Origin of the sequence: Streptomyces sp. NPDC006691 (genome assembly GCF_042869955.1) — a bacterium.
Classification (GTDB): Bacteria; Actinomycetota; Actinomycetes; order Streptomycetales; family Streptomycetaceae; genus Streptomyces.
In genome coordinates this window covers 115,343-171,267 of the sequence record NZ_JBIAGW010000006.1, presented here as the reverse complement: position 1 = coordinate 171,267, position 55,925 = coordinate 115,343, and the positions used below count along the sequence as shown (strand labels likewise).

Below are 55,925 nucleotides of genomic sequence, written 5' to 3'. Positions count from 1 at the left end.
ATGTCGCCGGGGAAGGCGCTGGCTTTCGCGCTGCTGCACCACGCCCTGTTCGGTCTGCACCTGGGCATGACCTTCGCCCCCAACCACAAGGGCATGGAGATGCCCGACCCCGACGACCCCGAGCACCGTGCGTGGGGGCATCTGCGCCGACAGGTCCTGACCTCGCGGAACGTACGCGGCGGGCTGCTCACCGACTGGTTCCTCGGCGGTCTGAACTACCAGATAGAGCACCATCTGTTCCCGAACATGCCGCGCCCGCACCTGCGCCTCGCCCAGCCGACGGTCCGCGCCCACTGCGCCGCGCTGGGGATCCCGTACGTGGAGACCTCGCTGACCGACTCCTACCGGCAGGCTCTCGGTCACATGCACGAGGTCGGCGCACCGCTGCGGAAGTGACGCACAGGGGAAGAAGCTGGAACCAGCGGGCGCGACCGTGCGTTCTCTGGACAGGAAGAGCGGCCGCGGGCCGCGAAGAGGAAGGCGACGGACATGTCCAAGCGCGCGATGATCGCCGCCGGTGGAGTCGTGGCGGGGCTCATTCTGATCCCGCTGATCGGATTCTGGCTCGCCCTGCTGGTGCTGATAGGCGTCCCCGTGGCGGCCTACCTGACGCTGGACCCGAGCCAGCGCCGTCGGCTGCGCAACATATCCCGCAAGGAGCTCGGCCGCTAGCGAGGCCGCACCTGCTCGGCCGCTGGAGGGGGGCCGTACCTAGAGGGGCCGGACCTAGAGGGGCCGGACCTAGAGGGGCCGGACCTAGAGGGGCCGGACCGCCATCGCCCCCAGCGCTTCGAGGAGGCCCGGCAGTTCCTCGTCGCGGGCTACCGGGTGGACATCGCCCGGGCACCCGTCGAGCAGAACGAAGGCCATGTCGTCGGTCCTGGCGACCACGGACCAGCCGGGGCCGTCGGCGCGCAGCGTGCGTGCGCCGCCCGGGGCGAAGGTGGAGCGGACCCGGCCGATCGGGGGAGCGGAGTCGAGGTAGCCGCGCAGTTCGGCGAGCACGCGTGGCACCCCCCTCTCCTCCTTCTCCTCGCCCTCGCCGTGCCGGCGTCCGACGCCGGTGCCCGTGGCGGTAGCGGTGTCCGGTGCGCCGGGCTCGTGGGGCGTGCCGTGCTGGTCGTGCTTCTCGGGGCCCGTGGTGTCGAGGGCCGTGGTCTCGGCGGTCCCGGTCTCCTCGGCCCGCTCGCTGGGCTCGGCCCGATCGCCGGCCCCGACGCTCTCCTCGCCGCCAGGCGTGACTCCGTCCACGCCGGAACCCGCTGGGGTGCCCGGGGCCTCGGAGCCACCCGGGGTGCCCGGGGCGGCCGCGCTGCCCGGCGTCGGCCCGAACGTGGCCACGTCCAACTGCTCGCGCCAAGTGTTCCACTGGGCCGCCACCGCGTCCGCACCCAGGCGCCGCTGGGCCGGGCCCCATGTGTCGGTGTCGGGCGGTGTGAGCACGGGAGGACCCTCCGGGTCCGGTTCGGGGTCGTGCGGGGCCGGCACGTTCGGTGCCGCGACGACCAGCTCCAGCGGCCAGCCGGGCAGCGCCGCCACCACGGTGCGCTCGTCCGGCGACAGGTCGTACTCCATCCCGCAGTCCCAGGACGCGATCGCCACGGCCACGAGCGACACGTCGTCGATGACCACCGTCCAGCGGGCGCCCGCGCCGTCCTGCCCGAGGACGAGCCCGTACCCCTCGGCGTAGGGGCCGAGACCGAGCGCCGCGCACGCCTCGGGGTAGTCGTCGCCGAGGACGCTCGGGAACTGCGCGGGCGTGAGGAGTGCTGCCGTCAGCACGTAGAGGGCCTCGTCTGCGGTGGTTGCGGCCGCTTCCGCCTCGTCCGTCCCGGTCACGGAATCCACTCCTTCGGTTCGCTCGTCGGCGCACCCTACTGGTTCAAGCGGACCGCGGTCGCTCTCCAGTGCGGTCCGTGGGCTTAAGTCCAGGTATGGGCAAGGCTCTGTGGGACAGGCTCTCGGTGGAGGTGGCGTGCCGACTCCCCGGCGACGTGGGCGAGGCCCACTGGTCGCGACTTGCGTCGAAGGGCCGGAGCCGTAACGCCGGCCGGCACAACCCAACGGCCCCGGCACCGGGGTACCCGAGCGGGGAGCCGAGGAACGTCCCGGCCCCCCCGCACCCCGCACCACCGGCGGCCTGCTGGGGCCGGTGCTCGGCGGTGGCGTCCGGCTTATCAGACGCGGTCGTGGAGCGTGATGTGGTACCCGTCGGGGTCGGCGAAGGTGAAGGTCCGGCCGAAGGGGCCGTCGACCGGTGCGGAGACGATGGTGTGGCCGTCGGCGACGAGAGCGTCGTGGATGGCCTGGACACCGGTGGCGTGCAGCCAGATCGCGGCACCGATGCCGGGCTGCGCGACGGATGCGAGATCGGTGCCGGGCACGACGTCGCGGAGCGCGAACGCGATCGGCTTCGTCTCGAAGACGACGGCGTGCGGGGGGCCGGCCTGCGAGCGGACGAGGCCGAGGTACTGCTCGTAGAACACACGCGACGCGTCGAGGTCGCGCACCTGGAGCGAGATGAAGTCGGGGCCGGTGACGGGCATGGTGACTCTCCTTCCCTACGTGTCAGATTCCTGACACCCAGGACGGTATGTCAGAATACTGACATGAGTCAAAAGGGTGCCGGCGTCGACCTGGACAAATCACTGGGCTACCTGCTGAAAGAGGCTTCGAGCGCGTTGCGCGCAGCCATGGAGGAGGTGCTGCGGCCGCTCGGTATGAGCGTGACGCACTACTCGTGCCTGGAGCTGCTGGCGCAACGGCCGGGCTTGTCGAACTCCGAGCTCGCGCGCGGGGCCTTCGTGACCCGCCAGTCGATGAACGTACTGCTCCAGACCCTGGAACGGGACGGCTACGTGACCAGGCCGGCGGCGGCGCCGGTAGGGAAGGCGCTTCCCGCGCGGCTCACGCCTCGTGGCCGACGGAGTCTGGAGAAGGCGACGGTCGCGGTCCGGTCCGTCGAGGTCAGAATGCTGTCCGGCATGACCGGAGCCGAGCAGTCGAGGGCGTTCCGGATCCTGCAGAGCATGATCGATTCCCTGCGCGCCGACGGAGACGGCGACGACGACGGCGCATAGCCAGTCCCTCGGCGCGGGCCGCGCGGCGCGCCGGTGGTCTCGTTCCGGAGGCGGTGCCACCCAAGTCCCTTGTCCAGCAGGGACATTGACCTCGCGCGCCTCTCGCGGCTCGGTGTCCCGCCCGGTTCGACACCGTCCCCGGCAGCCGCCCCTGAGCCCGGGGCCGGCGAAACGGCTCGCTTTCTCAGCGGGCTGTGGCACAGCCGCCGTGATGCCGTGGAGCGGCGCGACAGCGCGGAAGCCCCCACCCGATCGGATGAGGGCCTCCTCCCAACTGCCTGCCTGTGCCGCCGCCGCGCGCCGTCGGCCCGGGATCAAGACCTGCGGCGCGACCGCCCGGTCACCAGCTGGTGTCCATGGCGTCGCCATCCTGCTGAGGGTTCCCGAATCCGGGGTTGTCACTGTGCTCGACGAGTGTGCGCGTGCCGTCCGGAGCGACCTGGTAGATGTCGACACACTGGATGAACTCCGGCCGGATGCCCTTCCAGAACGCGACCTCCTGCTGTTGGTGGAAAGCGACGGTCCCCAGGCTCTCCACCAGGTCCATGCCACCCGGCGCCCGGATCGTGTAGCGAATCGCGCGGCCGTTCTCGATGGCCCACTCGGGAGCGTATCCGTCACCTGAGCGCGTGACGGAGACGAGAGCGGAGCGCCGGGACTCCTTGAGCGTCTTCTGGTAGGACCTCAGACTGTTCGGCACCTTGACGTTCCAGGACCGGAATCCCTGCGGGAAGATCTCATCGGGAAGGCGCCGGTCCCAGCGGTAGAGCGGCTCGCTGTCCGCCCGGTACTCGATTCTGGGCGCGGGCCGCCCCTGTGCGTCGTGCCGCAGAGTGGGAAGCCTGCTCGGATGCAGGCCGAACTGGCTGCGCCCGAAACCCGCGGCCGGCTGGGGGACGGGTGTCGTCTGGCGGCCGGGCTTCTGGAGCCTTGCCGCGTCGAGGTTCTGTGCGCTCTCGTAGCCGCCGTCGGAATCAGAGTCGCTGTGCAGGACGTCTTCGACATCGGAGAAGTCCGGGGTGGTGGCCCTCTGTACGACAGGTGCCGGGCCGGCGAGCGCCCGGGCGGCGTTGGACTCGGCTTCACGTTCGAAACGGTCCGACGGGTCGGAGACCTTGAGCCCGGAGCCGTTGTCGGTGCCCGCGACGGGACCCTGGCGCTGCTGGATGACATGGGTCAACTCGTGGGCCAGGGTGTGCCTGTCGCCTCCACCGTCACCGATGACGACGTGACTGCCCGAGGTGTACGCGCGGGCGCCGACCTCCGCGGCCGAGGCCTTGGCGGCGGCGTCGTTGTGGATGCGGACGTCGGAGAAGTCCGCGCCGAGGCGGGCCTCCATGTCGGTGCGGGTGCTGTCGTCGAGGGGGCTGCCGCCTGTCCGCAGGACGTCATGGACGGCGGAGCGCTGAACGGCGGGCTGTTCCTGGTGGCCGCAGCCCGCACCGTGCTGGTGCTCCTCGGGCGGCGTCAGGCGGTGACCGGAGGCCCGGAGCATCTGCACGACGGCCGCGTTGCCCGCGGTGCCCTGGAGGGCGAGGAGCCCGGCGGGTATGCCCCCACCCGGGGCCGGGTCCTTCGCCGCGGCTGCGCGTGCGGGCTGTTTGTCGTCAGTGCGCTGCTCGTTGGTCTGCATCTGTCCCCCTGGCTTGGCGGCGGGGCCGCGGCGACCTCGTCGCCGCGCATGGCCCTGTGATCATTTCACGCGCCGCAATCGTCCCCCTAACGCCGCTGGGCCCGCGCCGTTGGTGTGGGGCAGCGCGAGAACCTCATGTGCCCGCTGCTTCGCCCGGCGATGGGTGCCACCTGCGTGCTTGCACTGATGCGAGCGAGATACGTATCGGGAGCCGCGTGAACTTCCGTTGGTGATGCGCGGTGCTGCGCGGCGCCCCCACGCCGTCACGACGAGGACGCCCCATCCGAGGCCGGGCCGTCACCTGCTCCAGAATTCGGGGCTCCGGTAGGGCAGCGGCAGCCCTCGTTCCCCGCCGCCACACCAGTCAGTCCTGGTCGACGGTGGCCTGGAGATGAGCCAGGAAGACCTCCGTGAGCCCCGGGACCGGAACAGGAGGAACCAGTTGATCGGGCAGACCGGCTTCCAGCCCCCACTCCGTGTTGAACGTTGCCAGGACACCGGCCGGAACGACGGCTCCCCGCAGCCATGCTGCGAACTTGGCCGCCTGGGACGCCGTGCAGTCTTCGAGCGAGACACCCTCGGGGCTGAGCTTCGCCATTCCCTCGACCGTCTCATCTCCCAGCGTGACCCCGAAGTGCAGGACAGCTCCCGGTAGGGGACCGGTGCCTTCGTCGAGGCGGAGGAACCCATCGGGGTCCCGTTCACGCAGGGCGGTTTCCAACAGTGCGTAGGACAGGTGCCAAGTCTCCTCGTTGGCCGGCGCGAAGATGTACATGGTGCGCAGTTGCGCGAGCTCGATGGCGTCCACGGTGGTTACTGGTTACTCCGTCAGTCGTGCACTCATCAGGGGACGTGGCCGGCGTCCCTTGAGAACGCCGTACGCGGCCATCATGACGCTCCAGTAGGGCACGGAGTGCTGGGTGTTGATGACCGTGGCAAGCCTCGCATGGGGGTGGTACGGGGTCGGTTGAGGGGACTGCTGGTGCTGATACCCGGGAGGTGGATCCTTCGTGCCCGGGGTATCCCGCTCCGCGCCTTTGGTAGGCGACCTCGGCCGGCCTGCCCCCGGTGCGTCTCCAGTCCTGAGGTAGTTCAGCCCGAGTTGGTAGGTGCGCTGTTCCGGGCCGGCCTGCGGCGGGGGTGCGCGTATCCTCGGCACCATGGGTGACTTTCTGCCGCTGTTAGTGATCTCTGGAGGCTTGGCCGGAGTGCTTGCCGGCCTCGTATGGCTGGCACGTCACGTTCGGCGCCGGGGCACAGCGGGCACGGCGGTCGCCGCGGCACTGGCCTCGTGGGAAGAGGCGTATCGCGTAACCGCTCACGAGTCGCACTGGGAGATCAAGGCGCAGGCGCAGCGTCAGGCCCCCGCGTTGTCACCGGATGGCCACTGGCCGCGCATCCGGCACGATGCGGAGGTGGGCGGGAGGAAACGCACTTCCGCGTCTGCGCAGCGTCGGGGAGGCGTGAGCCTGCGTCGTCTGGCACGCCGATGGCGGCAACGCCGCTGATCAAGTCGACGGCAAGCAGTCGTCACGACCGCGTCACCGGCTCCGGCGGGGTTGGGCGCGGACAAATCCGGCCGGGTCGGCCAGATAGCGGTCGAGGTCCGGGTCTTCGTGGAGTGCGAAGACCTCGTCGAGAATCTGCCATGTCGGGCCGAGTTCGGCGCGGAGGCGGCCGAGCGCTCGGCGTACCGCCTCGTTGAAGTCGTGGCACTCCGCTTCGCGCCACGGTCCCGGGTCCGGGGGATAGTCCCAGTTCAACGACGTGTCGTAGCGAGCTATGAGGCTGCTCAGGACGTCGCGGAGGTTATGACTGATCGGTAGTCGGTCCAGATCAACCGGGTACCCCCACGCTTCCTGGTCCTCCGGGGCCGCCCACAGGACAGCGCCTGAACCCGCGTCGAAGAAGAATCTGGCTGTGGGCATGGTGTCGACCTCTCGCTGTGTATCTCGGTTCGAGCAGCCACCACGGTCTCGTCGACTCGGACCACTCCAACCACGCTGTCCAGGGCCCGAGTTGCAACGCTGCTCGCGGTGGCGGAACACCGGGGCCCGGCACCCCGATGTCCTTCCTGGTCTCCCCACGACGTGAACGCGCCCGCATCCGCAGCGAGCAGGGCATTCACTTCGCCGGGCGACCACTTGCCCAGGCGGCGTGAGCATCTTCGGAGTTCTTGCCGCCCAGGGCGCCACTCGTACCGGATCGCCCGGCTCGCGTGTCCCCTTGCGGTCGTCGGCGGTCCGCTCAGCAGCGGCACAGCGGCACAGCGGCACAGCGGCACAGCGGCACAGCGGTTCGAGGCACCATTCGATCCCGATGGCTACAGATCAAGCCGGTGCACGGTTCCGGTCGCGCGTACGTCGGCGAGCGCTTGCCGTGCCAGCGGGCCGAAGTCCTCGCTGTTGTCGGTGTCGATCCACTGGTCGTAGGCGATCTCCCAGGCGAGCGACCCCAGTTGAGCGGCCACGCGCGCGGTCAGGCTCGGGACTCCGCGGCGGTTGAGGGCGTCTGTCATCGAGGCGGTGAGCTCGATCCTCTTCAGGGCTTCACGTTCGCGCAGTTCCGTAGTGGCGTTCAGAACGGCCTGGCGCCGGCCGCTGAACTCCCGGCGTTCGGCGGTGAAGAACGTCCGGCCGAGCGCGTCGAGGGCTTCCGCCACCGAGTCGAGCGGCCCGGAGCCGGGCGGCGCCGCGGCGATCCCCTCAACGAGCAGACCGGCCACCGTGCCCCCGCCGAAGAGCACCTCGCGCTTGTCGGGGAAGTACCGGAAGAACGTGCTCTTGGTGAGCCCGGCGTGCTCCGCGATCTCGATCACGGTCGTGTTCTCGTAGCCCTGCTCCTCGAAGAGGTCGAGGGCAGCGGCGGCGAGTCGTCCGGGTGCGTCGGGTTGCCAGCGAGCCATGGGAACAGTGTACGGGACTTGGTCCCATCACTGGTGTACGGTCGATGAGACCAAGTCCCATCACTGGCCAGGAGTCACCGATGAGTAGAGCTGTCCGTTACCGGCGATTCGGCGGTCCCGAAGTACTCGAAGTGCAGGAGATACCCGAGCCGCACGCCGCGCCGGACGAGGTCCGCGTCCGGATCACGGCCGCCGGGCTGAATCCGATGGACTGGCAGATCGCCAGCCGGCCCGACATGGCGGCGCGGTTCGGCCTCGCGCTGCCGGCCGGGTTCGGCAGCGACTTCGCCGGAGTGGTGGACGAAGTGGGCGCCGAAGCCACCGGATTCGCGGCCGGCGACCGGGTGTTCGGCGCGGCGATCGGCCGGTCCGTCGCCGATTTCGTGCTGGTCAGGACCCCCGCCGCAGACCTGTGGCCCATCCCGCCCGGCATCGGCGACGAGGTGGCGGCCACGCTTCCGGTGGCCGGCCTGACGGCCTCCGCCGCGCTCGCCGCGATCGGACTCCGCGCCGGGGACACCGTTTTGATCGGTGGAGCGGCAGGTGGCGTGGGCATCTTCGCCGTGCAGCTCGCGAAGCTCGCGGGTGCCCGGGTGATCGGCACCGCCTCCGAGGGCACGTTCGGATTCCTGCGCGGCCTCGGCGCCGAACCTGTGACGTACGGCCCTGGCCTGGCGGACCGGGTACGGGCCCTGGTGCCCGAGGGGATCACCGCCGCGACCGACCTGTTCGGCAGGGAGGCGGCCGAGACCGCCCTCCAACTCGGCGTGGCACCCGAGCGGGTCTCCGTCGTGGCCGACGGCCCCGCCCCGCCGCCCGGTGTCCGCAAGGCGGGTGCACTCGACGCGGGTCCGGGCGCTCTGGAACGGATCGTCGACGCTGTCCGTACCGGCGAGATCACGGTTCCGATCGCGGCGACCTTCCCGGTCGAGCAGATTCGCGAAGCCGTGACGACACAGGCCGAGGGGCACGTTCACGGCAAAATCGTGATCACCCTGTGAACCGGCACGAGAGGGACTCGGTGACCCGGATCCACTTGCACAGCACCCTTTAGCGTGTCGCGTGTGCCGGGCCATGCAGGCAGGGTGTCTTCGCGGTCTGTCCTGCATGACCCGGTCGGGCGGCCGCGTCCGGCCGGGCCCGCAGCGAGCCTCCAGCATGGTCACTGTGTCCACGGCACAGCGGTGGGCCGGAATCCGGCCCCCGGCCCACCGCGCCACCCTTCCTGCGCCGGGCAGGGTCGGCGGGCAGGAAAGCACAGGGTCAGCGGGCGGCGAAGCACTGACGGTCCTGCCGCCGTTTCTTCTGAGATGGACAGAGGTGGCGTGAGCGAGACGGTTGACCATCGGTCATCCGGTTCCGCCCGTGTCACGGGGTGCAGGTCGGGCCTGCGCATCCGCGGGGCGCGCGGGCCGGAGGCGGACACGGCCCCTTCGATGCTGTCCGGCGCTCGGTCAGCTCCAGGGTGCGGTTACCGCCGCCGTGGCGCGCGGCGTTGGCGACGCGTTTCGACACCACCAAGACCGCCGTGTCAGCGGTGCAGGCCGCGACCGGACGGGCGAGATCGTCGGGGAAGTCCCGAGCGCTGACGCGTGCGTCAGCGACGGATGCGGGGGAGTGGGCGGTTGTGGGGTCAAGGCTCCTCGTGTCCATCGGCCGCACCACGCGCTCTCTGCATCGTTCATGCCCGGGTCCCGCCGGCAGCCATGCGCCCCCCGCCCTGGCCTGCTGTCCCCAGCTGATCCAGGCAGCCCTGATGGCGGAAGCAAGCCGTTGCGGCTGGGGAGCGTGGTCAGGGCCCGGGAGCGCGGACGTCGAGGGACCCGGACCACGGGCTCTCCGCTCGGGATCGTCAGGCCGCGGGCAAACCCATCAGCTCCTGGACGACGGCGGTCGGCGACTCGTCGCGATCGCGGGCCAGTGCGATGACGGCCCGGCAGGCCAGTTCCCGGACCCCGAACGACAGGGCTTCCGGTGACACCCAGCCGGCCGCCTCGTCGCCCGCGTCCTGGTCGTCCTCCGCGCAGGCCGCCACATACGCGGCCGCCGCCTCGAAGATGTTGTGCCGGCGATCGTCGGCCGGTGGAGTTTCGGCAGCCTTGCGGAATCTCCCGAACATCAGGACCACCTTCCCGTGGACGGTCCGAGCGCAGACGCCCGGCAGGGCCGGCCTCTCGAACGGTCCTCACCAACGTGTTCCCGCCAACGTGCTCTCACCAACGTGTTCCCATCGACGTAGAGTTGGATTTCCGTCGAGAGATGGTCGACATGGTCGACAGAAAGGTGTCAGCCGTGACTCGCTTCGACCGGCTCAAGGAGATCCAACGGCTCGACCCCGAGCGGGACTTCCTGGAGATCCATCGGATGACGGCGAGCCTGGAGTTCCCGTGGGACTACACCCGCGCCCTGGAGCTCGCGCTGTACCGCACCTATGCCGTGCCGAGCATCGGTCAACTCCTGGCGCGAACAGCGGAACTGACGGAGCGTTCGCAGAAGAGGTATGACGACACGACCCTGCTGCTGGACGCCATCGTCGAGCACGGCTTCGACAGCGAGGACGGACGGGCCGCGGTGCGCCGCGTCAACCAGATGCACCGCTCGTACGACATCGGCGACGACGACATGCGTTATGTGCTCTGCACCTTCGTGGTGGTGCCGAAGCGCTGGCTCGACTCCTACGGATGGCGGCGCCTGAGCGACCACGAACTGCGTGCCGCTGCCCGCTACTACCAGACGCTCGGCCGGCACCTGGGCGTCAAGGAAATCCCCGCTTCCTACGAGGAGTTCGAGCGCTGCCTGGACGAGTACGAGGCCGCCCACTTCGGCTTCGACGAGGGCGGCCGGAAGGTGTCGGACGCCACCCTCGACCTCATGGCCTCCTGGTACCCGCGCCCGCTGGCCCCCGCGCTGCGTACCGTGAGCCTCGCCCTGCTCGACGACGCCCTCCTGCGTGCGTTCCGCTACGAGCGGCCCGCCCCGGCCGTGCGGTCCCTGGTCCGTGGCGCGCTGCGCCTGCGAGCCCGAGCCGTACGCCTGCTCCCGCCGCGCTCCACACCGCACTACGGCCGCCAGAACCCCGAGGTCAAGGGCTACCCGAACGGCTATCGCGTCCCCGAGCTGGGTACGTTTCCCGTGCCCGGCGTCCGGGGCTGCCCGGTGCCCCGCGCCGGGGCGAGCGGGGCCGGGCCGGCCTCACTCCAGTGAACGCAGCGTCGCGCGCAGCCATGTGAGCTCGGCCGCGCTGGTGGCGCGTGCGATGACGAGGATGCCCTGCCGGTAGGGATCGTCCAACTCCTCTGCGGATACCGGGCGTTCGCCGTCGTAGAAGAAGCTCGCCGGCTCTTCGAGGAAGGCCAGCCTGCGCCGGAGCACCGCGGCCCGGTCGGCCGGGTGGGGCAGATGACGCAGAAACGCGAGCAGAGTGAACCAGCGGTTCTCGTCGGTGATGTCGAGGCGGTCCGGTTCGGCGAGGCGGCGCAGCAGATCCCGGCGGCCCGCCGCGGTGAGGGTGAGCATGTGCCGGGGGGCCGCCGCCGCGCCGGGCTGGGTCTCGCGGGCCAGCAGCCCGGCCTTCTCCAGGCGCTTGATCGCCGGATAGAGCGTGCTCTCACCGACCGGGCGCACATGTCCGGTGAGCGCCGTGATCCGTTTGCGCAGCTCATAGCCGTGCAGCGGCGCTTCGTAAAGGAATCCCAGCAGGGCGAGTTCGAGCATGCCCGCATTCTGCCGCATCCGCTGACGCTCCACGTGGTACATCGATGGCGTAGTACTGCGTTACCGATGTATGGTCGCGGCGAACAGAGTGAAAGCGGTGCTCGGTCGTGACGGCCGGGTGCGCCGGACACGGGGGAGTGCGCATGCGGCAGACGGAATTCGACGGGCGGGGCGGCCTGATCCGATGGACGGAGAGCGAGGGGGCCGGACCCGCCCTGGTGTACGTGCACGGCCTCGGCTCCATGTCGGCCGTCTACCATGCCCACATCGCGGCCCATCCCGCGCTCGCGGGTCGCCGCCAGCTCTTCGTCGATCTGCCCGGGCACGGCCTCAGCGACCGGCCCGCAGATTTCGGCTACACCCTTGAGGATCACGCGGGCGCCCTCGGGGCGGCCCTGGACGCGGCGGAGGTCACCGGCGCCGAGCTGGTGGCGCACAGTATGGGCGGCGCGGTCGCGATCGTGCTCGCCGACCGCCGACCCGACCTCGTCGCCCGGCTCCTGCTGACCGAGGCCAACCTGGATCCCTGGCCGACGCCGCAAGCGGGCAGCAGGGGGATCGCCGCGTACACGGAGGAGGACTTCGTGCGCGGCGGCGGCTTCGCGGAGGTGCTCGCGCGCGTCGGTCCGGTCTGGGCGGCGACCATGCGCCTTGCCGACCCCCTGGGCCTGTACCGCACGGCCGTCGGGCTGGTGCGCGGCACGCGGCCGACGATGCGCGAACTCCTCGTGCGGGCCACCGGGATCGACCGGACCTACCTGGTGGGCGGTCTCGAAGACGAGCCGGCGGGGCGCGCCGAACTGGTCGCCTCCGGCGTCCGGGTGGTGACGGTTCCGGACGCCGGGCACAACGTCATGTTCGACGACCCGGCCGCCTTCGTACGGGAGGTGGCCCGGCCCGGCGGTCAGCCCTCGCGCACGGCCACCGCGAGGTAGCGCTGGTCCTCGTCGGCGTACGACAGGAGCCGCCAGTTCGCCGAGGCGAGCAGCGGCCGCAGCCGGGGTTCCGCGCGCAGGTCCTCGTCGCTGAGCGCCCGGCCGTGGCGGGCCGCGAGTGCGGCGCGGCCGATGGGGTGGAACAGGGCGAGATGACCACCGGGACGGGTGATGCGCGCCAACTCCCGCAAGTTCTGCGCTGGTTGGGGCAGATGGGAGATAAGACCGGAACCGAACACCACGTCGAAGGACTCGGGGGCGAGCGGCAGCCGGGCCACGTCCGCACGCAGCAGCGCGGCGTGCCGGTCGCGCCCGGCCCGTACGGCCTCGGTGAGCATCTCCGGGGTGAGGTCCACGCCGACGACGACGCCCGTTGGGCCCACCGCGGCGCGCAGCGGCGCCAGGGCGCGGCCGGTGCCGCACCCCGCGTCGAGCACGGTGTCGCCCGGTGAGAGCCCGACCTCCGCGACCGCCGCCGCGAACGCGGGGCCGTCGTCGGGGAACCTGCGGTCCCAGTCGCTCGCGCGGGCGGCGAAGAATTCCTGGACATGTGCGTGGTCTCCGGCCATGGCCCCATGATCTCCCATGCGCCATCGATCTGGCAGTGGCCGAAAATCGACCACGGCGAGCGTATTCGAACAAAACGCGATCGCGGGGGCACGCCTCTTCGTCATATTCCGGCAGCTTTCGAACTGCGCCCCCGTCGTGCGCCCCTCTCCGGACTAGCGTCCCTGGGCCATGGGACACCTGGACCACGCCGCCTTCGGCTGGCTGACCCCCGTGCTGTCGTACGCGATGGCCTGCACAGGCGCCGCACTCGGGCTGCGCTGCACCGTGCGCGCCCTGGGCGCCACCGGACGCTCCCGGCGCAACTGGCTGATCACCGCGGCCTCGGCCATCGGCACCGGCATCTGGACGATGCACTTCGTGGCGATGCTCGGCTTCGCCGTCAGCGGCACCGACATCCGCTACGACGTGCTCCTGACCGTTCTCAGTCTGCTCGTCGCCATGGTCTTCGTCGGCGCCGGAGTCTTCGCCGTCGGCTACGGCAAGGACCGCACCCGCGCCCTCCTGACCGGCGGCCTCGCCACCGGGCTCGGCGTCGCCGGCATGCACTACCTCGGCATGGCGGCGCTGCGGCTGCACGGACAGGTCCACTACGACCCCGCTCTCGTCACGCTCTCCGTCGTCATCGCCGTCGCGGCCGCGACCGTCGCGCTGTGGGCCGGGCTCAACATCGAGTCACCCGTGGCCGTGGCGGTCGCCTCCCTCGTCCTGGGCGCGGCCGTCAGCAGCATGCACTACACCGGCATGATCGCGGTGCGCGTGGACGTGGCGCCGAGCGGCGCCGCACTTCCCGGGGCCACGGCGATGCAGTTCATCTTCCCCCTTGCCGTCGGCCTCGGGTCCTACCTCTTCATCACCGCCGCCTTCGTCGCGCTCTCCCCAACGGCCCGCGAACGCGCCGAGTACACCTCGGCGGAACAGCTCGCCGCCGCCCCCTGAACCGCCCTCCGCCGCGCCGCACCCGGCCCCACCCGCAAGCGAGGAGATCCGTGCGCACACCCCGCAAGGCCCCGGACGCCGCGCCGCCGACCCCGGTGGGCACCCGTGGGCGACGCGCCCACGCGGGACCGCCGGCCGCCGACGAGCACGCCCTCGGCGAACGCCCGGCGCCGCAGGGCACCGAAGCCGTGTGGCGGCTGAGGCCGCGTACCGTTCGCGCCAAGATCGTCTCGCTGCTCATGGTGCCCGTCGTCTCGCTGCTCACCCTGTGGGGCTTCGCCACCGTCACGACGGCGCAGGACCTGTCCGCGCTGCGTCAGGCACGCCGCGTCGACGAACAGATCCGCACCCCACTGATCGCCGCCGTGACAGCGCTTGAGGACGAACGGACCGCCGCGGTGCGGTACTTGGCGGATCCGGCAGGCGATCGTGCCGCCGCACTCGACCAGCGGGCCGACCGCACCGACACCGCCCTCGCGGGGCTCAGGCTCGACCGGGACCACACCGTCGCCGACGCCGGGGGTGTGCCGGCGAGCGTGCGGGACCGACTGCGCACCTTCGTCGCCCAGACAAGGGAACTGGCCGCCCTGCGCACCGGCGTCCACGACCGGAGCGCCGGCTGGGACGCCGTCTACCAGCGGTACACCGGGGCCATCGGCGGGGGCTTCGACGTCGACGGCGCGCTCGCGAGTGTCCAGGCCCCCGCCCTCGGCCCCGAGACACGCGTCCTGTACGAGTTCGACCGGGCCGGCGAGATGCTCGCTCGCGAGGACGCGCTGATCTCCGCCGCACAGCTCGGCCACAGCTTCAGCGCCGAGCGTCTGCGCCGCCTCACCGGGGCCGTCGACAGTCGCCGCACCCTCACCGAGAGCGCCACCGCCGACCTCACCGGACCCGCGCGCGCCTCCTGGACCCGGCTCAGCGGGCAGAGCGCGTACGCGGCGCTGACCGCCGCCGAGGACAAGGTGCAGGCCGCGGAGCCGGGACGCGCGGCGGCCGTCGCGGTCGACCCCGCCGCCTGGGACACCGTCGTCGGCAGCGTGCGCAAGGGCATGCGGGACATCGCCGCCGCGGGGGCCCGGACCGCCACCGACCGCGCCGATCCGTTCACCCGCGGTCTGCTGACCACAGGCGGCGCGGCCGTCCTGTTCGGCCTGGCCGCAGTCGCCGCATCGCTCGTGATCTCCGTACGCATCGGACGCGGGCTCGTCGTCGAACTGATCAGCCTGCGCAACAGCGCACTGGAGATCGCCCGCCGCAAACTCCCCACCGCCATGGGCAGATTGAGGTCCGGCGAAGAGCTCGACATCCACACGGAGGCACCGCTCGGACCGGCCCCGCGGGACGAGATCGGACAGGTCGGCGAGGCACTCGGCACCGTCCACCGGGCCGCCCTCTCCGCCGCCGTCGAACGCGCCGAACTGGCCGGCGGCATCTCCGGCGTCTTCGTCAACCTCGCGCGCCGCAGCCAGGTCCTCGTACACCGCCAACTCGGCCTCCTCGACCGCATGGAGCGGCGCACCGACGACCCGGGCGAACTCGGCGACCTGTTCCGCCTCGACCACCTCACCACCCGCATGCGGCGCCACGCCGAGTCCCTGATCATCCTGTCCGGCGCCGCGCCCGGCCGCGCCTGGAGCGTGCCCGTCCCGCTCACCAACGTCGTACGCGCCGCCGTCTCCGAGATCGAGGACTACGCCCGGGTCGAAGTGCGCCGGCTCCCCGAGGCCGCCGTCACCGGCGGCGCCGTCGCCGACCTCACGCACCTGCTCGCCGAACTCGTCGAGAACGCCGCCCAGTTCTCGCCACCGCACACCAAGGTGAGGGTCACCGGCGAGCCGGTCGGCAACGGCTACGCGCTCGAAATCGAGGACCGGGGGCTCGGAATGGGCGAGGGCGTCCTCGACGAGGCCAACCGCAGGATCCAGCAGTCGGAGGCACTCGACCTCTTCGACAGCGACCGCCTCGGCCTCTTCGTCGTCAGCCGCCTCGCCGCCCGCCACACCATCAAGGTCCAGCTGCGCACCTCGCCGTACGGCGGCACCACCGCTGTCGTGCTCCTTCCCACCGACCTCTTGCAGGACCCTGTTGAGGCGATCGAGCAGCCCGGCAGGGGCGCAGCCCCGCGCGACGGCCAGTCGGTCGGAGCGTCCCGCAGGACGATCGAGACGCCCCGCAGGCCCGTCGAGCCGCCCGTGACGGCGCCGGTCCGGCCGGCTCCGGTCGCCCAGTACACCCCCTCCGCCGCCAAGCCAGACCCTCCGGCACCACCCGGTGTGACCACCTTGCGCCGGCGGGCCCGCGGCATCGCCCCGGACGGTGGCGAGGACGGACTCCCGCGCCGGGTACGGCAGGCCAGCCTCGCCCCGCAGCTGCGCGGGACCCCCGCCCGCGAACCCGAAGCCGGCCCGGACACCGCCGCGCCCACCCCCGAGCAGGCACGGGACCGGATGGCGGCCTACATGGGCGGCTGGGCCCGTGGCGGAGCGGACCGTCGTACCGCCCCAACGTCCGCCCCCGGCAAGCCTGTTCGTGGCCCCGACGATGAAGGAGACCGCGCATGATCGACCACCAGAGGCCCGACGCCCCGCACCACGCGCAAGCGGCACCCGGTCCCGGTTCGCGCGCGCGGCCCGGAACGCGCTCCGGTGAACTCGACTGGCTGCTCGATGACTTGGCCCTGCGCGTGGGCGAAGTCCGACACGCCGTCGTGCTGTCCAACGACGGCCTGGCCGTCGGTGCCTCCAGCGCCCTGACCCGCGAGGACGCCGAACACCTCGCCGCGGTGGCCTCCGGGTTCCACAGCCTCGCCAAGGGAGCCGGACGCCACTTCCAGGTCGGCGCGGTGCGCCAGACGATGGTCGAGATGGACGAGGGCTTCCTGTTCGTCGCGGCCGCGGGAGACGGCTCCTGCCTCGCCGTACTGTCCTCGCTCACCACCGACATCGGGCTCATCGCGTACGAGATGGCGCGCCTGGTGAAACGCGTCGGCGAGCACCTCTGTACGCCGCCGCGGCACGCCGTGCGCCCGCCGGCCGCCGGTTGACCGGAAAGGCACGCCCACCCCATGAACGAGTACCGGCCGGAAGGCCCCGCGTACCGGCCGAGCCACTGGTACGACGCCGACGCGGGGCCGCTGGTCCGCCCGTACGCCATGACCGGGGGCCGCACCGCGCCGGGACCCAGCGGTGTTCGCCTCGACCTGATCGCACTCGTCACACCGGCGGTGCCGCACGGGCCCGAGCCCGACGGCGAAGCCCTCCTGGGGCCCGAACACCGGGCGTTGCTCGCCCTGTGCCGCAAGGAGACCCAGTCCGTCGCCGAACTCGCCGCCGATGCCGACCTGCCCGTCGGGGTCGTCCGCGTCCTCGTCGGGGACCTGCTCGAATCCGGTCATGTGGCCGTCAGCCGGCCCGTACCGCCCGCGCAGCTGCCCGACGAGATCATCCTGAGAGAAGTGATCGATGGCCTCCGAGCCCTGTGACCCCGCCCCCGCCCTCGCCCTGAAGATCCTCGTCGCGGGTGGCTTCGGCGTCGGCAAGACCACCCTCGTCGGAGCGGTCAGCGAGATCCGGCCGCTGCGCACCGAGGAACTCCTCAGCGAGGCGGGGGAGTCGGTCGACGACACCGGTGGCGTGGACCAGAAGACCACGACGACCGTCGCCATGGACTTCGGCCGGATCACCATCCGCTCGGGCCTTTCCCTGTACCTCTTCGGCACACCGGGGCAGGATCGTTTCTGGTTCCTGTGGGACGAACTCTCCCAAGGCGCGCTCGGCGCGGTCGTCCTCGCCGACACCCGTCGACTTGAGGACTGTTTCCCGGCGGTCGACTACTTCGAGCACCGTGGCATCCCGTTCGTCGTCGCCGTCAACTGCTTCGCGGGGGCTCGCGCCCACGGAGCGGCGGACGTCTCGGCTGCGCTGGACCTGGACCGCGGCACCCCCGTGGTGCTGTGCGACGCCCGAGACCGCGACTCCGGAAAGGAGGTGCTGATCCGGCTCGTGGAGTACGCCGGGCGCATGCACACCGCGCGCCTGCTCGACTCGGTCGGCTGATGTCCCGGCCCGCGCCGACGCGCGACTTGCCGGAGCCGGGCACCGCTTGCCCGGGGCGCGCCGGTGGTGAAGGGTGGCAGGAGAACGGGGACACGGGGAACGGCATGAAGCGGGGAGGCCTGACATGGCACTGAACAAGGAACTCGACTGGTTGCTCGACGACCTGACCCGACGGGTCGAGCACGTGCGCCACGCGATCGTGCTCTCCAACGACGGCCTGGTCACCGCCGCGAGCGCGGACCTCCCGCGCGAGGACGCCGAACATCTGGCGGCGGTCTCCTCGGGCCTGCACAGTCTCGCCAAGGGGTCGGGCCTGCACTTCCGAGCCGGCAAGGTCCGCCAGACCATGGTCGAGTTCGACGAGGGCGTCCTGTTCGTCACCGCGGCGGGCGACGGCAGCTGTCTGTGTGTGCTCAGCTCCGCCGATGCCGACATCGGTCAGATCGCGTACGAGATGACCCTTCTGGTGAACCGGGTGGGCGAGCACCTCTCGGTCGCGGCGCGGCAGCCGGGCGACTTCGGGACGAGCGGGCTCTGACCGCCGGAACCGGCATTCCGTGCGGGCCCGCTCGATCGGTTGGCCCGCACGGGGCCGGGGTCGTGGCGCCCGCCTGTGCCACGGCCGCGGCGGCCGCCTGTGCCGGAGTCCGTGGCGCCTGCCGGAACCGGCATGCCCCAGGGCGGACTTGAGTCCGTCAGGCGCCGGAGCGGAGTTATCCACAGGCCGAGCGGGATGACGGCACGGCGCGTTACGGTCGTCACCGAGAGTATTCGTCTCTCGCGTACTCGTTCCTCACGGGGGAGGATCCGATGACCGTCTTCGCCGCTGTCACCACCGTCACCACCAAGAACGCCGTCGTGCCCGCAGCCGTCGCGGGTGCGGCGGCGCCGGCCGGCCCACCGCTCGCACCGGGCGTCGCCGCACGCGAACTGGAACTGAAACGCGCCGAGTTCGAGCTGGCCGTCCAACTCGGCCACATCCGCACCGTCCCGAACCCGGGTGGCGGACACCGGCGGGTGACCGCGCGCGAGGTGGCCCGGCTGAGAGCAGCCGAGGGTTTTCCCGAAGGCCTGCGTGAACGGGTGCGGACCGTCGGCACCGCGGAGGGCGCCGAGTTGCTCGGCATCGCGCCCGGCCGCTTCACCAAGCTCGCCCGCGCGGGCCGGTTCGCCCCCGTACGCTGCTATCTCAACCGGTACCGGGCCGTGGTCTGGCTCTACCTGGCCGACGAGCTGGTCGAACTGGCGCTGCGCAGACCGGAGTTGCTCAGCGGACGCCATCCGGAGCCGGACCGCGACCGGGACTGGCGGCCGCGCAACTGGCGGGCCCGCAGAATCGCGATGCTGGCACGCCTGACCGACGACCAGTGGGAGCTGGCTGCCGCGGTCGCCGCCACGCTCGACAGCGCGCATCTCGCCCACATCGTGCCCGACCCTTATGAACGGGCCCATTTGAGACGACTGCGACCCGAGACCTTCAGGGTCCACCCCGAGTCGCCGACCGCCCGTGGCGTCACCGACGCCCTGGTCCTGGCGGACGAACCGGACGAGATCGACTGGTGCCGGCTGCGCCTGGTGGAGGCGCTGGCGGATGCCCGGGACCAAGGCCCGGCCCCGGGCCCGGCGCTCGACGTGGGCCCGGCGCCTGCGGACCGGCCGGCAGGCGGGCCGGAGGCGGCTCCCGCCGCAGGGCGGCCATCCCTCCGGCGGGCAGGAGTGCCGGTCCAGCGAAGACTGCTGGGGCGCCTGCGGCGGGGAGGGCGACCGGGCCGGGGTGGGCGGCGACCTGCCCCCAGTTCATGACATCCTGTGACGTCACAGCTCGCCGGACGGGATCGGCGGACGTCCGGGCATTACGGGGAAGGTCGATGAGGCTCTGCTTCCTGGTGGAAGAGCACTACCGCCATGACGGCATGCCCGTCGAGGTGATCCGCCAACTCGGTGCCTGGGGGCACCAGGTCGACGTGGTGCGGCCCGGCGGCTCGTTGCTGAGGATGTCCGAGGCGGTCCGGGCGGGCAGCCATGACGCCTGGGTGCTCAAGACGGTCTCCGGCGGCCCGGGGCTCCCGCTCCTGGAAGCCGCCGCCGCCGTCGGCCTGACCACGGTGAACGACGTGCGCTCCATCCGCGGAGTGCGGGACAAGGCGCTCGCGTCGGCCATCGGGCGCAGCCGGGGTCTGCCGGTGCCGATGACCTACGCGGCCGCCACGCCCGAACTGCTCGTGGAGATACCGGAGTCCGAGTTCCCGCTGGTGGTGAAGCCCGCCGACGGCAGCTCGGGGCGGGCCGTGCACCTCGTGCCGTCGCCGGAACGGCTGGCCGCGATGCTGCCCGTCCTGGCCGGGGAGGGGATGCTCATCGCGCAGCCGTACGTCCCCAACTCGGGCATCGACCTCAAGGTGTACTGCGTGGGTGGGGAGTTGTACGCCACCGAGCGCCGCTCACCGCTCCACCCCGATCAGGGCGTTCGCGAACGGCACGTTCCGCTGCCCGCGGAAGTGGCCGCCATCGTCGACCGGGTGGGCGCGGTCTACGGGCTCGACCTGTACGGCGTCGATGTGCTGCTCGGTCCGGACGGGCCGGTGGTCGTAGACGTGAACGACTTCCCGAGCTTCCGCCAGGTCCCGGACGCGGCCGCGAAGGTGGCCCGCGCGGTGCTCGAACTGGCCCGTACGGGCAGCGAGGTGGCCGCGGCCGCGTTCCTGCCCGGTGTCCCCGGCGCGGGGCGCGTACCGGAGCAGCCCTACGGGGGCGGCGTGCCGGCGGCCGGGGTGCCGGCCGTGCGGTCCTCGGCGGCGGTCGAGGGCCGGTGAGCGGCACGATCACGGTCGGGCTCATCACGCCTGAGCCGGACCATCCGCTGCTCGCCGCTACCACGCGACTGCTGCGACGTGAGCACCGGGTGGTGGCGCTCCACCCGGAGACGACGCATCCCGACAGCCTGGACCGGCCGGCGGACGTCTATCTGCTGAAGTCGCGTACGCCGCGCGCGCTCTCCCTCGCCCGTGAGCTGGAGTCCCGGGGCGCCCCGGTGATCAACTCGGCGGATGCCACCGCCCTGTGCCAGGACCGTACGGCGATGGCGCAGCGCGCCCTGGAGGCGGGGCTGCCCTTCTCGGCGACCCGTACCCATGCCTCGCTGGCCGAGCTCGCGGCCGGTGCGGGACCGCTCGCGCCGCTCGTGGTGAAGAGTCGGCACAGCCGGCGGCACGACCTGGTGGCGCGGGTCGACAGCCGGAGGCGGCTGGCAGAGTTGGCCGAAACCTGGGCCGATGAGCCCGTGGTGACCCAGGAGTTCGCGGCGAACAACGGGGACGACCACAAGCTCTGGGTGATAGCCGGGACGGTTTTCGCGGCGCTGCGCCGCTCGGAACTCTCCCCGGCGGGTCGCGGCCCCACCCGGTCCCTCGCGCCCGGTCAACTCCCCTCGGGATGGCGCGAGTTGGTGGTGGAGGTCGGCGAGGCCTTCGATCTCGATGTCTATGGGGTGGACGTCATAGCGACACGGGAGGGTGCGCCGCTGATCGTGGACATCAACGCCTTCCCCGGTATACGCGGCCAGGCCGGGGCGCCCGAGGCTCTCGCGGCCCTGGCGCTGCGCCGGGCCAACGAGTCGGTGGCGCCGGCCTGAGGGCCGACGCCACCGGGTGCGCCACCGAACAGTGCCACTGAAGGGTGCGCCACCGAACAGCGTGCCACCGAAGGGTGCGACGTCGAGGCGTTCAGTTCGCGGTGGGCTCGACCACCGTGTTCCACGCGGTGAGCACCGGGCGGCCGTGTTCGCGGCCGAGCCGGGACAGGGCGCCCGTGTCGAGGACGAACAGGGCGCCGCCGGAGGCGGGCAGGCCCAGATAGCGGGCCGTCAGGGCGCGCAGGAAGTGCGAGTGCGCGATGAGGACGACGTCGTCGTCGCTCGCGCGCAGGGCCGCGTCCGCCTCGGCCAGCACCCGGTCGGCCCGTGCGCCGATCTCGGCCGGGCTCTCGCCGGGGTGGTCCGCCGGGCCGGGGGCCACGCCGTCGGTCCACAGGTCCCAGTCGGGCCGGGTGCGGTGGATCTCGTCCGTGGTGATGCCCTCGTAGCCGCCGTAGTCCCACTCGTGCAGATCGGGAGTGATACGGGCGTTCTTGAGACCGGCCAACTCGGCTGTGTGCACGGCTCGTTGGAGCGGGCTGACCAGGGCGAGGCCGATGGGCCGGTCGGCGAGCAGCGGCGCGACCGCGCGGGCCTGCTCCTCGCCGTGCGCCGTGAGCGGCAGGTCGGTGTAGCTCGTGTGCTGTCCCGAGCGCGACCATTCGGTCTCCCCGTGACGTACGAGGATCAACTCACCCATGGCTGTGTATTCCGTTCTCCGTGTGCGTCCCCCGGGCCGGTACCGCCCCGGCCTACGCGGGGACAACCAGCTGAGGGGCGCGCGCATTCCGTGCGGACCGGCCTGTCGAGTGTCGGATACCTCACGAACGGCCCGAACGGCGAACGCACACGCGGGCCGCCCCGAATCCAGCGATCCGGGGCCGGCTCGCGCGGGCGCCGCGCTCAGGCGGAGTGCAGCGCGAGGGTGGGGGACAGGCGCGAGGCGCGGACCGCGGGGTAGAGCCCGGCGACCGTGCCGATGACCAGCGTCGCGCCGAAGCCGCCCGCGACCGCCCAAGCCGGGATGACCCAGGGGATGCCGCTCGACACCGAGTACACCGCTGTCGCCGCCGCCCCGAGCACGATGCCCGCGGCCCCGCCCAGCCCCGACAGGAGCAGCGACTCGGTGACGAACTGGCCCCTGATCTGGCCCCGGGTCGCGCCGATGGAACGGCGCAGTCCGATCTCGTAGCGGCGCTCCAGGACTGAGATGATCATGGTGTTGGCCACGCCGACCCCGCCCACCAGGAGGGCCACCCCGCCGAGCCCGAGCAGCAGGCTGCTGAACGCGCCCTCGGTGGCGGCCTTCGCCTGGAGGCCGGCGGACGGATCGGTGACGCCGACGTCGCGCGGTGTCTCGGGCGAGACGGTGCGCGGGATCAGGTCGTGGACCCGGTCGACCGAGGCGTCGGCGGACCGTTCGTAGACGGCGGTGGGACGGCCGTCGAAACCGAGACGGCCGGTCGCCACATCCCAGCCGACCAGTGCCGAGCGTGCGATGTCGGGCGCCAGCGGCAGCGGGTCGAGGATGCCGAGCACGGTGAAGTACTGGCCGTCGATGAACACCTGCTGACCGGGTGAGGTGATGCCCAGTCGCCCCGCCGCGACATCGCCGAGGACCACCGACGGGTACTTCCCGGTCGCGGAGTTGAGGAAGGTGCCGCTGCGCAGGGTGCCGCGCAGGGTGGTGAGGAGCTCGTCGGTGGCGGCCTGCACCTGGATGCCGCCCGTGATGGTGTCGGGAATCTTCTCCGAGCGGCGCACGGTCGCGGGCACCGAGCCCGTGGCGGCGACGTGCTGGACCCCCGAGATCCGCGCCACCCGCCCCGCCGCGTCCTGCGCCATCGGGACCGGTTTCCCGGTGAGCAGATCCGTTCCCGGGGTCACGACGAGCATGTTGGTGCCGAGCTTGTCGAGCTCGCGGAGCAGCTGTTCCTTGCTGGACGCCGAGATTCCCACCACCGCGATCATCGTGGCGATGCCGATCGCGATGCCCAGCGCCGAGAGCACCACCCGCATCGGCCGGCTGCGCATCCCCGAGGCACCCGTGTGCAGGATGTCCCGCGGGCCGAGCCGGGCCGGCCTGAGCACCGGCCGCCCGCTCATCGGACCTCCCCGGGCAGTGGTGCCGCTTCAGGACCGCCGTCTCCCGCGGCGCCGAGCGCGTCCCGACCCGTGCCGAGCGGACGGCGGGAACCGCTGTCCTCGACCACCCGGCCGTCCCGGATCCGGACCTGGCGCGGGAGCCGGGCGGCGATCTCCATGTCGTGGGTGATCACGGCGATGGTCGCGCCCTCCTTGTTGAGCTCGTGGATGAGTTCCATCACCGCTTCCCCGGACGCCGAGTCGAGCGCCCCCGTCGGTTCGTCGGCGAGCAGCAGATCGGGCTCCCCGACCACGGCTCGGGCGATGGCCACCCGCTGCTTCTGTCCGCCGGACAGCTCGTGCGGCCGGTGCTTCACCCGGTCGCCGAGTCCGACCCGCTCCAGCGCACGGGCCGCCCGCTCGCGGCGCTCGCGGCGCGGAAGGCCGGAGTAGAGGAGGCCCTCCGCCACGTTGTCCTGGGCGCTCATGCCCGGTACGAGGTGGAACGCCTGGAACACGAAGCCGATGTGCTGGGCCCGCAGCGCCGAGAGCCGGCGGTCGCCGAGGGCCGCCGCGTCGTGCCCCGCGATGCTGACGGACCCGGCGGTCGGCAGATCGAGGGTGCCCACGATGTGCAGCAGCGTCGACTTGCCCGAACCGGACGGGCCGACGATCGCGAGGAGCTCACCCCGCTCCACGGTGAGATCCACCCCGCGCAGCGCGGCGACCCCGCCCGGATACTCCTTGGTGACCCCGGACAGCTCGACCACGGGCGGCTCGAATCCGGGCGGTTCGATGAGAGGGGCAGTGCTCATGTCGAAGGCACCCCGACCCGCTGGCCCGAGCGCAGCCCGGCGCCGGATATCTCCACGCGGCCCTGGGCGAACATGCCGAGCTCCACCTTGACCTCGCGCGCCTTCCCGTCCTCCACCACCTGCACCCCGAACGACCCGTCGTCGAGCGCGAGCAGCGCCCCGACCGGCACGCTCAGGACGTGTCTGCGGGTCTCGCCGCTGAGCTTCACGGTCGCGGGAGACTTGTCGATCCCCTTGACCTTGCCCGGATCGTCGAAGGTGACGGTCACGGCGATCCGGGGCGCCTTGTCGTTGGGGTCGTCGCCCGCTTTCGCGGTCGCGCCGACCGACGACACCGTGCCGGACGCGGTGGTCCCGTCGGGCAGCTCCACCTGGACCTTGCCGCCGGTCTGGGCGAGCGCGGCGTCCGACACCTTCAGCTGGAGCTGTACGACCCGCTCGGAGCCGGTGGTCGTCAGGAGTTTCTGGCCGGGTGCGACACGGTCGCCCACCGCGGCGTCCGCGCTCTGCACCCGTACCGGGCCGGCGGCGAACGCGATCTGCTCGGGCCCCACCTGCCCGCTCCGCGTCAGGCCGTGCGCCTTCTGCCAGCGCTTGACGGCATCCGTGGTGCCGGGCGTGAACGTCTCGTCGTCGGCGAGCCCGTCCCCGTAGCCGAGCGCCCTCAGGTTCGCCTTCAACTGCCGTACGTCGGTGCCCTGGTCGCCGCTCTTCAGTACCCGGTACATGGGCTCGGTCCCGTACATGAGGCGTACGTCCTTGCCGTCGACCGCGTACAGCCTGCCGTCCCGTTCGACGCTGGAACCGCCGCCCGAGATCCAGGTGAGGGTACCGGCCGCGCCCGCGTTCAGCCTGCTCTCGCGCGAGTAGCCGAGCGTGCCGTCGACGCTGGTGCTGCTCACCAGGTCGCCCTGCTCGATGGGGGCGGTGGCGGCCGGGAGCCCGGTCTGCCGCTGCGCGGAGTCCTTGGCACCGGGCTGGGCCAGTCCCGTGACGGCGAACCCGCCGCCCGCCACGGCCGCCACCGTCACCACCGCCGCGATCATGGTCCGGGGCCTCATGCGGCGCACTCGTTGAGCGCCTTCAGGAACGTGTCCGGGTCGGCCCCCGAGGGGATCTTGAAGCCGCTGCTGCGGCCGCTCTCGACCTTCGGGTCGGGCATGTCGAAGCCCTTGCCCCGCAGACACTGAGCGATCCTGACGGCCTGGTCCCGCTGCTTGGGGTCCGGGGTGCCGGAGCCGTCCCCGCCCTGGACACCGGACCCGCACGCGTTGAGGGCCTTGTTCCACTTGTCCGCCGCGGTGCCCTGCGGCGGTGAGAGCACGTGGGCGTTCGGGTTCTCGCCCGGCTTGAGGTCGGGTACGTCCATGCCTTGCTTGCGCAGGCAGCTCCGCAGCGCCTGGGCCTTGTCGGCGCCGGACGCGTCCCCGCCCGAGCCGCCGCCGGAGGTGCCCGACTCCTTTCCCGAGTCCCCTCCCGACGAGCCGGAGCAACCGGTGGCGAACAGCGCGAGCCCCGCCATCCCGGACGCCAGGACCAGGGTGAGCCGGTGGTTCCTCATCGTTTCTCTCCTCGCGGACATGCGTGGACGCGGCACGGCTGCGCGCGACCGGCCGCCGAAGCGCGGCCGAGGAGAGCGTCCAGGAACCCGCTGTTTCGTTTCCCTTACAGCTCGGGGCACGGGCCCACCGGCCCCTGGCGCAGGGCGCACGGCTCCGGGGGAGGGCCCGCGTAACAACGGCGAAAGGTCCGTTTCCGGTAGACAGGGGGCATGCGCGTACTGGTAGTCGAAGACGAGGCGTTCCTGGCCACGATGATCGCGGAGGGGCTGCGCCGCGATGCCATCGCGGTGGACGTGGCCCTCGACGGCCTCAGCGGCCTGCGCAAACTACGGCTCGGCGACTACGACGTCCTCGTGCTCGACCGCGACCTGCCCGGCCTGCACGGCGACGAGGTGTGCCGCACCGTGGTGGCCGAGGGGCTGCTCACCCGGGTGCTCATGCTCACCGCCTCGGGCGCCGTACGCGACCGGGTGGAGGGCCTCGGACTCGGCGCCGACGACTACCTGACCAAACCGTTCGCGTACGACGAACTCCTGGCCCGCGTCCTCGCGCTCGGCCGCCGCGCCCGGCCCGCGCTGCCCCCGGTCATCGAACGTGCCGGGATCGTCCTCGACACCGCCCGCCGCCAGGCCCGCCGGCACGGCCACCAACTCGCGCTGACCCGAAAGGAGTTCGCCGTACTGGAAACCCTGATGCGGGCCGACGGCGGGGTGGTCAGCGGCGAGGACCTGATCGAGCAGGTGTGGGAGGAGCACGCCGGGTACGACACCAATCCGGTTCGCGTCGCCCTCAGCCGGCTGCGCGCCAAACTCGGTGACCCACCGGTCATCGACACCGTCCCCGGTGCCGGCTACCGCATCGCGCGCACCCCGGACGAGGCCCGGCGGGCCGGACGGTGATCCGCCGGCTCGTACCCGCCACCGAGCGGGCCCGCCTGACCGCCCTGTACGGGGGACTGCTGCTGCTCGCCGGCTGCGTTCTGGTCGGTGTGATCTACGTGTGCGTCCAGTACGGCCTGGACAACCGCATCGGGAGCGCGGTCACCGGGGTCGTGCCCGGCGGGCAGGCCACACCGAGGTCCTCGGCAACCCCGCCCGGCGACCTCGTGCCCGCGGAACAGGCGGGCAGGCATGCCAGGACCGAGGTGGTCCAGGTCGTCGCGGCCACCACCCTCAACCGCCTGCTGACCGTCTCCGGCGTCGCCCTCGCCGTGTTCGCCGTGCTCTCGGTCGTCCTGGCCTGGTGGATGGCGGGCCGGGTACTGCGACCGGTCGGCCTCATCACCGCCACCGCGCGCAAGCTGTCCGGCGAGAACCTCCATCAACGCATCCACCTCAAGGGCCCACCCGGCGAGCTGAAGCAACTGGCCGACACCTTCGATCAGATGCTGGGCAGGATCGAGCAACTCGTGGGCGCGCAGCGGCGGTTCGCCGCGAACGCCGCGCACGAATTGCGCACACCCCTCGCCGTGCAGCGGGCCGCCGCCGAGATCGGGCTCGTCGATCCCGATCCGGAACGGATCAGATGGATCCGTGACGAACTCCTCCAAGTGGCCGACAGCAGTGAGCACTTGATCGAGTCGCTCCTCCTGCTCGCCGCCTCGGACCAGGGCCTGGAACACCGCGAACCGGTGGCGCTCGACGTGAGCGTGACCACCGTCGCCGAGGAGCACCACGACGAGGCGGACGGACGGGGCATCACCCTCACCACCGCCCTGGAGCCGCTCACCGTCGAGGGCGACCCGGTGCTGCTCACCCATCTGATCCGCAACCTCATCGGCAACGCGCTCCGCTACAACCACCGCGACGGCAGCCTTCACCTGAGCCTGGTGGAGGCCGACCGTACGCTCCGGATCACGAACACCGGGCCCGTCGTGCCGCAGGACGCGGTGGCGGACCTCTTCGAGCCGTTCCGCCGGCTCAACGAACGCCGGCACGCCCCGGGCGAGGGCGCCGGGCTCGGCCTCGCGCTCGTCGCGTCCATCGCACGGGCTCACGGCGGCGAGGCCACGGCGGTGGCGAACCCGGGCGGTGGCCTCGCCGTGACCGTGCGCTTCCCCTGACTCCCTGCCCGCGCTCCTCTGACGCGCGTGCCCGGTCAGGGGTGCATGCGCGCCCCCTTGAGGACCTTGTCGACCGCGTTGCGGGGGCCGTAGACGGCGAGCCCGACCAGATCGAGGTCGGCGCCGCGGACGGCCCGCACGGCAGCCCGGTTGTCGGCGTCATGGCCGGTGCTGAACATGTCGCCGATGAACACCGCGCGGGGGAGGTCACGGCTGAGGGCACGCGAGTGGGCCGACTTCAGCACCTCCTTGCCGCCCTCGAAGACGAGGACCGGCTGGCGGAACAGGGGCAGATACCCGGTGTCGTCGGCATCGGCGTACGGCTCGCCGATCGTCTCGGGCAGCTCGGTGCCCAGACCGCTGACCAGGAAGGCCGTCACGTTGAGCCGCTGCCAGGTCTGGAGGTCGTCGCGGAGCAGTACCGCGATCTTGGTGTCGAAACGTACGGGGGTGGCGCTGTCCGATGTCATGGAATGAGACTGCCGGGCCCGCCCCGCCCCGGTCTTGTACGTTCCTTGCATGACCGCCGAACAGGAGATCTCCGCCTGGCGCCCCCGGGTCGCCGGTGTGGTGGAGGTCTTCCACGCCCGGTTCACCGAGCACTCCTACCCCATGCACGTCCACGACAGCTGGACGCTTCTGATCGTCGACGACGGCGCGGTCCGCTACGACCTGGACCGCCATGAGCACGGCACCCCGGGACACGTGGTGAGCCTGCTGCCGCCGGACGTGCCGCACAACGGCTCCCCGGCCACCGCCGACGGCTTCCGCAAGCGCGTGGTCTATCTGGACCGGGCCCAGCTCGACGACAGCCTCATCGCCCCCGCGGTCGACGGCCCCGATCTCGTGGACTCCGTCCTGCGGCACAGGGTCGGCCAGCTCCACACGGTCCTCGCGCATCGCGGGGAGGAGCTGGAGGCCGAAAGCCGGCTTGCGTTCATCGCCGAGCGGCTGCGCGGGCACCTGAGCCCCCGGCTCACGAACGGCCCGGGCGGCCCGAGTGCGCCGGGCCGTTCGATCGCGCGGAACCTGCGCGAGATCCTGGACGCGCGAGTCGTCGACGGCATCACCCTTGAGGAGGCAGCCGGCCTGGTCCACGCCCATCCCACGCATCTGGTGCGCGCCTTCACCGCGGAGTTCGGGATCGCGCCGCATCAGTATCTGACGGCCCGTCGCGTCGACCGGGCCCGCGGGCTGCTCCTGGAGGGGCGCCCGCCCGGCGATGTGGCCCGTGCCACCGGGTTCTACGACCAGTCCCATCTGACCCGCCACTTCAAGCGGGTGGTGGGGACCGCGCCGGGCCGTTACGCCCGGCGCGGGCCGAGCTGACACGCCATCAGTCGAAACCGTCGGTCGGGACCGTCAGACGAAGAGGAACGCGGCCGAGGTGGCCGCGCCCAGGGCGGCGCCCGCCACTGTCTGCATGACCGTGTGATAGCTCAGGGCCACCCGCGACCAGCACACCGCGACGGTCACCGCGTACGCCGGCAGCCACCACGGTGAGTGGACCACGGCGAGCAGCGCGACCACCGCCGAGGCGACCGCGGAGTCCACCGAGATCTTCCATACCGTGTTCACGGCGAGCAGGAAGATCGTCATCACCCACAGGGCGAGCATCGCGGCCAGGATGCCGCTCGGAGCGTGGCCGAGCACCATGATGACCGAACCGGCCCCGATGGAACCGAGGATGACGAAGAAGATCGGCGCCCGCTTGGTGCGGTCGACGACGTGCCGGTCACCCCAGGTGCCGCGCTTGCGCTCCCACTCGATGTACCCGGCAGGGACGAGCCCCGCGCACAGCGCGCCGAGCAGCCCCCACAGGAGTCCGGTCCACTCGCCGGCCGCGGCGAGCCCGATCCCGAGCATTCCGGCGAGCAGGACGTTGCGCGGTTGCAGTACGTCGGTGATGGTGCGGGCCGTGGCCGTCCTGCGGCTTCCGGCACCGGTCAGGGTGTCGTTCACGCGGTCTTCTCCAGGGAGTCCAGGACGCCGCGGGCCCGTTCGCCGCTGACGGTCCGATAGGCGTCGGCCACCCGTACCAGCCAGGCGACTTCGCCGTCCTGGTCGGTGGCGTGCTTGGTCGCGACGGCCGCGGCATCACCCGCGGCTGCGCCGTCGGCCTTGGCGGCGAGCGCCGCCTTGATCCAGTACGCCTCGGCCAGCGGCCCGGCGCTCTCCGCGCCCGGCCCGTCGTCGGCCGCGGCCCGCTGGGCGGCGGGGAGCAGCCCGTCCGGCACGTAGTGGCGCAACTTCTCGACGGCGTCCGCGATGTCCGCCGCCCAGCGGTCGATCCGCAGGTCCGCCGGGGTGTCGAACCGGGTCAGCTCGCGGGAGAGGGAGGCCGGGGGCTCGAAGGGCTGGTCGGGGAAGGCCGTCATCAGCTCGCGCCACAGCGGATGCAGCCGGGCCTGGGCCCGCCACAGCCGCACCCGGCGCCACCCCTTGCTGAACGCGGGGACGGAGGCGCCGAGCGCGAAGAACGCGAACAGGACGACCTGGGCCGCTTCGGTGATCTCGTCGAACCTCAGGGCGAAGGCGGGGCTCGGCCGGTCGGCGACGCTGATCCACAGGAACAGGGTCCGGCTGACGGTGTAACCGACGCCGATGAACATCGCGAACGTCATCATGCCGAGGCCGATGCGCAGATGACGGGCCCCGGCCCCGACGGTGGCGAGCGCCCACTGATAGGCGCAGACGGCGGACGCGGCGCCCAAGTACAGGTAGAACACGCTCATGTAGAGCGTGGCTCCCCACTGTCCGGCGTGGTCGGAGACGAACCGGTCCGAGGCGTACGAGCGGTCGACCGCGGTGAAGAAGAGCACGGTCAGCAGGATCAGCGTGGCGACGGACGCCTTGGCCGCCACCTGCTGGATCAACCGCGCGAACCGTACGTGCCGGGGGACCACCCCGCCCGCCGGGAAGTGCCCGTAGATGGCGACGATGTAGCTGAGGATCGCGAGGATCGCGACCGTCGCCGTGTAGTGCTTGATCAGTACGGCGAGGTCGACGACGGGGCTGTTGTTGAGCCCGATCCGCACGACCTTCGTCTTGGTCCACAGGGCGAGGGCGAAGCCGGCGTAGCAGCCCCACAGGGCGCGTCTGCGTCGGTCCTCCTCATCGCCCCACAGCGCCGCGGGCATGCGCCACAGGGCGACGACGGTCATCAGGCCGGCTATGAGATAGCCGGCAAGGTCAAGCGCGGTCACGGCGGTTCCTCGGGGGACGGGGAGGGGGGAGAGGTACGAAGCGCGGGGAGGCCGCGGCTACGAGCGGCGGAAGAAGCCGCGGCGCCGGTGGGCGACCGGCCGGGACAGGGAGTTGGCGAGCCGCCCCATCATGTCGTCGCTCGTCACGTCGAGGGCCATGCGGGGGATCAGCGAGGCGCCGAATTCGGCGATCCGCTCGTCGTGGGTGTCGTACTGGGCGCGCGCCTGGACGGGAACCCCGGAGCGGAGCGCCTCGGTCACCAGGGGCGGCAGACCGTCCGGCTCCGCCTCGTGGCGAGCGGGGGGCCCGGCCGTCCCGGGGCGTACGGCGGGCTCGGTCGCCGCGGGGCGTACGGCAGTCTCGTCGGACGTGAGCACGCGGTTGATCAGGGAGGTGTTGAACACGGGCAGGAGCCGGCGCAGTTGGTCCGCGTTCAGCGTCGTGCCGTGGTCGAACCACTCGTGGCACAGCTCGTGCAGGATGACGTGCTGGGTCTGATAGGCGGTGGGGCGACGCCGGTACAGCACGAAGCTGGTGGCGCCCGACTTGAGCCGCAGGCCGCAGGCGGCGTTCACCCGGGCGAGCCGGTCGGGCAGCTCGTGCAGCACGATGGTCCGGCCCCGGGCCTCCTCCATGTTCGCCACGAGACCCGGAATGCTGAACGGGGCAGGGATCGGCAGATCCGCCAGTCCGGCTTCGCATTCTTTCCGCAGCTCGCGCAGGGACATGGAGACCTCTTGATCGTAGTCACGCGTATGTGACAGGCGATCTGCGATCTTAGCCAATCGTCATGAACACGCGGAGTCCGCTACCGGGACCCGCCCGCCGGGGGTGGCTTCGGGGCTGCCGCCTCATGCGTCCTTGCTCGCCCTGCCGTCCTTCCCGTCCTTCTTGCTGTCTCTGCTTTCTCTGCTGTCCTTGTTCTCCTTGTTGTCCTCAAGGAGGGAGAGGACGTACTGGAGCAACTCCGGGTCGAGTCCGCCGTCGTCGAGCCCGCGGCCGGCCAGACCGCTGATCTCCCCCGTCCGCCGCTTGGCGAGGAACTGGAGTCCGGCCACCACGTCGTCGACCACGTCGGACTCGTCCTTGAAGAAGCGCCAGTCCACGCCGAATCCGAGCCCGAGCGCCTTGAGGATCTCCTCCGAGGGGTTGGTGACCTTGCCGGCGAGGATGTTGGAGAAGTAGCTGTGCGAGAGCGAGCCGCCCCGCTCCTTGACGAGATCGGCGAAGACGCGGCCGGAGACCTTCTCTCCCGGAAAGGTCTTCTCGACCATGTACTCGACCTTCTGCCGCAGCGTCGTCAGGTCGGGCGTGTGCTCTTCGACGTTGTCCATCAGGTCCCCACGTCCACGTCCGCCGCTCGTGCGCTGTCCGACGATGCGTGATGTTCGATTCGGTCAACGGATCCGTACTTTAACCGACCTTGGTGGAGGCGCCCGGCGGACGGGGAGCCTGTCGGCCACGGTCGGCGGCAATAAACCGGAGCATCTTCTTCCGTTATTACGCCTTGGACTTGCGGAAACAATCTACGTCACTGTTAACTCGAAAAAACACGGACAAGGGGCCACGAGGGGAGTTCCTTGCTCGGGTGGCCGCTGTGCCCTGCGCGCATTCCGCGCCCACGGCGAGCGGCTGTTGCACGCAGGTGTAGCCCTTCGCGACGGGGGAGGCGCGAAGGGCTACACATGCATTATGCACCTTCTCTGCGGTGGGCGGTGACCGCTTTCCGTCGAGGGCGCCGACGCGCGACGTGGCCGGGCGGTGTCGGCGGACGACTGGAGCCGGCGGCGCCGCCCCGTCGGCGGCCCGCTCAGTCCGACGGTGCGTCGGTGCCCGGCAGATGGACCACCACCAGGACGATGCCGGCCATCATGAAGTTGCGGGCGGCCGCGTCGAGTCCGTTCCAGGACTTGGACTGCCACATCGCGAACCACTCGCCGCCGACCGCGATGAATCCGGCGCCGAACAGCACCAGCACCATCAAGAGGCCCGCGGTGCTCAGCCGCCGCGCCCGTCCCACCCCCGAACGCCGCCGCAGCCCGCCCAGCCAGGAGACGGCGCCGGCTATCAGCACCGAAGCCGCCACGGTCTCCCAGATGATGATCAGGACGTACGCGATGTCCTGCAACGTGCCGGAAGTGATGGCCCGCCACATGAGATCCGGGTCCTTGAAGGTGGTGTCCATCGCGAGGACGTGCCGGACGAACTGCCGGTTGGTGTCGAAGTCGGTGATGTTGCCGAAGGCGACGAGCGCCATGTACAGCGCGACGGTCGCGGTGAGCAGCCCCGCCGCCAGAGGCAGGGCCGGAAGCCGTGTCCCGCTCGCGGGGCGTGTGCCCCCTGCCGTTCGTGCCCCGAACCTGAACCTGGGGGTCATCGTGGACTCCTTGCCGGACGTGCCGAGCCGTTCGCTTCGCCGAACGCACGGGCGCCGCGCGCCCGGCATTCGCCCTGGCCCACCATTCTGCATTCCCTTGGGCCACCCAAACCCCATGCACAACAAGGACGTTGACGGCCGGCGAGCCCTGGAGTTGACTCGGGAACGAGACAGCGCACCAGGGAAGGGAGCTTCACCGTGATTCCCGAGCAGCCTGTTCCTCCGACGGCCCCACCGGGCCACGTGTACGCGACCGCCCACCCGGCGACCGTCCCGACACCGCGCGCGGCCAACTGCTCGTGCGGGCCGGGCTGCCAATGCGGCTGCCAGAGCGGCGGCCCCTGCCAGTGCGGAGGCGCCGTCCCGTGCTGAGCCCTGCCAGCAGTGCGGCCCCCGCCCAAATCGGCGGGGGCCGCACTGCTACGGGAAGCCTGTCGGAGGCCGCAACTCCCGGTCGGGCGGCCGAGGTCAGCCGAGCCGGGTCAGCTTCGCGCCGAACGACGGCTCCACCAGATCGCTCTTGAGCGCGACGGGCACCTTCACCTCGCCGGTGCCGGTGCCCACGGTCAGGGTGCCGACCTGGGTGCCTGCCTTCGCCGTGTGGGGCAGCGTCCTGCCGCCGTCGGTCAGGCTGATCCCGACAGAGGCGCCGGACCAGACGGGCACGCTCAGGTCCTTGGTCGCCACGACCGGGACCGTGCCGCCGAGGCCGTCGTCCACCTGGCCGACCACGTCGCCCTTCTTCACCACCGTCTCGCTCCTGAGCGCCTTGTCAGCGGCCAGTATCAGCTTCTTGCTCGCCGCCGTCGCGGTGTCGATGATGGGCGCCCTGTGCTGACCGAACACGGCGCCGATGACCAGCTGCTTGCTGTCGCCGACGGTGGTCTCGGCAGCGAAGAGAAGGTTGCCGCCCGCCTTGGTCGTCGAACCCGTCTTGATACCGACGACTCCGTTCAGCGGGACGAGCTTGTTGAAGTTGTTCTGTGTTCTGGCCGTCTCGATCGTGCCCCCGCCCGACGTCGTCGTCGACGTGTACGACGGCAGCTTGGCGATGGCCCGGAAGACGGGGTCGGCCATCGCCCGCTTGGCCAGCTTCACCTGGTCCTCGGCGGTGCTGACCGTGGACTCCATGAGACCGCTCGCGTCGGTGTACGTCGTGTTGGTCATCCCGAGTTCCTTGGCGGTGTCGTTCATCTTTTTGATGAACGCCTCCTCCGTGGACGCGTCCCAACGGGCCAGCAGACGGGCCACGTTGTTCGCCGAGGGAAGCATGACCGCTTGCAGCGCCTCCAGTTCGGACACCTGCTGGCCCGCCTTGACCTCGACGACGGACTCCTTCTCCCTGACGCCGTTGGTGTAGTCGTCCTGCGCCTTCTGGTCGACCGGGATCGAGGGCCCCTTGTCGCCGACGGCCTTGAGCGGGTGGTCGCGCAGGATGAGGTACGTGGTCATCACCTTGGCCACGCTGCCGATGGGGAGCGGCTTCATCTCCCCGTAAGTGCCCATCCGGCCCAGGCCGTTGATGTCCACCACGGCCTGGCCCTCGCTCGGCCAGGGCAGCGAGACCGGTCCGCCGGCGGCGGTGTGGGTCGACTCGGCGGTGAGCTTCAGTGTGGGCGTGGGAAGCGGGCGCAGCGCCTGGACCACGACCAGCACGACGGCGAGCAGCGCGACGAGGGTGCCCCAGATCTTGATCCTGCGCCCGACCGTGCGGGCCACCGTCTCGGGCTTCGGCGGGGTGTTGGTCAGCTGAGCCAGCAGGTCGAGCGGGGGCGGTGGCCCGCCCGCGTCACCGCCTCCGGCCGCGGTCGTCGGTGCGGGTGCGGGTGCGGGTGCGGGTGCCGGTGCGGAGGCCGGTGCCGGGGCTGCGGGAGTGGCCGGCGGCCGCGTCAGTGCCATGGTGCGGTCGTCGTAGGCCCGCGGCGGCGCACCGAACTCCCGGGTGACATCGGCCCCCGAGGGGCCCTGGCCGGGCTCGTCGCCGACCTTCGGAGTGGACGGGGCGGGCGCCGCGCGGTGGGGCGGGGCGGAGGGCGGCAGATCGGGCTTGAGCGCGATGAACTCACTGGTCCGCTCGGAGTCCGACTCCTTGCGAGCCGCCCACGAGGGGGCGGACTTCTTTGCCGACTCGGGTAGGGGCTTGGGCCCGGCCTCGGACTCGGCCTCGGACCCAGGCGCGGACGCCGACTCGGGGCCGGAGCCGGACTCGGGCTCTGCGTTGCGTGTGCGCCCTGCGCGCCGGTCCACCTCAGAGGCGGCGGCGGAGGCAGAGGGCGTGGGGGGAGTGGGGGGAGTCGGGGCAGGCAAGGCGAGCGAGGCCCTGGGATCGCTCTTGGCCGACGCCGCGCGGGCTTCCTCCTCGGGCGTCCGTGGCCCCTGGTGCACGCTGCCCACTGCTTCGGGCGCCGACGCCGTGGCCCCGGAGGTGGACGCCACGAGCTCGGGCGCCGCCTCCGGCGCGAGGGCTTCCGGCTCGGGCGCATCGGCCTTGGACGTATCCGGCTTGGACGTACCTGGCTTTGACGTACCCGGCTTGGGCGCATCTGGCACGGGTGCGCCCTGCCGGGGTGCGGACGGCTCTGGCGCCGCCTCCGCTGCTCGCTCGGAATTCCCCTGCCCGGGCTCGCGGTCCCGCGCCGGGTCTTCGGAGGCAGGGGCGTTGGCGCCGGCGGCGGGGCCTGCCGGGGTGTCGGCGGCGTTGCCCGGGCGGCCGGGTTCGCTCTCGGAGGCGTCGTGCGGGCGGACTTCGTCCGCTGTCGTGGCGGACGAGTCCTCGGCGGGACGCGCCGCGTCCTTCCGCGGTTGACCGCCCGAGCGCGCAGGCGCCGGGGCCGCGAAGACCAGGGTCTCGTCGGCTCGGTCGGCCGTGTCCGCCGCATCGGGGTCCGCCGGGTCCGCCGGGTCGGTTCGGTCGGTTCGGTCAGGGTGCTCACCCGATGCGGACCGGTCCCAAGTCGGCTCGGTGGAGCCCGAGTTGGGGCCTTCAGGGGCCGTCGGGGCCGAGTCCGCGCGCGCCGCGCCCTCCGTCCGTTCGGCCGCCGCTTCGTCGGCCGCCTCTGCCGCTGCCGAGGCTTGGCCGCTTACGGCCTCCGTGCCGGAAAGCCCGCCCGCTTTCGCGCTGTTCTTCTCGTTCATACGTGGTGCAGCCCGCCTTGCTGATCTCGCCCTGTGCTCTGCGCTGTCGGCCGCCTAGACGTCAGGAAGGCAGGGAGCCGTTCCAGCCGGAAGTACTCATTTCCGAGCCGACGGGGAACTGCCATGGTCCCGGAAGCCGATCAAGCACGACCACGATCGCATGCCCGTGTGACCAAATGATGACAAAGACGCCGGGGGATCTGTCATGGGGCTGGGTGGACCGCCGAGCCGGGCGCGTTGTCAGACCCCCTTCCTATGCTGGCAGGGCAAGATCGAACGGGGACTCGTCGGGAGGCAGAGGTGCGGATCGAGCGGCATCGAATCGGTGAGCCGGCTTTGGCCGCCGCGGAGACCGACTTCGCGGACCGCGTCGCCGCGGAGGTGCACCGGATGCGGGAGGACCCCCTTCCGGCCACGGGCTGGCGGCTGGTCACCGATGACTTTCTGGACTACTTGGGCGCGCGGTCCGTACGGCTGCCCGAGCTGGACGGGAAGGACGCCGAGACGGCGCTCGGCTCGGCGGCGGCCGCCGCGGTGGGCGCCTTGGAGCTGGCCTGGTCTCCGGGGCGGGAGACCGAGGTGTTCATCGACTACGCCGGGGCCGGAGTCTCGTACGGCGGTGATGTCGAGCGCGGTGCGGGCGCCGGCGATCAGGAGGGGCGGGTCCGCGCCTCCGAGTGGCTGGTCGCCTTCCAACTGGCCTTCCTGGCCGCGGTCTCCGACCGCTGGGCCGACGTGTTCATCGAGGCCGCCCCGCCCTGGCGCGGCAACGAGGGCCGTGCCGACGTGGCGCTCGTCCATGCCCTGATGGCGTACGTCTTCGACCACGAGGAAGGGGCCGTCGACGTGTTGACGGAGGGGCCGGTTCACGACGTCGAGAAGTGCGCCCTGATCGACATGGTGACCGCCACGCTCGGCGAAGGCGACGACTGGCCCGGCCATCGCGCGGCCCTCAGCACCCTGCGTGCCCTGGCCGCGGGGGACGAGGACGGCTTCGCCCAGCGCCTGACAACGCAATTGGAGCAGTACCGGAGCCGTGCCGCGGGAGACAACGCCAGACCCCGCAGCCTGCTCCCGCTCGACGCCTTGGCGCTCATGGCGATGGCCCATCGGGGGTACGGCTGGGACATCCCGGTCGAGTCCGGCTACCTTCCACGGGCCCTGGTGACCGGCTTCGAGAGAGCGGCGCCCCGGGTGCGCGCCTACGGCCGGGCCAAGCGCGCCGACGCCGTGACCGCGCTCGCCGCCGGCTCCCTGGCGGTCGAGCGTCCGCGCCTCCCCGCCGCGTCCCAGGCCTTCGACCCGACGCCGTACGACGACTGCGCCGCGCAGGAGCTGGCGCGCTTCCACGACCCGGACGCGGACCCGAAGTCGCTCGCGCGGGACCTGACATCGCTCATGGCGGATCAGCGCCGGCGTTTCCTGGTACGCGCCGCGCTCGATCCTGACGGCTGCGACCCGTGCCTGTACGAGGCCGCGCTGCTCGGCTCCGAGGCGGGAGCGGCCGCGCTTCGGGTGGCACGGGCCAAGCCCGGCACCGAGGTGGAGGTCACGATCGGGGGAACGACGAGGACGCTGCCGGCGTGGCGCGGCTCCTACCGGCCCAATCCGCACCAGTGGCAGCAGGCCGTGGCGCTGACTCTGATCGTCGGTGCCCGCGAGCCGCTGGCCGACTGCGTGCTCATCGAGCCGGAGTTCCTCACCGAAGGTGATCACCCGTCGCCCGGCGGGGCCTACTGCGCGGCTCTGCACGACTATCTGCGCGGCGTCGATCCCGAGCCCGCGATGGACCACGCCCTGGCCACCGCCGACCGGATGGCCGGCGCCGGCTTCCTCGCCCCGCCGCTCAGCCTGCTGTCCCAGCTGGTCCAGTGCGACCAGGAAGGCTTCGCCCTCGCGCTGGCCGACGCCCTGGAAGAGCACCGCGAGCACTACACGGTGGGCGCCCGCGGCAGGGACATCGAAGCCGCCGTCAACCTGGATGTGCTGGGCCTGGCCTGTCACGCCCGTCGCATCGGCTGGCCCGTCCCCGTCCGGTCGCCCTACCTCCCCAAGGCGCTGCTCCACTGAGCCGACCGGCTTCACCGCCGACCCCGTCCGGCTCCACCAACTGGCTGCCTTCACCGGCCGCGACCGCCCGACAACTCCGCTGGCTCCACCAGCCCAGCCCAGCCAAGCCCGCTCCGCTAACGCGCCCGGCCGCCGCCCGCCCCCGAGCCGCGCACGATGAGCCGGGTCAGCAGGACGACCGAGCGCGGAGCCGACCGGTCGCCGTCGATGCGTGAGAACAGGAGGTTCGCGGCCGTGGCGCCGAGCGCCACCGGGTCCTGGCTGACGACGCTGAGCGGGGGACTGAGCCGGTCGGCCAGCGGGAAGTCGTCGAACCCGACGAGCGCGACGGGATCGGGCTGCCCGAGCCCGTCCATCACCCCGATGGTGATCAGGTCGTTGGTGGTGAACAGAGCCGTGGGGGGAGCGGCCAGTGCCCGCAGTTCGGCGAGGGCGGCGGCCGCGTGGGACTGGGAACGCAGTTCGTGGCGGACGAGAGCGGGGTCCTCGGGTATGCCGTGGGAGGCGAGGGCGTCCAGATAGCCGGCGTGGCGTTCTCGCTGGGTCCAGATGTCGAACCGGTCGCCGAGATAGGCGATCCGGGTGTGCCCGTGGCTCAGCAGATGGCCGACGGCCCGTTCGGCCCCCGCGCGGTTGTCGACGGTGACGGTGTCCACGGCCAGGCCCTTCGCGGGCCGGTCGACGCAGACCACACAGGTGCCGGCCTCCATCGGCTGCTTCAGGAAGCCGTGGCCGCCGTTGGTCGGGACGAGGATGAGGCCGTCCACCTGGCGTGCGGTGAACGCGGCTATGACCTCGCGTTCGCGCCGGGGCTCGTCGTTGGTGCTGCCGACGAGGACCAGGAAGCCGCGCCGGTGGGCCTCGTCCTCGACCGAGCGTGCCATCAGCGCGTAGAACGGATTGGCGAGGTCGTCGACGACCAGACCGATGGTCGACGTGCGGAGGTCCTTCTGCCGCAGGCTGCGGGCGTTGTCGTTGCGTTGGTAGCCCAACTGCCGTACGGCCTGCTCCACCCGGGCGGCGGTGTCCGGCGAAACACCGGGTTCGCCCGACACCGCCCGCGAGACGGTCATCGGGCTGACTCCCGCCGCGCGGGCCACGTCCTTCATCGTCGGGCGCTTCACGAGCCTCCTCATCGACCGGTCCGCGCCCGGGTCCGGCACGGCGACGCGTCGATGATGGCAGACGGACCCCCATGTCAGGCTGCCCGCGCGGTGCTTGCGCCAAGGCCTCCCCGCCCGCCTACGGATTGGTAACGTTCCCATGGGTACGGCGCACAGGTGCCGCGCTCCCTGACAGATCGTCAAAATGATCGCGGTGAGCGGAGGTTGGACCTCTCGGTTACGGGCTGTAGGGGCCTTGCGGTGAACACGAGGCCGCAATTCGCCCCTCACCCTTGACGGGTAGTCAGGGACACCTCAACAATCCTGAGTTGATTGGTAACGTTCACATGCACACCGAGCATCCTCCGTCCCGAGGCCGCCCGCCGGACGGCGAGCGGTCCCTTGCGAGAAGGTGGTCCCCCCTCGTGCTCCGCTCCGTGCCCCCCTCCGGACCCACGGTCCGGCCAAGACGTCCTTCCCGGGGCGTCAGCGCGTTCAGTGCGCTGGCGCTCTCCGCCCTCGGGCTCGTCGGCCTCGCCGCCGCGGTGCCCGCCCATGCGGCGGCGCTTCCGCTGACCCAGTACGTCGACCCGTTCATCGGCACCGACGACAGCAACGCCCCCAACCCCGTGCCCGGCGGCGCCGGCGGCAGCACCTATCCCGGCGCCGTGGTTCCGTTCGGCGGGGTGCAGTTCGGTCCCGACACCCCCACCGCCTCCCCCTCCGGCTACCGCTACAAGGACACGTCCGTCGAGGACTTCAGCCTCACCCACTTCGACGGAGCCGGCTGCCCCAACAACGAGGACCTGCCGCTGCTGCCGGTCACCGGCGCGCTCGGCAGCTCACCCGGCACCAACTGGACGAGCTACGCGTCCGGTTACACCAAGGCGAACGAAGTCGCCAAGCCCGGCTACTACAAGACGCGCCTGGACCGCTACGCCACCGACGTCGAGCTGTCCGCCACCACCCGCACCGCCATGGGCAAGCTGACCTACCCGTCCTCGACGGCATCCCGGCTGCTGATCAACACCGGCCGCAGCGCCACCGGCAACCGCGCCGGCTCTGTGCACATCAACGGCAACGAGCTGACCGGCAGTGTGACGGCCGGGGGGTTCTGCGGCTCGTCCAAGACGTACCAGATCTATTTCGACGTGCGCTTCGACCGGACGCCGACCGGCTTCGGCACCTGGTCCGGCGGCACCGTCAGCGACGGTTCGGCCACGGCCTCCGGTACCAACACGGGCGCCTACGTCACCTTCGACACCAGCAGCAACGCGACGGTCCAGTTCAAGGTCGGTCTGTCGTACGTGAGCGTCGCGGGTGCACAGGCCAACGTCGGTGCGGAGAACGCCGGTTGGGACTTCGGCGCGGTCCGCACCGCCGCTGACACCGCCTGGAACCAGATGCTCAACAGGGTCCAGGTCTCCGGCGGCAGCGCCGAGGAACGGCAGAAGTTCTACACCGCGCTGTACCACGTGCTCCAGAGCCCCAACATCTCCAGCGATGTCAACGGTGACTACCGGGGCTTCGACAACGCCGTGCACAACTCGTCGCGACCGGTGTACCAGAACTACTCGGGCTGGGACATCTACCGCTCGTGGGCCTCGCTCATCGCCCTCATGGCCCCGACCGAGGCGAGTGACATCGCCAAGTCGATGGTCCTGGACGGCCAGCAGGGCGGACTGCTGCCCAAGTGGTCGCAGCAGACGAATGAGGACTTCGTGATGACGGGCGATCCCGGCCCGATCATCGTCAGCAGCCTGTACGCCTTCGGAGCCCGCGACTTCGACACCGCGGCCGCCCTGTCCCTGATGGAGAAGGCGTCCAACGGCGGTACCGCGCAGGGCAGCGCGATCCGCGGCCGCCAGTCCACGTACACCAGTCTGCACTACCTCGACGACCCCTCGGACTCTCTCGAATACTCGGCGTCCGACTTCGCGGTGGCCCAGTTCGCCAAGGCGCTCGGCAACACGTCGAGCTACAACACCCATATGGGACGCGCCCAGTGGTGGCGCAACACCTTCAACCCCGAGTCGTCCTATGTGCAGCAGCGCCAGAGCGACGGCTCGTGGACCTGGCCGCTCGACCCGGCCAGCCAGTCCACGTTCACCGAGGGCAACGCCTCCCAGTACACCTGGATGGTGCCGTACGACTTCTCCGACCTGATCAACTCCATGGGCGGCCCCGGAACCGCCGTCCAGCGCCTCGACCACCACTTCACCGAGGTCAACGCCGGTCAGAGCAGGCCCTATTACTACATAGGGAACGAGCCCGAGCACGGGGTGCCGTGGGCCTACAACTACGCACGCCACCCGGCGGGCGCCACCGACGCCGTGCGCAAGGTGATGGCCGAGTCCTTCACCACCGGTGCCGGCGGACTGCCCGGCAACGACGACCTCGGCGCGACATCGGCCTGGTACGTGTGGGCCGCGCTCGGCATGTATCCCGCGACTCCGGGTGCGGACACGCTGGCCGTGCACGGGCCCCAGTTCCCGTCCATCCTGATCCAGCGGGCGGCCGGCAACATCACCATCAACAGTTCCGGCAGCGGGCCCTATGTGCAGGCGCTCGACGTCAACGGCAGCTCCACCAGCCACAGTTACCTGCGCTACCCGGACGTCGCGGGCGGCGCGACCCTGAACTACACCATGGGAGCCGCGCCCAGCGGCAGCTGGGGCACCGGTGCCTTTGACGTGCCGCCGTCGTTCCAGGACGGGGCCGTCCCGGTGCCCGCGGCGCCGGACCTCGGCGCCAACCTCGCGCTGGGCAAGCCGGTCACGGGGTCGGCCGGCTGCGCCACGGCGGAGTCGGCCGACAAAGCGGTGGACGGCTCGCTGGCCCACAACAGCAAGTGGTGCTCGTCCGCGGCGAACCCCTCGCTCCAGGTCGACCTCGGAGCGGTGCACGACGTCTCCTCGTTCGTGGTCAAGCACGCCGGTCTGGGCGGCGAGAACACCGGTTGGAACACCGGCGCCTTCCAGATCCAGACCAGCACCGACGGCACCGCCTGGACCACCGCCGCCACCGTCACCGGATCGCGCTCCAGCCGGACCTACCATCCCGTGTCGGTCCGGCCGGCCCGCTACGTACGCCTCCTCGTCACCAGCCCCGCCAACACCAGCGGCGGCGGCAGCGACGCGGCCCGCGTCTACGAGCTGGAGGTCTACGGGTCGAGCGGCGGCAGCCGGGACCTCGCGACAGGGCGGCCGGCCACCGGCTCGGCGTCCTGCAACGCCACGGAGACCCCGGACAAGGCGGTCAACGGCAGCTTCACCGGCGGCACCGGCGACAAGTGGTGCTCGAAGGCCTCCGGCACCAAGACCCTCCAGGTCGACCTGGGTGCGTCCCATCCGCTGACGTCGATCACCGTGCGCCATGCGGGCGCGGGCGGCGAGAGCGCGGACTGGAACACCAAGGACTACGACCTGAGCGTCTCCGCCGACGGCACCACCTGGACCACGGTGGCCCAGGTGCGCGGCAACACCGCCGATTCCACGACCAGCACGGTGACCGCGTCGGCCCGTTATGCGCGCCTCGCGGTCCTCACGCCGACCCAGAACGGTGATCCGGCAGCCCGCATATACGAGGTGGAGGTCAACGGAAGCTGATCGTCCTCGCGGCGGCCCGTCCAGCACCCGGGACGGGCCGCTGTTGGCATGTCCACGTAGGTCATATGGTGATTCGTCCATCAATTCGAATCACGCGCATAAAGCACCTCCGCCGTGGGAATTCAACCACCAGAGCAGGGAACAACTGTACGACGTGGGTGCAAAGGTGGGATGGGCACATGAAGGCCATACGGTTCGCGGGTGCGGGTCGGCCGCTCAACTTCGAAACCGTTCCGGACCCGGAGCCCGGGCCCGGATGGGTGGTCGTCGACATCGAGGCGGCCGGGCTCTGCCACTCCGACCTGCACATCATGAGCGGTATGGACCTCGGTGACCTCACCGTCAAGTCGCCGGTGACCCTGGGGCACGAGGGCGCCGGGGTGATCTCCTCGGTCGGCGACGGCGTACGGGACTTCGAGGTGGGGGACCGGGTGGGCATCGCCCTGGTCTCGCACCCGATGGAGGAGGCCCTGTTCGCACCCGGGGTGGGGCACGACGGCGCGTTCGCCGAGCAGGAACTGGCCCATGTCTCCACACTGGTCCACATACCCGACAACGTCACCTTCGCGGAGGCCGCGGTGGCCACCGACTCGGTGGCCACCGCCTATCACGCGGTGCGGACGGCCGGCTCGGTCGGCCCGGGCCGGACGGTCGGGGTGATAGGTCTCGGCGGCCTCGGTCTCAATGGCGTGCGCATCGCCAAGCTGCTCGGCGCGACCGTGTACGGAGTCGATGTGAATCCCTCCACCTTCGGCCCGGCGACGGAGGCCGGAGCCACGGCCTGCTTCCCGGACGTCCACCGGCTCACGGCCCAACGCCCGGATGTGATAGTCGACTTCGCGGGCCTGCCGGCCACGGCCGCGGCCGCGGTGGAGTGCGTGCGGCCGGGCGGCTGTGTGGTGCTCGTGGGCCTGGGCGGCGCCGTCGCCCCGATCCCGATCACCTCCCTGGTGATGCGCAACGTCCAGCTCGTCGGCTCCCTCGGCGCGAGCAAGGACGAACTGCGGGAGGTGTACGACCTCATGGCGAGCGGTGCGCTCAAGCCTGCCGTGCAGGAGGTTCCGTTCGCCGAACTCCCGGCGGCGATGGACCGGTTGGCCCGGGGCGAGGTCCGCGGCCGCCTCTACACGCGCCCGCGTGCCGACCTCCGCGTGTCCGTGGACGCCGCCTGAGGGGGCCCGCCGGAATCCCGGTGGGCCGGAAGGGATGTGCGCCGGGTACCCGCCCCGCGCGCCTCCTCAGCGTGCGAGGGATCCCGCCGTCGGCCTGGACCTGACCAGTAGGGCGGCGACGATCCCGGCGAGCAGGGTCAGCCCCACCGACCACCACAGCGTCTGCGTGTAACCGTCCAGCATGCCCTGCCGCACCACGCCGGAGAGCGACGGCGGGAGCGCCACCGGGCTGACGGTCCGGCCGCCCCGGACCGCGTCGACGACACTCGGCGGAACGCCCGGCGTGGCCTGTAGGCGGGAAGCCACGCCTGCCGAGAGGAGGCCCGCCAGCAACGCCGTGCCGAGCGCACCGCCCAGCTGCCCGGCCATGCCGACCAGTGCCGCGCCCCCGCCGGTGTCCGGCACGGAGACGGGGGAGGTGGCGAGGGAATAGAGCGGCATCAGGGCCATGCCGAGGCCGAGCCCCGCGACGAGCATGCCCGGCAGGGCGAGCGTGGCGTACCCGCTGTCGGGGCCGAGCCGTGTCAGCAGTCCCAGCCCGGCCGTGGCGAGCAGCAGCCCGGGCACGATCAGGGTGCGTGCCGGGGCGCGGTGTACGAGCCGTGCTGAGACCTGGGCGCCGAGGACGATCGCGGCGACAGCGGGCAGTATGTGCACGGCGCTCGTCATGGGGGATTCGCCGAGGAAAGTCTGGAAAACGGCGCTCAGTACCGTGAACAGGGCGAACGTGCCCGTGCCTGCCAGGAGCAGGGCGAGCAGGGAGCCGAGGCGGTCGCGGTCCGTCAGAGCGGCGGGCGCGAGGAGCGGTGCTGCCGCCTGGAACTGCCAGAACGCGAAGGCCGTGAGCAGCGCGACGCCGACGGCGACCGGACCGAACACCGGGAGGTCGGCCCAGCGGTGCTGCGCGGATTCGGCCAAGCCGTACACCAGGGCGGCGATGCCGCAGCAGCCCAGCGGTACGCCCAGCGCGTCGAAGCGGCGCACGGCGTGCACCCGGTGGTCGGGCACGAGGGTGGCCACGCCGAGCAGAGCGATCAGCGCCAGCGGGACATCGGCGTACAGGGACCACCGCCAGCTCGCGCTCTCCGACAGCAAGCCGCTGGTGAACAGGCCCACGCACGAGCCGCCCGCGGCGACCGCCGCATAGATGCCAAAGGCCCTGCCGCGTGCCCGGGGTTCGGGGAAGGCGGCCGCCACCCAGCCCAGCGCGGCCGGGGCCAGGAGCGCGGCGAAGGCACCCTCCAGGGCGCGGGCCAGGATCAGTACCCCGAACGAGGGGGCCGCACCGCCGATCGCCGCGGCCACGGCGAACCCGAGCAGGCCGAGGATCAGCATGCGCTTGCGGCCCACCAGATCCGCGAGGTGTCCGCCGAGCAGCAGCAGACCGCCGAAGGTCAGTCCGTACCCCGTGAACAGCCAGTTCAGCTGGGAGGCGTTCGCGCGCAGCTCGACCATGACGGAGGGCACCGCCGTGCTGAGGGCCGCCCCGTCGACCAGCACGAGCAACTGCACCAGGGCGACCACCGCCAGACCCCACCAGCGTCTCGGGCTTGGCGGCGTCGCAGGGACCGCCGCGGGGGCCGTCTCCAGGGCAGGTGCGAAACCCTGGGCGGGCACGGGAAACGTCGGGGCGTACGCGGGCGGTGGGGGAGTCGGCGACGGCACCGGTCCGGAGGGGACGCGAGGGTCGACCGGGGCCGCCGGTGCGGTGACGGACCGCTCCGGGGCGAAGTCCAGCAACTGGGCCGCATGGCGCCCGAGTTGGGCGAGCACCGCGCCCGGCAGCCACTCGCCGCCCGGGTCCGCCGCCGTGCGCCCGGCGATCTGGCGCGGGGTGGGCCGCCTGGCCGGGTCCTTGTCGAGGCACTGGCGTACGAGATCGAGCAGCGGCCCGGGCACGCCGGTCAGATCCGGCTCCTCCTCGGCGATCCGGAAGAGGTGGGCGTTGAGGCCGCTTTCGGCGGCGCCGAACAGCAGTCGGCCGGTCGCGGCGTGGACGAGCACGGCGCCCAGGCAGAACACATCGCTGGCCGGGGTGAGGGGCAGACCGCGCACCTGCTCGGGCGACATGAAGCCGGGGGAGCCGATCAGCATGCCGGTGCGGGTGTGCAGGCTGTCCCCGGTGAGGCTGTCCATGGCCCGCGCGATCCCGAAGTCGATCACCAGAGGCCCGTCCACCGTCACCAGGACGTTGGACGGTTTGAGGTCCCGGTGGATCAGACCCGCCTCGTGCACCGCCGCCAGGGCCAGCGCCAGGCGGTTGGCGAGGACGCGCACGGAGTGCTCGGGCAGCGGCCCGAAGTCCTTGCCGACCACGGTCGTCAGGTCGGGCCCCGGAATGTACTGGGTCGCGACCCAGGGCACCGGGGCCTCGGTGTCGGCGTCGAGCACATCGGCCGTCCAGGCGCCGCCCACCCGCCTGGCCGCCGCGACCTCGCGCGCGAAACGCCTGCGAAAGTCCGGGTGTTGGGCGTGCTCCTCCTGGACGACCTTGACGGCCACGGTCCGCCCGGCCTCGGAGCGGCCCAGGTACACCAGGCCCATGCCGCCCGCGCCCAGGCGGGCGATGAGACGGTAGGGGCCTATGTGGGTCGGGTCTGAGGAGATCAACTGGTCCACGGGGGAACCGTATTGCACGGTCGGGGCCGCGTCATGGGTTCCGCCCAAGACCTCGAAGCGGGGCCGAGGCGTCCCGCGCCCCGCCGTGTCCGTGCGCCGTCACTCCGAAGTCGAGCCCGGCGGAGCAGCCACTCCGGATCCGGGTCGTGCGGATCGCCGAGTCGCGAGGCACGCCAGAAGGGAAATGCGGGATCTTTGGGACATATACGCCAATAATCCGTCCCGTGAACGGGACAGCGGCAAGGCTGAGAAAGCTCGGACTTCGAGGCGCTTCGATGGTGTGCGGCCTGGCGATTCTGACGTGGGGGCAGGTCGCCGTACCGGCGAACTCGTCGGCTGCCCCGGCCCCGCCGTGCCGGAGCACCGTGTTCGCCGGGGTCGCGCACGAGGACGACGACCTCCTCTTCATGAGTCCGGACCTGGTCGCCGACCGGGGCAGGGGGGCCTGTCTCGACATCGTGTACCTCACCGCCGGCGACGCGGGAAGCCCCGGCACCCGGTACGTGCAACAGCGCGAGCAGGGAGTGGGCCAGGCCTACGCCCTGCTCGCGGGCGCGCCGAACGAGTGGCGGCGTGTGGACCGCAGGCACGGCGGGCGTACGGTCCGGGCCTTCGCGCTGCGGGTGCCGGCGGGCCGGCCCGGCGTGCGGGTCACCTTCCTGCGCCTGCCGGACGGGATCCACGACGGCTCGGGCACCCGTGCCCAAGCGGGCCAGAGCCTGCTCAAGCTCGAACGGGGAAGCATCCGCAGGATGACGTCCATGGACCACAGCGCGAGTTACGACGCGAAGGAACTCACCGCGATGCTGGCCTGGCTCGTCGCGGACTCGCACGCCAGGACCGTACGCACCCTGGACTACCGCAACACCGACTACGGCACCGGACCCAGGGGCGACCACAGCGACCACGAAGTCGCCGCACGGTTCGTGCAATCGGCCGCCGCCGCCCTCCCGGGACCGAAGCCCACCGTCATCGGGTACCGCGGTTACTCGATCAGCGCGATGCGCCCGAACGTCGCGGTCGAGCCGGCCCGCCGCAAGGAATCGGTCTTCCGGCGGTATCTGACCACGACCGAGTGCCCCAAGGGCTGCACCGACTACAAGGGCCCCCTGTCGGCGCTCTACCGGAACTGGATGCTCCGCCAGTACCCGACGGCTTAGCACCCCGCCTCGTCCAGGCAGCCCCGGGCGCCACCCGGTACAACGGGGGGAGTCGTCGGAGCGGATCAGGTGGAGGCAGGCGTGCGCAGGATCGCGATCATCGGAGCGGGGCAGGCCGGGCTTCAGCTGGCGCTCGGACTGCAGGGCGCGGACTACGACGTGACGCTCCACGCCGAGCGGACCGCGCAGCGGATCCGCGAGGGGCGGGTCACCTCGACCCAGCTCATGTTCGGCCCCGCCCTGGCACTTGAGCGGGCGGCCGGGCTGAACCTCTGGGACGAACGGGCGCCGGTGATGGGCGGCCTGGAGATGCGCCACCGGGACCCGGCCGAGGACGGCCGGCCCGCGCGCTTCACCGCCTCCTACGACGCGGAGGTCCGCTCGGTCGACCAGCGGCTCAAACTCTCCGCGTGGCTGGAGCTCTTCGGGTCACGGGGCGGCCGGGTGGTGTACGGGTCGGTCGCAGCCGAGGACGCCCCGGCGGTCGTCGACCGCCATGACCTCACGGTCGTCGCCGCCGGCCGAGGCGCCCTCTCGTCGCTCTTCGGCCGGGACGCGGCGCGCTCGGTCTACGACCGTCCGCAGCGCACGCTCGCCGCGTTCTATGCCGACGGCGTCACGGGCCGGGGCGACGAGACCGACGGGTATCTGCGGGTGTCCGGTACGGCGACGGCCGGGGACGCGATCGCCCTACAGGCCCTGACCGTGCACGGGCCGTGCGAAATCCTCCTCCTGGAGGCGAAGTTGGGCGGTCCCTACGACTGCTGGGCGGACCGGCCGGGCTCGCGCGAGGGCCTGAGCCGGGCGGTGGAGCTGCTGCGCGAGTACGCGCCGTGGGAGTACGAACGCTTCGCCCGGGCCGAACCCATCGATGAGGGAGCCGTGTTGTACGGCGCGATCACGCCCACGGTCCGGCACCCGGTGGGCTCGCTGGGGGGCGGCCAGTATGTCCTGGGAATGGCGGACGCGGTCGCCGTCAACGACCCGCTCACCGGCCAGGGCGCCAACAGCGCCGCCAGGGCGGCCGACGCCTACCTCCACGCGATCCTCAAGCACGGCGGGCGGCCCTTCGACGAGCGGTGGATGCGCGCGACCTTCGAGGACTACTGGAAACAGGCCCGCCATGTGCACGCCTTCACTGACCTGATGGTGCGTCAGCCACTGCCCGGCCATGTCGGCCGTGTGGTGGAGGCCGCGTACGAACACCCCGAGATCGCCCACCGCTTCGCCAACGGCTATGCGGATCCGGCCAGTTACCGTGACTGGCTGATGGACCCGGAGCGGGCCGACGCCTATCTGGCGCGGTTCTCCGGGTCCCGCTGAGGGCGGACCCGTTGCACCGGACGTCCGACTTCAGACGGACTCCACACAAGCTCTGAGGCTGACTCCCCGCACCCCGGTCGTCTCCTAGCTTCGTGATCAAAGGCGGAGCCCCCGGCTCCGTACCCCGACCCGAAGCGAGACGACCATGTACGGCAAGGCATTCGCCCCCGAATACCGGGGGACCCTGGGCGAGCTCTCGGTGAACACCTCACTGGAGGAGGTCCTGGCCAAGGCAGTCGGGGAGCAACGAAGGGCCGAACAGAGCCACAACGCGCTGGAGTTGGCGCACGCCGCGCTCGCCGTCGCCGAGGCGAGCAGGCGGCTCGGCCGCGTCGACCAGGCCGAACAGGCCTGGCAGGACAGCTATCGCGCGGCCGAGCGGGCGGCGGACCGGGGCGCGATGGCCTGGGCGGTGTGGAGCGGCGGCACCCTCGCCCGCCAGCGCGGCGACCTCGCGCTGGCGCGCCGGCGCCTGGCCGAGGCCGCCGAACTCGCGGAACAGGGCGACGACATCGTGGCCCGCGGCTACTCGCTGGCCGGTCTCGCGGAGACCGGCCGCATCCAGGGCGACTACGAGGCCGTGGGCCGACTCCATGAGCAGTTGCTCGCGGAGGCCCGGCGGCGCGGCGAGGCGCGGCACACGGTGTGGGCGCTCGAAGGCATCGCGCAGATGCACCGCAACACCGGCTCCTTCGACACCGCGCTGGCCCTGTTCGAGGAAGCGGCCCGGATAGCCAAGGACGCGGGGGACGACCGCGGCCGGGCCTGGGCGCTGCGGGGGCTGGCCGACGTCCGTTCCGCCCAGGGCGAGCCGGAGCGGGCCCTGGCCCTGCTGGCCGAGGCGGAGCCGCTCTGCCGCGAGGTCCAGCTGGTCGGCGCGCTGGCGTACAACCACAAGATGCGGGGCAACGTGCTGTACCGCGCGGGGCGTTATGCCGAGGCGGAGAGGGTGTACAGCGGGGCGCTCGCGGAGTTCCGCGCGATGGGGGAGCCACGCGGGGAGGCACTGTCGCGGCTCGGCCTGGTGAAGGCGAAAGCCCGGCAGGGGCGTTCGGCGGCACGGACCGCGGCCGATCTCGACGCCCTTGAACGCGCGCTCGCCGACATCGGGTTGCGGCATGCCGGGGACATGATCGCCAAGGCGCGCGCCGAGCTGGGCGTCGCCGCGCCCGACGCCGTACCCGCCCCTTGAACGCGGCTTCCGCGGCGTCCGCCGCAACTCCCCCTCGGCCCACGACAGGAACAGGACCCATGTTCCCCCAGACCGCCCTGCGCACCACCGACTCCCCGCGCCCGGCCCGGTACGGATCCGGGCCGGCGGAATCCGCCAACCGCTCCGCCCCCGGCCCGGCCGCCACCCTCGCGCGCTGCCGCGAACTCGTCGAACCGGCCCTGCGCGACGCGGTGCGGGGCCTGCATCCGGACCCGGGCCGCATCGCCGCGCACGCCTTCGGCTGGTGCGACACGGACGGCAGGCCCAGCGCCGGGAGCGGCGGCAAGGGGGTGCGACCGGCACTGGCCGTGCTCGGGGCCGAGGCGGTGGACGCGGGTGCCGATGTGGCGGTGCCGGCGGCCGTGGCGATCGAACTGGTCCACACCTTCTCGCTGATGCACGACGACATCATGGACGGGGACGAGCGCCGACGACACCGTGACAGCTCCTGGAAGGCGTTCGGCACGGGCCCCGCGGTCCTGGCGGGCGACGCCCTGTTCGCCCTGGCCGTCCGCACCGTGGCCGAGGTGGACGACGCGCGCGGCGGCCCGGCCGTGCGTCAACTGGCGTCCATGCTCTCGGAGTTGGTGCACGGCCAAGCCGACGATGTGCGGTTCGAGACGCGGCCGTGGACCGGCCGCGATGCCGTGAGCCTCGCCGAATACCGGGCGATGGCGACCCGTAAGACGGGCGCCCTGCTCGGCTGCGCCACGGCTCTCGGGCCGGTCCTCGCGGGTGCCCCGGCCCGGCTCTCGGAGACGCTCGCACAGGCCGGAAGGGAGTGGGGTCTCGCGTTCCAGGCGATCGACGACGTGCTCGGCATCTGGGGGGACCCCGCTGTCACCGGGAAGCCGGTGCACAGCGATCTGCGGCGGGGGAAGAAGACGTTGCCCGTGCTCGCCGCGACGGCCGCTGATCCCTCCCTCGGGTCTCGTCTGGAACGTCTGCTCGGCGGGGAGACGCCACCGGACGAGGCCGGGGTCAGGTGCGCCGCCGGCCTGATCGATCGGGCGGGCGGCCGCGACCGCGCCCTGCGGGAGGCGCGGGCCCGGGTCACCGCGGCGCGCGACCGACTGCGCGCGGCACCTTTGGTGACGCCGCGCGTGGACGAGCTGGTCGCCCTCTCGGAACTGCTTCTGGACCGCCAGGTGTGACGGTCCACCGCCTCGTCCTGCGCGGCTACGACGTGAGCGCCGAGCCCGCGAGCGGGCGCTCCGTGAGCAGCAGGTCGGCGTGGTGGCGGGCTGCCACCAGGGGATGGGCCCGCAGCTTGCCCTTGAGTTCGTTGCGGCCGTACTCGGCGAACAGCGGGTTCGCCGGGTCCGCGGTGGCGCCGGGCGCGTGTGCCGCGTACGGGAACGGCAGAGGCTTGATGTGGGCGTCCAGGCGCGGGTTGTAGAAGAACGGGACCGAGAAGCGCTCGGTGGCTCCGGGCGGGCTCACCACACGGTGGTTGGTGGCGAGCAGATAGCCGTTGGTCGCGACTTCGAGGAGCTCGCCCAGGTTGACCACGAAGGCGCCGGGCAGCGGCGGTACGTCGTGGAAGCGCCCGTCCTCACGCTGCACCTGGAGGCCGCCCACGGTGTCCTGGTGGAGCAGGGTGAGGAACCCGTAGTCCTTGTGCGCACCGACACCCTGCGCGGTGCCGTCGGCGGCGCTGCCCGGGTAGCGGACCAGCTTCAGATGCAGATGCGCCCGGTCGCCGAACACGTCGTCGTAGAAGTCCGGGGGCGCGCCGATGGCGGCGAGCAGTTCGTGCAGCAGCTTCTCGGCGACCGCGCTCAGCCGGTCGATCCAGTTCAGCGCCGCGGCGCGCAGTTCCGGCAGCGCGGCGGGCCACTGGTTGGGGCCTTCCAGCCACCAGTACGCGGGCTCGCCGGGGCCGGGTACACGGGCCGGCCGCTCGGCGCCTATGTCGAGCTGGTCGCGCCAGTCGCGGGAGCCGCCGGTGCGCTCGTCGCCGATGCGCGTATAGCCGCGGAAGTGGGGCGAGTTGACGTTGTCGATGGCGAGCCGGTCCGCCTCCGGCAGCCGGAAGAACGCCCGCATGGTGTCGTTGAGCGCGGCGGTCTCGGCGTCCGTGACGCCGTGCCCGACGAGCTGGAAGAAGCCGACGCCGTGCGCGGCACCGTGGAGCTGGGTGTGCAGCCGGCTGCGGGCCTCGGCACCGCGGTCGGCGGCGGAGAGGTCGATGATCGGCAGCTGCGAGGACACGTACGACATGGAAGCCATCCGCTGGGAGATGCCCCGGCCGGCGCGGGTAAGCGCGATCGCGGCACCGCCGGGGTCGGGCGGGCGCCACAGGGGCACGGGGAGGAGGAAAGGGGGCCTGGGTCAGCGATGAGTGCGACAGGCCATGCTCGTGACGCGGACGAAGTCCACGTGGCGGCGTCGAACGAGCAGAGGCATGACGCAAGGTTACGCCCGGGTGGCCCCCTGGGGATGTGATCACCCTCACACAGCATCCGCTGCCCCCTCTTTTCCGCTCGCGGCCCTCGGTGGGGGAGTGCTGTGCATCCTCGTCCGGGGAGCGGTCCGGGTGTAGGGGGCGGTCGGGGAGTTGGCCGATATGCGGACGCCGGCCCGGCCATGCGGGCCCCGATCCGCCGAGAAGTCGCCCGCGCCCGGTTTCCCACGGCCCGCAGCCGCGCGCGGTGACGGCGCCCGACCCGGCGCGGTCGCGGAGCAGCCGGCGGACCGGAGTCGTCCCTCACGTCGTCCCACCAGCGATCGACAGGACGACGTGGCGACGGCGAGGATTGCGGCGTGAACCCTCTTGAAGCCGAGTCCATCACGACCGCCCGGCTCGACCTCGTACCGCTGGGCATCGGCCATGCCGAGGAGATGGCCGAGGTCCTGTCCGACCCGGCGCTGCACGCCTTCATCGGGGGTGTGCCGGACAGCGCGGAGGCTCTCCGTGCCCGCTACGAGCGCCTGGCCGGGGGTTGCCCCGAGCCGGGGGTGTCCTGGCTGAACTGGGTGGTGCGGCTCCGGAGCGAGGGCCGCTTGACCGGCACGGTCCAGGCCACGGTCACCGCGTCCGGGCACGAGCGGGTCGCAGAGATCGCCTGGGTGATGGGAACCGCCTGGCAGGGCCGGGGCATCGCCACGGAAGCGGCCCGCGGACTCGTGGGGTGGCTCGACCGGCAGTCGGTGCGGACGGTGACGGCCCACATCCACCCCGGGCACCGCGCGTCCGAGGCCGTGGCCGCCGCAGCCGGGTTCGCGGTCACCGACGCGTGGCAGGACGGGGAGCGCGGGTGGCTGCGCCGGGCCGGTACGCACGCCGCCGACGCCCGCGCCGACTCCGGTGCGGAGTCCGGGAGTTGAGGCGCGAGCGCCATGCCTTGCGCATCCTGGGGGCAGCCTCGCCGGGCCGGGGCGACGACGGCGGGTCCTCGGGGAACCGGTGAGGACTCACCGCCGCCGGGGCCGGCCACCGGACGTCAGGTCGACCTGCGGGTTGTCGCCCTGCGGTTTCTCGACATCAGCATCCCGCCCGCGACGAGCGAGAACAGGCATACGCACGCGCCCGTGATGACGTTGCTGAGGATGGCTCCGGTGCCGGCGCTGCGCGCGACGACCCACGGAGAGACGATCAGCCAGGCTCCGAGGAGCAGGACCACGAAGTTCAGGTCCGTGGACCTCTCGGGGGCCATGGACATGCACAGGCCCAGCACCGCGAGGGCTATGCCGACGACCAGGTTGCTGAGGGCCAAGGTGGGCTTGGCGGCCGAGAAGTGGACCGTCCAGCCGGAGATCGCTGCGTAAATGCCGGCGAGGATCACGAGTTCCTCGACCGCTGCTACCCCTCGGGTTTCCATCACCCGGGCGTAGCGGTCCCGCATCTCCGATACATCGGGGTGCCCGGAGATATCACCGGGGCGGTGTGAGACGTCGGCCATACGACTCGCCTCCTTCTGAAGATCTGCACGTCTGGCCGCGCTGCGACAATATGTCGCGATCCCTATTGTGCGCTTACATCCCCTTTATGTGTAGTCGGGGGAAGGGTGGATCGGGATATTCCGCACATGTCGCCCTGTGTATTCCGGTCGACGCACAGGGTGTCCGTCATGTCCCTTCCGTTCCGGATCGCCGGCTGCCCGGGCGGCGAATCCGTGGACGAGGGCGGCTTTTGCGGCGCTGTACGGGGAGTTTCTGCCGGGGGTGCCGAGGCCATGCTCGGTGGTCACCTTCCGGTCATCTGGCAGGAGTAGGACCGGGCCATGTCACAAACGACGAGCGCACCGGTGACGTCCCCGGCCGGCTTCTCCGACGTCAAAGGCTGGTTCTGGCCGGCCGACCAACTGCTGTTCGACTGGTTCCTGAAGCGCCAGGACCGAGGCCCCGAACAGACCGGTGATCTGCTCGAACTCGGCGCCTATTTGGGCAAGAGCGCGATTTTCATCGGCGGATATCTGCGACCCGGCGAGGAGTTCACGGTCTGCGACCTCTTCGACTCACCGGCCCCCGACGACCCCAACAGTGCTGAAATGGGAAGGTCGTACTCGACTCTCACCCGGCGCGCCTTCGAAGCGAACTACCGCGCGTTCCATGAGCGGTTGCCCACGATCGTCCAGGCACCCACCTCGGTCATCGGCTCTCGCCTGAAGGCGGGCAGCTGCCGCTTCATTCACGTCGATGCCTCGCACCTGTACGAGCACGTCCACGGCGACATCCGGGCTGCCAGGGAACTCGCCGCCCCCGACGCGATCGTGGCCTTCGACGACTTCCGCGCCGAGCACTGCCCCGGGGTCGCGGCGGCGGTCTGGGGTGCGGTCGCGACGATGGAGCTGAAGCTCATCTGCATCACCGGCACGAAGGCGTACGGGACTTGGGGCGACCCCGAGCCGGCGCGTGCCGAACTGCTCGACTGGCTGTCCTTGCGCACGGATCTGTGGCACGGGGTGGAGGAGGTGGCCGGCGCACCGCTGATCCGGATCGACGGCAAG

The 55,925-nt window shown here is 71.7% G+C and carries 52 protein-coding genes (2 of these 52 running past the window's edge); 27 read left to right on the top strand and 25 right to left on the bottom strand.

Translation table 11 applies throughout. The features are described from left to right. Together ACFYNP_RS16275 and ACFYNP_RS16270 are read left to right on the top strand one after the other, a co-directional pair. Positions 1-396, top strand: the end of a protein-coding gene (locus ACFYNP_RS16275) for a fatty acid desaturase family protein (RefSeq protein WP_388785981.1). 666 nt of this gene lie to the left of the window's left edge; the window shows 396 of its 1,062 coding nt (coding positions 667-1,062); its start codon lies beyond the left edge, outside the window; its stop codon occupies positions 394-396. A gap of 93 nt (positions 397-489) precedes the next feature. Beyond that, on the top strand, positions 490-672 hold the full coding sequence (locus ACFYNP_RS16270) for a hypothetical protein (RefSeq protein WP_388409468.1): 183 nt from the start codon (positions 490-492) through the stop codon (positions 670-672). Between the two features lie 84 nt (positions 673-756). Here ACFYNP_RS16270 and ACFYNP_RS16265 read toward each other — a convergent pair whose 3' ends face one another. Beyond that, entirely contained in the window at positions 757-1,839 is a 1,083-nt protein-coding gene (locus ACFYNP_RS16265; RefSeq protein WP_388785979.1) for a hypothetical protein, read from the bottom strand. 338 nt (positions 1,840-2,177) lie between these two features. Then, positions 2,178-2,546 carry a VOC family protein gene (locus tag ACFYNP_RS16260; RefSeq protein WP_388785977.1) on the bottom strand — a complete coding sequence of 123 codons (369 nt, stop codon included), beginning with the start codon at positions 2,544-2,546 and terminating at the stop codon, positions 2,178-2,180. A gap of 63 nt (positions 2,547-2,609) precedes the next feature. On the opposite strand from ACFYNP_RS16260, the gene ACFYNP_RS16255 reads away from it, so the two are divergent. After that, positions 2,610-3,080 (top strand): MarR family winged helix-turn-helix transcriptional regulator, encoded by a 471-nt coding sequence (locus ACFYNP_RS16255; protein ID WP_388785975.1) that lies wholly within the window; start codon positions 2,610-2,612, stop codon positions 3,078-3,080. 340 nt (positions 3,081-3,420) lie between these two features. Here ACFYNP_RS16255 and ACFYNP_RS16250 read toward each other — a convergent pair whose 3' ends face one another. The 4 genes from ACFYNP_RS16250 to ACFYNP_RS16235 form a co-directional block, all read right to left on the bottom strand. Next, positions 3,421-4,713, bottom strand: a complete 1,293-nt coding sequence (locus ACFYNP_RS16250; RefSeq protein WP_388785973.1) for a DUF4157 domain-containing protein — start codon at positions 4,711-4,713, stop codon at positions 3,421-3,423. A 364-nt stretch (positions 4,714-5,077) separates the two neighbouring features. Continuing rightward, positions 5,078-5,521, bottom strand: coding sequence for a hypothetical protein (locus tag ACFYNP_RS16245; RefSeq protein ID WP_388785971.1), 444 nt, complete (start codon positions 5,519-5,521; stop codon positions 5,078-5,080). 733 nt (positions 5,522-6,254) lie between these two features. Next, entirely contained in the window at positions 6,255-6,641 is a 387-nt protein-coding gene (locus ACFYNP_RS16240; RefSeq protein WP_388785970.1) for a hypothetical protein, read from the bottom strand. A gap of 395 nt (positions 6,642-7,036) precedes the next feature. Beyond that, a complete protein-coding gene (locus ACFYNP_RS16235) occupies positions 7,037-7,618 on the bottom strand; it encodes a TetR family transcriptional regulator (RefSeq protein WP_388409451.1) in 582 nt (193 codons plus the stop codon). An 80-nt stretch (positions 7,619-7,698) separates the two neighbouring features. Here ACFYNP_RS16235 and ACFYNP_RS16230 point away from each other — a divergent pair, with 80 nt between their 5' ends. Beyond that, entirely contained in the window at positions 7,699-8,619 is a 921-nt protein-coding gene (locus ACFYNP_RS16230; RefSeq protein ID WP_388785968.1) for an NADP-dependent oxidoreductase, read from the top strand. An 851-nt stretch (positions 8,620-9,470) separates the two neighbouring features. Here the strand turns inward: ACFYNP_RS16230 and ACFYNP_RS16225 are convergent. Then, positions 9,471-9,737: a hypothetical protein gene (locus tag ACFYNP_RS16225; protein ID WP_388785966.1), complete on the bottom strand. Its 267-nt coding sequence runs from the start codon at positions 9,735-9,737 to the stop codon at positions 9,471-9,473. A gap of 173 nt (positions 9,738-9,910) precedes the next feature. On the opposite strand from ACFYNP_RS16225, the gene ACFYNP_RS16220 reads away from it, so the two are divergent. After that, positions 9,911-10,822, top strand: a complete 912-nt coding sequence (locus ACFYNP_RS16220; RefSeq protein ID WP_388785965.1) for an oxygenase MpaB family protein — start codon at positions 9,911-9,913, stop codon at positions 10,820-10,822. Here the strand turns inward: ACFYNP_RS16220 and ACFYNP_RS16215 are convergent. Continuing rightward, positions 10,811-11,332, bottom strand: coding sequence for a PadR family transcriptional regulator (locus ACFYNP_RS16215; RefSeq protein ID WP_388786279.1), 522 nt, complete (start codon positions 11,330-11,332; stop codon positions 10,811-10,813). The genes ACFYNP_RS16220 and ACFYNP_RS16215 overlap by 12 nt on opposite strands. A gap of 143 nt (positions 11,333-11,475) precedes the next feature. Between ACFYNP_RS16215 and ACFYNP_RS16210 the strand changes: the two genes are divergently transcribed. After that, positions 11,476-12,267, top strand: coding sequence for an alpha/beta fold hydrolase (locus ACFYNP_RS16210; protein WP_388785963.1), 792 nt, complete (start codon positions 11,476-11,478; stop codon positions 12,265-12,267). On the opposite strand, the gene ACFYNP_RS16205 is transcribed toward ACFYNP_RS16210, so the two are convergent. After that, positions 12,237-12,836 (bottom strand): class I SAM-dependent methyltransferase, encoded by a 600-nt coding sequence (locus ACFYNP_RS16205; protein ID WP_388785962.1) that lies wholly within the window; start codon positions 12,834-12,836, stop codon positions 12,237-12,239. The genes ACFYNP_RS16210 and ACFYNP_RS16205 overlap by 31 nt on opposite strands. Before the next feature lie 169 nt (positions 12,837-13,005). Here ACFYNP_RS16205 and ACFYNP_RS16200 point away from each other — a divergent pair, with 169 nt between their 5' ends. The 9 genes from ACFYNP_RS16200 to ACFYNP_RS16160 all read left to right on the top strand — a co-directional run bounded on the left by ACFYNP_RS16200 (position 13,006) and on the right by ACFYNP_RS16160 (position 21,462). Then, positions 13,006-13,773, top strand: coding sequence for an MHYT domain-containing protein (locus tag ACFYNP_RS16200; protein ID WP_388785961.1), 768 nt, complete (start codon positions 13,006-13,008; stop codon positions 13,771-13,773). Positions 13,774-13,823: 50 nt separating this feature from the next. Continuing rightward, on the top strand, positions 13,824-16,337 hold the full coding sequence (locus tag ACFYNP_RS16195; protein WP_388785959.1) for a nitrate- and nitrite sensing domain-containing protein: 2,514 nt from the start codon (positions 13,824-13,826) through the stop codon (positions 16,335-16,337). After that, on the top strand, positions 16,334-16,819 hold the full coding sequence (locus tag ACFYNP_RS16190; RefSeq protein ID WP_388785957.1) for a roadblock/LC7 domain-containing protein: 486 nt from the start codon (positions 16,334-16,336) through the stop codon (positions 16,817-16,819). The genes ACFYNP_RS16195 and ACFYNP_RS16190 overlap by 4 nt, the downstream gene beginning before the upstream one ends. A gap of 21 nt (positions 16,820-16,840) precedes the next feature. Further along, a complete protein-coding gene (locus tag ACFYNP_RS16185) occupies positions 16,841-17,257 on the top strand; it encodes a DUF742 domain-containing protein (protein ID WP_388785956.1) in 417 nt (138 codons plus the stop codon). Continuing rightward, a complete protein-coding gene (locus ACFYNP_RS16180; protein ID WP_388409423.1) occupies positions 17,238-17,831 on the top strand; it encodes an ATP/GTP-binding protein in 594 nt (197 codons plus the stop codon). The genes ACFYNP_RS16185 and ACFYNP_RS16180 overlap by 20 nt, the downstream gene beginning before the upstream one ends. Positions 17,832-17,955: 124 nt before the next feature. After that, complete coding sequence (locus ACFYNP_RS16175; protein ID WP_388409420.1) at positions 17,956-18,369, top strand: roadblock/LC7 domain-containing protein; 414 nt, start codon at positions 17,956-17,958, stop codon at positions 18,367-18,369. A gap of 272 nt (positions 18,370-18,641) precedes the next feature. Then, positions 18,642-19,634: a DUF6397 family protein gene (locus ACFYNP_RS16170; RefSeq protein WP_388785954.1), complete on the top strand. Its 993-nt coding sequence runs from the start codon at positions 18,642-18,644 to the stop codon at positions 19,632-19,634. Between the two features lie 65 nt (positions 19,635-19,699). Next, positions 19,700-20,644 (top strand): RimK family alpha-L-glutamate ligase, encoded by a 945-nt coding sequence (locus tag ACFYNP_RS16165; RefSeq protein ID WP_388409416.1) that lies wholly within the window; start codon positions 19,700-19,702, stop codon positions 20,642-20,644. An 8-nt stretch (positions 20,645-20,652) separates the two neighbouring features. Further along, positions 20,653-21,462, top strand: a complete 810-nt coding sequence (locus ACFYNP_RS16160; RefSeq protein WP_388786277.1) for a RimK family alpha-L-glutamate ligase — start codon at positions 20,653-20,655, stop codon at positions 21,460-21,462. Between the two features lie 91 nt (positions 21,463-21,553). On the opposite strand, the gene ACFYNP_RS16155 is transcribed toward ACFYNP_RS16160, so the two are convergent. From ACFYNP_RS16155 to ACFYNP_RS16135, 5 genes are all read right to left on the bottom strand, one after another. Beyond that, positions 21,554-22,162, bottom strand: coding sequence for a histidine phosphatase family protein (locus ACFYNP_RS16155; protein WP_388785952.1), 609 nt, complete (start codon positions 22,160-22,162; stop codon positions 21,554-21,556). Positions 22,163-22,365: 203 nt separating this feature from the next. After that, entirely contained in the window at positions 22,366-23,568 is a 1,203-nt protein-coding gene (locus ACFYNP_RS16150; RefSeq protein ID WP_388409411.1) for an ABC transporter permease, read from the bottom strand. Beyond that, complete coding sequence (locus ACFYNP_RS16145; RefSeq protein ID WP_388785951.1) at positions 23,565-24,362, bottom strand: ABC transporter ATP-binding protein; 798 nt, start codon at positions 24,360-24,362, stop codon at positions 23,565-23,567. The genes ACFYNP_RS16150 and ACFYNP_RS16145 overlap by 4 nt, the downstream gene beginning before the upstream one ends. After that, the gene (locus ACFYNP_RS16140) at positions 24,359-25,423 is read right to left on the bottom strand and encodes a peptidoglycan-binding protein (RefSeq protein WP_388785949.1); all 1,065 of its coding nucleotides are present in this window, start codon (positions 25,421-25,423) and stop codon (positions 24,359-24,361) included. The genes ACFYNP_RS16145 and ACFYNP_RS16140 overlap by 4 nt, the downstream gene beginning before the upstream one ends. Then, a complete protein-coding gene (locus ACFYNP_RS16135) occupies positions 25,420-25,923 on the bottom strand; it encodes a hypothetical protein (protein WP_388785947.1) in 504 nt (167 codons plus the stop codon). Before ACFYNP_RS16135 ends, ACFYNP_RS16140 begins: the two co-directional genes overlap by 4 nt. Before the next feature lie 210 nt (positions 25,924-26,133). Between ACFYNP_RS16135 and ACFYNP_RS16130 the strand changes: the two genes are divergently transcribed. Continuing rightward, positions 26,134-26,823: a response regulator transcription factor gene (locus tag ACFYNP_RS16130; protein WP_388409401.1), complete on the top strand. Its 690-nt coding sequence runs from the start codon at positions 26,134-26,136 to the stop codon at positions 26,821-26,823. Beyond that, a complete protein-coding gene (locus ACFYNP_RS16125) occupies positions 26,820-27,986 on the top strand; it encodes a sensor histidine kinase (protein ID WP_388785945.1) in 1,167 nt (388 codons plus the stop codon). The genes ACFYNP_RS16130 and ACFYNP_RS16125 overlap by 4 nt, the downstream gene beginning before the upstream one ends. A 35-nt stretch (positions 27,987-28,021) precedes the next feature. On the opposite strand, the gene ACFYNP_RS16120 is transcribed toward ACFYNP_RS16125, so the two are convergent. Then, on the bottom strand, positions 28,022-28,456 hold the full coding sequence (locus tag ACFYNP_RS16120; RefSeq protein WP_388785944.1) for a DUF2000 family protein: 435 nt from the start codon (positions 28,454-28,456) through the stop codon (positions 28,022-28,024). 49 nt (positions 28,457-28,505) lie between these two features. Between ACFYNP_RS16120 and ACFYNP_RS16115 the strand changes: the two genes are divergently transcribed. After that, positions 28,506-29,315, top strand: a complete 810-nt coding sequence (locus ACFYNP_RS16115) for an AraC family transcriptional regulator (RefSeq protein WP_388785943.1) — start codon at positions 28,506-28,508, stop codon at positions 29,313-29,315. A 33-nt stretch (positions 29,316-29,348) separates the two neighbouring features. Here the strand turns inward: ACFYNP_RS16115 and ACFYNP_RS16110 are convergent, their stop codons facing one another. The 6 genes from ACFYNP_RS16110 to ACFYNP_RS16085 form a co-directional block, all read right to left on the bottom strand. Then, positions 29,349-29,948, bottom strand: a complete 600-nt coding sequence (locus ACFYNP_RS16110) for a hypothetical protein (protein ID WP_388785941.1) — start codon at positions 29,946-29,948, stop codon at positions 29,349-29,351. Then, complete coding sequence (locus ACFYNP_RS16105; protein WP_388785939.1) at positions 29,945-31,192, bottom strand: MAB_1171c family putative transporter; 1,248 nt, start codon at positions 31,190-31,192, stop codon at positions 29,945-29,947. Before ACFYNP_RS16105 ends, ACFYNP_RS16110 begins: the two co-directional genes overlap by 4 nt. A 57-nt stretch (positions 31,193-31,249) precedes the next feature. Then, positions 31,250-31,921, bottom strand: coding sequence for a toxin (locus tag ACFYNP_RS16100; protein ID WP_388785937.1), 672 nt, complete (start codon positions 31,919-31,921; stop codon positions 31,250-31,252). A 123-nt stretch (positions 31,922-32,044) separates the two neighbouring features. Beyond that, entirely contained in the window at positions 32,045-32,527 is a 483-nt protein-coding gene (locus tag ACFYNP_RS16095; protein WP_388785936.1) for a hypothetical protein, read from the bottom strand. Positions 32,528-33,003: 476 nt separating this feature from the next. Beyond that, positions 33,004-33,570 carry a DUF2165 domain-containing protein gene (locus ACFYNP_RS16090; protein ID WP_388409383.1) on the bottom strand — a complete coding sequence of 189 codons (567 nt, stop codon included), beginning with the start codon at positions 33,568-33,570 and terminating at the stop codon, positions 33,004-33,006. Between the two features lie 468 nt (positions 33,571-34,038). After that, entirely contained in the window at positions 34,039-35,817 is a 1,779-nt protein-coding gene (locus ACFYNP_RS16085) for a D-alanyl-D-alanine carboxypeptidase family protein (protein ID WP_388785934.1), read from the bottom strand. Between the two features lie 1,224 nt (positions 35,818-37,041). On the opposite strand from ACFYNP_RS16085, the gene ACFYNP_RS16080 reads away from it, so the two are divergent. Further along, a complete protein-coding gene (locus ACFYNP_RS16080) occupies positions 37,042-38,775 on the top strand; it encodes an Imm49 family immunity protein (RefSeq protein WP_388785933.1) in 1,734 nt (577 codons plus the stop codon). A gap of 116 nt (positions 38,776-38,891) precedes the next feature. Here ACFYNP_RS16080 and ACFYNP_RS16075 read toward each other — a convergent pair whose 3' ends face one another. Beyond that, the gene (locus tag ACFYNP_RS16075; protein ID WP_388409376.1) at positions 38,892-39,899 is read right to left on the bottom strand and encodes a LacI family DNA-binding transcriptional regulator; all 1,008 of its coding nucleotides are present in this window, start codon (positions 39,897-39,899) and stop codon (positions 38,892-38,894) included. A gap of 404 nt (positions 39,900-40,303) precedes the next feature. Between ACFYNP_RS16075 and ACFYNP_RS16070 the strand changes: the two genes are divergently transcribed. Together ACFYNP_RS16070 and ACFYNP_RS16065 are read left to right on the top strand one after the other, a co-directional pair. Beyond that, the gene (locus tag ACFYNP_RS16070) at positions 40,304-43,486 is read left to right on the top strand and encodes a GH92 family glycosyl hydrolase (protein WP_388785931.1); all 3,183 of its coding nucleotides are present in this window, start codon (positions 40,304-40,306) and stop codon (positions 43,484-43,486) included. Between the two features lie 179 nt (positions 43,487-43,665). After that, positions 43,666-44,658, top strand: a complete 993-nt coding sequence (locus tag ACFYNP_RS16065; protein WP_388409370.1) for a zinc-binding dehydrogenase — start codon at positions 43,666-43,668, stop codon at positions 44,656-44,658. A 66-nt stretch (positions 44,659-44,724) separates the two neighbouring features. Here the strand turns inward: ACFYNP_RS16065 and ACFYNP_RS16060 are convergent, their stop codons facing one another. Then, positions 44,725-47,277 (bottom strand): bifunctional serine/threonine protein kinase/MFS transporter, encoded by a 2,553-nt coding sequence (locus tag ACFYNP_RS16060; RefSeq protein WP_388785929.1) that lies wholly within the window; start codon positions 47,275-47,277, stop codon positions 44,725-44,727. A gap of 365 nt (positions 47,278-47,642) precedes the next feature. On the opposite strand from ACFYNP_RS16060, the gene ACFYNP_RS16055 reads away from it, so the two are divergent. From ACFYNP_RS16055 to ACFYNP_RS16040, 4 genes are all read left to right on the top strand, one after another. Further along, positions 47,643-48,437 carry a PIG-L family deacetylase gene (locus tag ACFYNP_RS16055; RefSeq protein WP_388785928.1) on the top strand — a complete coding sequence of 265 codons (795 nt, stop codon included), beginning with the start codon at positions 47,643-47,645 and terminating at the stop codon, positions 48,435-48,437. Positions 48,438-48,518: 81 nt separating this feature from the next. After that, complete coding sequence (locus ACFYNP_RS16050; RefSeq protein ID WP_388785926.1) at positions 48,519-49,760, top strand: styrene monooxygenase/indole monooxygenase family protein; 1,242 nt, start codon at positions 48,519-48,521, stop codon at positions 49,758-49,760. Positions 49,761-49,905: 145 nt separating this feature from the next. Then, positions 49,906-50,952, top strand: coding sequence for a tetratricopeptide repeat protein (locus tag ACFYNP_RS16045; RefSeq protein ID WP_388785925.1), 1,047 nt, complete (start codon positions 49,906-49,908; stop codon positions 50,950-50,952). Positions 50,953-51,011: 59 nt separating this feature from the next. Next, the gene (locus ACFYNP_RS16040; protein ID WP_388785923.1) at positions 51,012-52,127 is read left to right on the top strand and encodes a polyprenyl synthetase family protein; all 1,116 of its coding nucleotides are present in this window, start codon (positions 51,012-51,014) and stop codon (positions 52,125-52,127) included. Positions 52,128-52,152: 25 nt separating this feature from the next. Here ACFYNP_RS16040 and ACFYNP_RS16035 read toward each other — a convergent pair whose 3' ends face one another. Further along, on the bottom strand, positions 52,153-53,205 hold the full coding sequence (locus ACFYNP_RS16035; protein ID WP_388409756.1) for an isopenicillin N synthase family dioxygenase: 1,053 nt from the start codon (positions 53,203-53,205) through the stop codon (positions 52,153-52,155). 534 nt (positions 53,206-53,739) lie between these two features. Here ACFYNP_RS16035 and ACFYNP_RS16030 point away from each other — a divergent pair. Continuing rightward, positions 53,740-54,303, top strand: coding sequence for a GNAT family N-acetyltransferase (locus ACFYNP_RS16030; RefSeq protein WP_388785921.1), 564 nt, complete (start codon positions 53,740-53,742; stop codon positions 54,301-54,303). 116 nt (positions 54,304-54,419) lie between these two features. Here ACFYNP_RS16030 and ACFYNP_RS16025 read toward each other — a convergent pair whose 3' ends face one another. Beyond that, on the bottom strand, positions 54,420-54,878 hold the full coding sequence (locus tag ACFYNP_RS16025) for an SPW repeat protein (protein WP_388409352.1): 459 nt from the start codon (positions 54,876-54,878) through the stop codon (positions 54,420-54,422). Positions 54,879-55,199: 321 nt separating this feature from the next. Here ACFYNP_RS16025 and ACFYNP_RS16020 point away from each other — a divergent pair, with 321 nt between their 5' ends. Next, positions 55,200-55,925 carry the 5' portion of a class I SAM-dependent methyltransferase gene (locus ACFYNP_RS16020; RefSeq protein WP_388785919.1) on the top strand. Its footprint extends 225 nt past the window's final position, so the window shows 726 of its 951 coding nt (coding positions 1-726); it begins with the start codon at positions 55,200-55,202; its stop codon lies off the right edge, out of view.

Excerpts from the sequence above, each read along its gene's own strand:
- ACFYNP_RS16035 (WP_388409756.1), bottom strand. The coding sequence starts at position 53,205 with ATGGCTTCCATGTCGTACGTGTCCTCGCAGCTGCCGATCATCGACCTC.
- ACFYNP_RS16170 (WP_388785954.1), top strand. The coding sequence starts at position 18,642 with ATGACCGTCTTCGCCGCTGTCACCACCGTCACCACCAAGAACGCCGTC.
- ACFYNP_RS16095 (WP_388785936.1), bottom strand. The coding sequence starts at position 32,527 with ATGGACAACGTCGAAGAGCACACGCCCGACCTGACGACGCTGCGGCAG.
- ACFYNP_RS16190 (WP_388785957.1), top strand. The coding sequence starts at position 16,334 with ATGATCGACCACCAGAGGCCCGACGCCCCGCACCACGCGCAAGCGGCA.
- ACFYNP_RS16120 (WP_388785944.1), bottom strand. The coding sequence starts at position 28,456 with ATGACATCGGACAGCGCCACCCCCGTACGTTTCGACACCAAGATCGCG.
- ACFYNP_RS16045 (WP_388785925.1), top strand. The coding sequence starts at position 49,906 with ATGTACGGCAAGGCATTCGCCCCCGAATACCGGGGGACCCTGGGCGAG.
- ACFYNP_RS16065 (WP_388409370.1), top strand. The coding sequence starts at position 43,666 with ATGAAGGCCATACGGTTCGCGGGTGCGGGTCGGCCGCTCAACTTCGAA.
- ACFYNP_RS16115 (WP_388785943.1), top strand. The coding sequence starts at position 28,506 with ATGACCGCCGAACAGGAGATCTCCGCCTGGCGCCCCCGGGTCGCCGGT.
- ACFYNP_RS16205 (WP_388785962.1), bottom strand. The coding sequence starts at position 12,836 with ATGGCCGGAGACCACGCACATGTCCAGGAATTCTTCGCCGCCCGCGCG.
- ACFYNP_RS16100 (WP_388785937.1), bottom strand. The coding sequence starts at position 31,921 with ATGTCCCTGCGCGAGCTGCGGAAAGAATGCGAAGCCGGACTGGCGGAT.
- ACFYNP_RS16140 (WP_388785949.1), bottom strand. The coding sequence starts at position 25,423 with ATGAGGCCCCGGACCATGATCGCGGCGGTGGTGACGGTGGCGGCCGTG.
- ACFYNP_RS16255 (WP_388785975.1), top strand. The coding sequence starts at position 2,610 with ATGAGTCAAAAGGGTGCCGGCGTCGACCTGGACAAATCACTGGGCTAC.
- ACFYNP_RS16225 (WP_388785966.1), bottom strand. The coding sequence starts at position 9,737 with ATGTTCGGGAGATTCCGCAAGGCTGCCGAAACTCCACCGGCCGACGAT.
- ACFYNP_RS16040 (WP_388785923.1), top strand. The coding sequence starts at position 51,012 with ATGTTCCCCCAGACCGCCCTGCGCACCACCGACTCCCCGCGCCCGGCC.
- ACFYNP_RS16260 (WP_388785977.1), bottom strand. The coding sequence starts at position 2,546 with ATGCCCGTCACCGGCCCCGACTTCATCTCGCTCCAGGTGCGCGACCTC.
- ACFYNP_RS16215 (WP_388786279.1), bottom strand. The coding sequence starts at position 11,332 with ATGCTCGAACTCGCCCTGCTGGGATTCCTTTACGAAGCGCCGCTGCAC.
- ACFYNP_RS16235 (WP_388409451.1), bottom strand. The coding sequence starts at position 7,618 with ATGGCTCGCTGGCAACCCGACGCACCCGGACGACTCGCCGCCGCTGCC.
- ACFYNP_RS16155 (WP_388785952.1), bottom strand. The coding sequence starts at position 22,162 with ATGGGTGAGTTGATCCTCGTACGTCACGGGGAGACCGAATGGTCGCGC.
- ACFYNP_RS16200 (WP_388785961.1), top strand. The coding sequence starts at position 13,006 with ATGGGACACCTGGACCACGCCGCCTTCGGCTGGCTGACCCCCGTGCTG.
- ACFYNP_RS16025 (WP_388409352.1), bottom strand. The coding sequence starts at position 54,878 with ATGGCCGACGTCTCACACCGCCCCGGTGATATCTCCGGGCACCCCGAT.
- ACFYNP_RS16175 (WP_388409420.1), top strand. The coding sequence starts at position 17,956 with ATGGCACTGAACAAGGAACTCGACTGGTTGCTCGACGACCTGACCCGA.
- ACFYNP_RS16145 (WP_388785951.1), bottom strand. The coding sequence starts at position 24,362 with ATGAGCACTGCCCCTCTCATCGAACCGCCCGGATTCGAGCCGCCCGTG.
- ACFYNP_RS16250 (WP_388785973.1), bottom strand. The coding sequence starts at position 4,713 with ATGCAGACCAACGAGCAGCGCACTGACGACAAACAGCCCGCACGCGCA.
- ACFYNP_RS16240 (WP_388785970.1), bottom strand. The coding sequence starts at position 6,641 with ATGCCCACAGCCAGATTCTTCTTCGACGCGGGTTCAGGCGCTGTCCTG.
- ACFYNP_RS16210 (WP_388785963.1), top strand. The coding sequence starts at position 11,476 with ATGCGGCAGACGGAATTCGACGGGCGGGGCGGCCTGATCCGATGGACG.
- ACFYNP_RS16135 (WP_388785947.1), bottom strand. The coding sequence starts at position 25,923 with ATGAGGAACCACCGGCTCACCCTGGTCCTGGCGTCCGGGATGGCGGGG.
- ACFYNP_RS16090 (WP_388409383.1), bottom strand. The coding sequence starts at position 33,570 with ATGACCCCCAGGTTCAGGTTCGGGGCACGAACGGCAGGGGGCACACGC.
- ACFYNP_RS16165 (WP_388409416.1), top strand. The coding sequence starts at position 19,700 with ATGAGGCTCTGCTTCCTGGTGGAAGAGCACTACCGCCATGACGGCATG.
- ACFYNP_RS16270 (WP_388409468.1), top strand. The coding sequence starts at position 490 with ATGTCCAAGCGCGCGATGATCGCCGCCGGTGGAGTCGTGGCGGGGCTC.
- ACFYNP_RS16180 (WP_388409423.1), top strand. The coding sequence starts at position 17,238 with ATGGCCTCCGAGCCCTGTGACCCCGCCCCCGCCCTCGCCCTGAAGATC.
- ACFYNP_RS16185 (WP_388785956.1), top strand. The coding sequence starts at position 16,841 with ATGAACGAGTACCGGCCGGAAGGCCCCGCGTACCGGCCGAGCCACTGG.
- ACFYNP_RS16230 (WP_388785968.1), top strand. The coding sequence starts at position 7,699 with ATGAGTAGAGCTGTCCGTTACCGGCGATTCGGCGGTCCCGAAGTACTC.
- ACFYNP_RS16150 (WP_388409411.1), bottom strand. The coding sequence starts at position 23,568 with ATGAGCGGGCGGCCGGTGCTCAGGCCGGCCCGGCTCGGCCCGCGGGAC.
- ACFYNP_RS16130 (WP_388409401.1), top strand. The coding sequence starts at position 26,134 with ATGCGCGTACTGGTAGTCGAAGACGAGGCGTTCCTGGCCACGATGATC.